The 57,671-nt window shown below is 33.6% G+C and carries 51 protein-coding genes (2 of these 51 only partly in view); 24 read left to right on the forward strand and 27 right to left on the reverse strand.

The window, feature by feature from the left end:
* Together HNP99_RS02060 and HNP99_RS02065 are read right to left on the reverse strand one after the other, a co-directional pair.
* Positions 1–4,033, reverse strand: the 5' portion of a protein-coding gene (locus HNP99_RS02060; RefSeq protein WP_173850757.1) for an alpha-2-macroglobulin family protein. Its footprint begins 1,658 nt before the window's first position; 4,033 of the gene's 5,691 nt are visible here — the first part of the coding sequence; it begins with the start codon at positions 4,031–4,033; the stop codon falls past the left edge of the window.
* A 132-nt stretch (positions 4,034–4,165) separates the two neighbouring features.
* On the reverse strand, positions 4,166–4,609 hold the full coding sequence (locus HNP99_RS02065) for a nucleoside deaminase (protein ID WP_173850759.1): 444 nt from the start codon (positions 4,607–4,609) through the stop codon (positions 4,166–4,168).
* A 123-nt stretch (positions 4,610–4,732) separates the two neighbouring features.
* Between HNP99_RS02065 and HNP99_RS02070 the strand changes: the two genes are divergently transcribed.
* On the forward strand, positions 4,733–6,520 hold the full coding sequence (locus HNP99_RS02070) for a 1-deoxy-D-xylulose-5-phosphate synthase (RefSeq protein ID WP_173850761.1): 1,788 nt from the start codon (positions 4,733–4,735) through the stop codon (positions 6,518–6,520).
* A gap of 29 nt (positions 6,521–6,549) precedes the next feature.
* Positions 6,550–7,518 carry a DUF3078 domain-containing protein gene (locus HNP99_RS02075; protein WP_173850763.1) on the forward strand — a complete coding sequence of 323 codons (969 nt, stop codon included), beginning with the start codon at positions 6,550–6,552 and terminating at the stop codon, positions 7,516–7,518.
* A gap of 2 nt (positions 7,519–7,520) precedes the next feature.
* On the opposite strand, the gene HNP99_RS02080 is transcribed toward HNP99_RS02075, so the two are convergent.
* The gene (locus HNP99_RS02080; protein ID WP_173850765.1) at positions 7,521–8,867 is read right to left on the reverse strand and encodes a deoxyguanosinetriphosphate triphosphohydrolase; all 1,347 of its coding nucleotides are present in this window, start codon (positions 8,865–8,867) and stop codon (positions 7,521–7,523) included.
* Between the two features lie 212 nt (positions 8,868–9,079).
* On the opposite strand from HNP99_RS02080, the gene HNP99_RS02085 reads away from it, so the two are divergent.
* Positions 9,080–10,132, forward strand: a complete 1,053-nt coding sequence (locus tag HNP99_RS02085) for a flavin monoamine oxidase family protein (protein WP_173850767.1) — start codon at positions 9,080–9,082, stop codon at positions 10,130–10,132.
* Positions 10,133–10,140: 8 nt separating this feature from the next.
* Positions 10,141–10,962, forward strand: coding sequence for a helix-turn-helix domain-containing protein (locus HNP99_RS02090; RefSeq protein WP_173850769.1), 822 nt, complete (start codon positions 10,141–10,143; stop codon positions 10,960–10,962).
* Between the two features lie 120 nt (positions 10,963–11,082).
* Here the strand turns inward: HNP99_RS02090 and HNP99_RS02095 are convergent, their stop codons facing one another.
* Genes HNP99_RS02095 through HNP99_RS02100 form a run of 3 tightly spaced genes read right to left on the reverse strand, consistent with a single transcriptional unit; the run spans position 11,083 to position 13,825 of the window.
* Entirely contained in the window at positions 11,083–12,783 is a 1,701-nt protein-coding gene (locus tag HNP99_RS02095; RefSeq protein WP_173850772.1) for a DUF2326 domain-containing protein, read from the reverse strand.
* Positions 12,774–13,007: an ABC-three component system middle component 6 gene (locus HNP99_RS17830; protein WP_371810397.1), complete on the reverse strand. Its 234-nt coding sequence runs from the start codon at positions 13,005–13,007 to the stop codon at positions 12,774–12,776. Before HNP99_RS17830 ends, HNP99_RS02095 begins: the two co-directional genes overlap by 10 nt.
* Positions 13,004–13,825, reverse strand: a complete 822-nt coding sequence (locus HNP99_RS02100; RefSeq protein WP_173850774.1) for an ABC-three component system protein — start codon at positions 13,823–13,825, stop codon at positions 13,004–13,006. Before HNP99_RS02100 ends, HNP99_RS17830 begins: the two co-directional genes overlap by 4 nt.
* Before the next feature lie 615 nt (positions 13,826–14,440).
* On the opposite strand from HNP99_RS02100, the gene HNP99_RS02105 reads away from it, so the two are divergent.
* The 6 genes from HNP99_RS02105 to HNP99_RS02130 all read left to right on the forward strand — a co-directional run bounded on the left by HNP99_RS02105 (position 14,441) and on the right by HNP99_RS02130 (position 17,470).
* The gene (locus HNP99_RS02105; protein WP_173850776.1) at positions 14,441–14,599 is read left to right on the forward strand and encodes a hypothetical protein; all 159 of its coding nucleotides are present in this window, start codon (positions 14,441–14,443) and stop codon (positions 14,597–14,599) included.
* A 27-nt stretch (positions 14,600–14,626) separates the two neighbouring features.
* On the forward strand, positions 14,627–15,160 hold the full coding sequence (locus HNP99_RS02110; protein WP_173850778.1) for a carboxymuconolactone decarboxylase family protein: 534 nt from the start codon (positions 14,627–14,629) through the stop codon (positions 15,158–15,160).
* A gap of 141 nt (positions 15,161–15,301) precedes the next feature.
* Positions 15,302–15,622 (forward strand): thioredoxin, encoded by a 321-nt coding sequence (gene trxA / locus HNP99_RS02115; protein WP_173837434.1) that lies wholly within the window; start codon positions 15,302–15,304, stop codon positions 15,620–15,622.
* A gap of 4 nt (positions 15,623–15,626) precedes the next feature.
* Entirely contained in the window at positions 15,627–16,055 is a 429-nt protein-coding gene (locus HNP99_RS02120; protein WP_173850780.1) for an OsmC family protein, read from the forward strand.
* A 50-nt stretch (positions 16,056–16,105) separates the two neighbouring features.
* Entirely contained in the window at positions 16,106–16,567 is a 462-nt protein-coding gene (locus HNP99_RS02125) for a YHS domain-containing (seleno)protein (protein WP_217424375.1), read from the forward strand.
* A gap of 168 nt (positions 16,568–16,735) precedes the next feature.
* The gene (locus tag HNP99_RS02130) at positions 16,736–17,470 is read left to right on the forward strand and encodes a hypothetical protein (protein ID WP_173850782.1); all 735 of its coding nucleotides are present in this window, start codon (positions 16,736–16,738) and stop codon (positions 17,468–17,470) included.
* 63 nt (positions 17,471–17,533) lie between these two features.
* On the opposite strand, the gene HNP99_RS02135 is transcribed toward HNP99_RS02130, so the two are convergent.
* A complete protein-coding gene (locus HNP99_RS02135) occupies positions 17,534–17,995 on the reverse strand; it encodes an Lrp/AsnC family transcriptional regulator (RefSeq protein WP_173837431.1) in 462 nt (153 codons plus the stop codon).
* A gap of 155 nt (positions 17,996–18,150) precedes the next feature.
* Here HNP99_RS02135 and metE point away from each other — a divergent pair, with 155 nt between their 5' ends.
* Positions 18,151–20,475 carry a 5-methyltetrahydropteroyltriglutamate--homocysteine S-methyltransferase gene (gene metE, locus HNP99_RS02140; RefSeq protein ID WP_173850784.1) on the forward strand — a complete coding sequence of 775 codons (2,325 nt, stop codon included), beginning with the start codon at positions 18,151–18,153 and terminating at the stop codon, positions 20,473–20,475.
* Between the two features lie 157 nt (positions 20,476–20,632).
* On the opposite strand, the gene HNP99_RS02145 is transcribed toward metE, so the two are convergent.
* The 6 genes from HNP99_RS02145 to HNP99_RS02170 form a co-directional block, all read right to left on the reverse strand.
* Entirely contained in the window at positions 20,633–21,112 is a 480-nt protein-coding gene (locus tag HNP99_RS02145) for an RDD family protein (RefSeq protein WP_173850786.1), read from the reverse strand.
* An 86-nt stretch (positions 21,113–21,198) separates the two neighbouring features.
* Positions 21,199–21,702: a GyrI-like domain-containing protein gene (locus HNP99_RS02150; RefSeq protein WP_173850788.1), complete on the reverse strand. Its 504-nt coding sequence runs from the start codon at positions 21,700–21,702 to the stop codon at positions 21,199–21,201.
* A gap of 95 nt (positions 21,703–21,797) precedes the next feature.
* Positions 21,798–22,139 carry a hypothetical protein gene (locus HNP99_RS02155; RefSeq protein WP_173850790.1) on the reverse strand — a complete coding sequence of 114 codons (342 nt, stop codon included), beginning with the start codon at positions 22,137–22,139 and terminating at the stop codon, positions 21,798–21,800.
* Between the two features lie 655 nt (positions 22,140–22,794).
* Positions 22,795–25,206, reverse strand: coding sequence for a ribonucleoside-diphosphate reductase subunit alpha (locus tag HNP99_RS02160; protein ID WP_173850792.1), 2,412 nt, complete (start codon positions 25,204–25,206; stop codon positions 22,795–22,797).
* Positions 25,207–25,464: 258 nt separating this feature from the next.
* Positions 25,465–26,442, reverse strand: coding sequence for a ribonucleotide-diphosphate reductase subunit beta (locus HNP99_RS02165; protein ID WP_173850794.1), 978 nt, complete (start codon positions 26,440–26,442; stop codon positions 25,465–25,467).
* 346 nt (positions 26,443–26,788) lie between these two features.
* The gene (locus HNP99_RS02170; protein WP_173850797.1) at positions 26,789–27,358 is read right to left on the reverse strand and encodes a DUF3109 family protein; all 570 of its coding nucleotides are present in this window, start codon (positions 27,356–27,358) and stop codon (positions 26,789–26,791) included.
* Positions 27,359–27,616: 258 nt separating this feature from the next.
* Between HNP99_RS02170 and HNP99_RS02175 the strand changes: the two genes are divergently transcribed.
* The 3 genes from HNP99_RS02175 to HNP99_RS02185 all read left to right on the forward strand — a co-directional run bounded on the left by HNP99_RS02175 (position 27,617) and on the right by HNP99_RS02185 (position 29,409).
* The gene (locus tag HNP99_RS02175; protein WP_173850799.1) at positions 27,617–28,192 is read left to right on the forward strand and encodes a MarC family protein; all 576 of its coding nucleotides are present in this window, start codon (positions 27,617–27,619) and stop codon (positions 28,190–28,192) included.
* A gap of 127 nt (positions 28,193–28,319) precedes the next feature.
* Positions 28,320–28,523: a hypothetical protein gene (locus HNP99_RS02180; protein ID WP_173850800.1), complete on the forward strand. Its 204-nt coding sequence runs from the start codon at positions 28,320–28,322 to the stop codon at positions 28,521–28,523.
* Positions 28,524–28,653: 130 nt separating this feature from the next.
* On the forward strand, positions 28,654–29,409 hold the full coding sequence (locus HNP99_RS02185; protein WP_173850802.1) for a lysophospholipid acyltransferase family protein: 756 nt from the start codon (positions 28,654–28,656) through the stop codon (positions 29,407–29,409).
* On the opposite strand, the gene HNP99_RS02190 is transcribed toward HNP99_RS02185, so the two are convergent.
* Genes HNP99_RS02190 through HNP99_RS02200 form a run of 3 tightly spaced genes read right to left on the reverse strand, consistent with a single transcriptional unit; the run spans position 29,406 to position 32,021 of the window.
* Positions 29,406–30,989 carry a S41 family peptidase gene (locus HNP99_RS02190; protein ID WP_173850805.1) on the reverse strand — a complete coding sequence of 528 codons (1,584 nt, stop codon included), beginning with the start codon at positions 30,987–30,989 and terminating at the stop codon, positions 29,406–29,408. The two genes, HNP99_RS02185 and HNP99_RS02190, sit on opposite strands and share 4 nt — an antisense overlap.
* Position 30,990: 1 nt before the next feature.
* The gene (locus HNP99_RS02195; protein ID WP_173850807.1) at positions 30,991–31,425 is read right to left on the reverse strand and encodes a deoxycytidylate deaminase; all 435 of its coding nucleotides are present in this window, start codon (positions 31,423–31,425) and stop codon (positions 30,991–30,993) included.
* Positions 31,426–31,427: 2 nt separating this feature from the next.
* Positions 31,428–32,021, reverse strand: a complete 594-nt coding sequence (locus HNP99_RS02200) for a HupE/UreJ family protein (RefSeq protein ID WP_173850809.1) — start codon at positions 32,019–32,021, stop codon at positions 31,428–31,430.
* Positions 32,022–32,210: 189 nt separating this feature from the next.
* Here HNP99_RS02200 and HNP99_RS02205 point away from each other — a divergent pair, with 189 nt between their 5' ends.
* A complete protein-coding gene (locus HNP99_RS02205; protein ID WP_173850811.1) occupies positions 32,211–32,645 on the forward strand; it encodes a tellurite resistance TerB family protein in 435 nt (144 codons plus the stop codon).
* A gap of 71 nt (positions 32,646–32,716) precedes the next feature.
* On the opposite strand, the gene fbp is transcribed toward HNP99_RS02205, so the two are convergent.
* Positions 32,717–33,736 (reverse strand): class 1 fructose-bisphosphatase, encoded by a 1,020-nt coding sequence (gene fbp, locus HNP99_RS02210; protein WP_173850813.1) that lies wholly within the window; start codon positions 33,734–33,736, stop codon positions 32,717–32,719.
* 166 nt (positions 33,737–33,902) lie between these two features.
* Between fbp and HNP99_RS02215 the strand changes: the two genes are divergently transcribed.
* The 4 genes from HNP99_RS02215 to HNP99_RS02230 all read left to right on the forward strand — a co-directional run bounded on the left by HNP99_RS02215 (position 33,903) and on the right by HNP99_RS02230 (position 40,483).
* On the forward strand, positions 33,903–34,412 hold the full coding sequence (locus HNP99_RS02215; protein ID WP_173850815.1) for a GNAT family N-acetyltransferase: 510 nt from the start codon (positions 33,903–33,905) through the stop codon (positions 34,410–34,412).
* Between the two features lie 34 nt (positions 34,413–34,446).
* A complete protein-coding gene (locus HNP99_RS02220) occupies positions 34,447–35,703 on the forward strand; it encodes an aspartate kinase (protein ID WP_173850817.1) in 1,257 nt (418 codons plus the stop codon).
* Positions 35,704–35,872: 169 nt separating this feature from the next.
* On the forward strand, positions 35,873–39,304 hold the full coding sequence (locus HNP99_RS02225; RefSeq protein WP_173850819.1) for a hypothetical protein: 3,432 nt from the start codon (positions 35,873–35,875) through the stop codon (positions 39,302–39,304).
* Positions 39,305–39,415: 111 nt separating this feature from the next.
* On the forward strand, positions 39,416–40,483 hold the full coding sequence (locus HNP99_RS02230) for a glycosyltransferase (RefSeq protein WP_173850821.1): 1,068 nt from the start codon (positions 39,416–39,418) through the stop codon (positions 40,481–40,483).
* A gap of 68 nt (positions 40,484–40,551) precedes the next feature.
* On the opposite strand, the gene phoU is transcribed toward HNP99_RS02230, so the two are convergent.
* From phoU to HNP99_RS02270, 8 genes are all read right to left on the reverse strand, one after another.
* Positions 40,552–41,220, reverse strand: a complete 669-nt coding sequence (gene phoU, locus HNP99_RS02235; RefSeq protein ID WP_173850823.1) for a phosphate signaling complex protein PhoU — start codon at positions 41,218–41,220, stop codon at positions 40,552–40,554.
* Positions 41,221–41,278: 58 nt separating this feature from the next.
* Positions 41,279–42,031 (reverse strand): phosphate ABC transporter ATP-binding protein PstB, encoded by a 753-nt coding sequence (gene pstB / locus HNP99_RS02240; protein ID WP_173850825.1) that lies wholly within the window; start codon positions 42,029–42,031, stop codon positions 41,279–41,281.
* Position 42,032: 1 nt separating this feature from the next.
* Positions 42,033–42,911, reverse strand: coding sequence for a phosphate ABC transporter permease PstA (gene pstA / locus HNP99_RS02245; protein ID WP_173850827.1), 879 nt, complete (start codon positions 42,909–42,911; stop codon positions 42,033–42,035).
* 1 nt (position 42,912) lies between these two features.
* Entirely contained in the window at positions 42,913–44,121 is a 1,209-nt protein-coding gene (gene pstC, locus HNP99_RS02250) for a phosphate ABC transporter permease subunit PstC (protein WP_225738097.1), read from the reverse strand.
* Positions 44,122–44,308: 187 nt separating this feature from the next.
* Positions 44,309–45,172 (reverse strand): PstS family phosphate ABC transporter substrate-binding protein, encoded by an 864-nt coding sequence (locus HNP99_RS02255; RefSeq protein ID WP_173850829.1) that lies wholly within the window; start codon positions 45,170–45,172, stop codon positions 44,309–44,311.
* A gap of 136 nt (positions 45,173–45,308) precedes the next feature.
* Positions 45,309–46,526, reverse strand: coding sequence for a porin family protein (locus HNP99_RS02260; RefSeq protein WP_173850831.1), 1,218 nt, complete (start codon positions 46,524–46,526; stop codon positions 45,309–45,311).
* A 256-nt stretch (positions 46,527–46,782) separates the two neighbouring features.
* Complete coding sequence (locus tag HNP99_RS02265; RefSeq protein ID WP_173850833.1) at positions 46,783–48,078, reverse strand: porin; 1,296 nt, start codon at positions 48,076–48,078, stop codon at positions 46,783–46,785.
* Positions 48,079–48,301: 223 nt separating this feature from the next.
* Positions 48,302–49,228 (reverse strand): LysR family transcriptional regulator, encoded by a 927-nt coding sequence (locus tag HNP99_RS02270; RefSeq protein WP_173850835.1) that lies wholly within the window; start codon positions 49,226–49,228, stop codon positions 48,302–48,304.
* An 89-nt stretch (positions 49,229–49,317) separates the two neighbouring features.
* On the opposite strand from HNP99_RS02270, the gene HNP99_RS02275 reads away from it, so the two are divergent.
* From HNP99_RS02275 to HNP99_RS02285, 3 genes are read left to right on the forward strand one after another with little or no spacing between them, the layout of a single operon-like run.
* Complete coding sequence (locus HNP99_RS02275) at positions 49,318–49,626, forward strand: hypothetical protein (RefSeq protein ID WP_173850837.1); 309 nt, start codon at positions 49,318–49,320, stop codon at positions 49,624–49,626.
* A 44-nt stretch (positions 49,627–49,670) separates the two neighbouring features.
* Positions 49,671–50,630: an L-threonylcarbamoyladenylate synthase gene (locus HNP99_RS02280; RefSeq protein WP_173850839.1), complete on the forward strand. Its 960-nt coding sequence runs from the start codon at positions 49,671–49,673 to the stop codon at positions 50,628–50,630.
* A gap of 21 nt (positions 50,631–50,651) precedes the next feature.
* On the forward strand, positions 50,652–51,614 hold the full coding sequence (locus tag HNP99_RS02285) for a sodium-dependent bicarbonate transport family permease (protein ID WP_173850841.1): 963 nt from the start codon (positions 50,652–50,654) through the stop codon (positions 51,612–51,614).
* A gap of 61 nt (positions 51,615–51,675) precedes the next feature.
* Here the strand turns inward: HNP99_RS02285 and HNP99_RS02290 are convergent, their stop codons facing one another.
* Both HNP99_RS02290 and HNP99_RS02295 read right to left on the reverse strand, forming a co-directional pair.
* Positions 51,676–52,737: a sensor histidine kinase gene (locus HNP99_RS02290; RefSeq protein WP_173850843.1), complete on the reverse strand. Its 1,062-nt coding sequence runs from the start codon at positions 52,735–52,737 to the stop codon at positions 51,676–51,678.
* A gap of 50 nt (positions 52,738–52,787) precedes the next feature.
* Entirely contained in the window at positions 52,788–53,471 is a 684-nt protein-coding gene (locus HNP99_RS02295; protein WP_173850845.1) for a response regulator transcription factor, read from the reverse strand.
* 221 nt (positions 53,472–53,692) lie between these two features.
* On the opposite strand from HNP99_RS02295, the gene HNP99_RS02300 reads away from it, so the two are divergent.
* Entirely contained in the window at positions 53,693–56,455 is a 2,763-nt protein-coding gene (locus HNP99_RS02300; protein WP_173850847.1) for a TonB-dependent receptor, read from the forward strand.
* A gap of 210 nt (positions 56,456–56,665) precedes the next feature.
* A protein-coding gene (locus HNP99_RS02305; RefSeq protein ID WP_173850849.1) for a hypothetical protein crosses the window boundary here: on the forward strand, positions 56,666–57,671 show its 5' portion. It continues 119 nt past the right edge of the window; only the first 1,006 of its 1,125 coding nucleotides appear in the window; it begins with the start codon at positions 56,666–56,668; the stop codon falls past the right edge of the window.

The raw sequence follows: 57,671 nt of genomic DNA on the forward strand, positions 1-57,671 counted from the left end.
TCTGAACTTTGGTTCCAATAACTCTCAGTCCATTATTTGTTTTTATTTCAACTCGTACGTTTTTTATGTTTTTTTCCATCGCAAAAACCGTAACTGGAATGGTCACTTTTTCAGAAGGAGAAATTTTTCTTGGCAATGAAGCCAATACCATTAACGGACTACGAACTGGAGTTGATTTTTCGACATTTCCGTACGCACTTGTACTTGCATCACCTGCAACCACCATAGTTCTTACTGACCCTATGTATTTTGGTAATTTTATTTGATGTGTTTTTGTTCCTCCCTTTGGTAATTGAAAAGGCCCAAGATAGATCACAACCGCTTTAAAACGATTGGCTTTTTTGGCTTTTCCGCCTCCTAAATCCTGATCTCCACCAATACTAAAAATTTGATTCACTTTACCACCATACGCACCAATAATATCATCGTAAACATCCCAAGTTTTCACTCCTAAGGCTTCACGACTGTAAAAACTATCCCAAGCATTCGGTGTTTTAAATCGGGTTAAATCTAATAATCCTTCATCTACAACTGCAATCGAGTATGTCATTGCTTTTCCTGACTGCTCACTTACTTGAACGTTAAAGGATTGTTCTGGTTTAAGCACTGCGGGCATCGAAATTTTGGGCACTAAAATGGTGTTTTTATCGACTACCTCGATGGGAACAATTCCGTACATCCTGATAGGCGAATCATTTTTAGTCGTTGCATGTGGTTGCAATAAAGTAATATTAAAAAATACATTGGGAGCCATTGCTGACGTAATAGGCACTTCCACTTTAGTTTCTCCTTTTTCAGTTACTGCCCAAAGTGTTTGAACTACTTTTGTTCCATTTTCGATCGAAATTAAAGCCCTTCCACCTTCACTTGATGGAAAAGATATTTCGGCTTTTTCACCTACAGCATAATTTTTTTTATTGGTAGAAAAAACCAACATACTCGCTGTTGAAGCATCAGTATTTCTGGTTTTACCTGACCACACTGGCCAATCAATCAAAACGGTTTGAGCAGTGGCATGTCCGCCATCTTCATCAGCAACACGCACTAAATATCGTCCCCACTCATCCTCATCTACTGCAAACTGAAAACTCCCTTTTCCATTAGAGTCAGTATTTACGTACATGGTTTTATATGAAGTAGTTGCATTAGACGAATTATAATTAGACAAATTATCTTCTGATGCATCCCACCACCATCGCCACTGTACCCTGAAAATTTTCACTTCAAGATCTCTTACTGATCTCGGTCTTCCGTTTTCATCTACAGTTACTACATCAAATCTATTGCTTTTTCCTGTTTCTAAGGTACCGTATTTATTAGGCTCTGGAGATTTTAAACCTACATAAACTTTGTATGGAGAATACGTTGTTGAAATCACATCCGAACTAAAATCACCACCCTCTTCATATACTTTAGTAATAAATGAAGCTCTTAACATTCCTGGAGCTTGTTTGTTTAATTTGGGTTGGATAGTTACCGAAGCTCTTCCGTTTCCATCAATTTTACCAGAGAAAATATTGATCTCTTCAGTATCAAATTTGCGAACTAAATCATCGAAACTATATTTTGGATAATTTTTAAAAGTAGTTGTTTGTTGCGAAAACTTAGCTTGCATTTCTACCTTCAAATTTCTAGCGATAGCACCGTGAAGCCAAGTTACCTCTAGATTGCTACTATTAGGATAAGAGGCAGAAAGAACCGCTCTTTTAAAACTATTTTTAATGCGCAAACGGTTGGGTTTAATAGTTTCAATTTTTACACTTTTATAAAACTTAGCACCACCTACACTCACCATGGCTTCCCAGTTTCCGGTAGGCGCATCAGCATCCGTTTTAACAATAAAAACATAATGATTTAGATCATTCGATTTTTGTACTTTTTGGTACACTACTTTTCCATTGGGATCCGAAAGTCTTAATTTTATTGGATGAGATTCCGGTAATTTATTCGCCGCGTCATTTAATATGAAAGATAAATACAAATCGTCTCCTGGGCGCCAAACACCTCTTTCTCCATAAATATATCCTTTTAATCCTTTTTGTAAAGTTTCACCAGCAACATCAAAATTACTAACTGACAATGACGTACCATCATCTAACTTGATATAGGTAGCACTTTTCCCTTCAGTAATAATAGCAAAATAGGCGAATTTATTCAGCTTAAAATTAGCTATACCATCACCATCTGTATTTTCTGTAGCTAATTTTTGTTGTTGGTAGCTGTACAATTCAATCTTAGCACCACTAACTGGTTCTGTTGTTACAATATTATTTACAGCGAAAAAATATGATTTATCAGCCCCACGTTTAGCAATAACACCCAAGTCCGAAGCTAGAATATTAGTCCCAACCTTTGTACCATAATAATAAGAATCTGTACACGGGTCTTCTCTCTCCTCCCAATTGTAGTTTTCATAATAATAGTCATCGTCATAATAAGAACCACTATAATTCACATCATCTTCATCTACTTCCTCTTGATCCTCCTCTTGACTATCCTCTGGATCTAAATTGGTACATTTATACAAAGAGTATGCTTTTTTAAATGAAAATTCAACTCTGTAGATGGCTCCTGGTTCCGGCGCTATAATTTGAGAAAGATCTAAAGCATAGGTATTCCATTTACTGGTATTTACTAAGGAATTTTCTTTTAAATTAATGGTTGTTTTGGCTATCGGCTGACTGACTCTTTTTAGATTCTGACTCCCGTTAATTTGATTATCCTGAAGAAATTGAAGAATATTATTTGAGTAAATTTTATAAACCTTTACATCAACCGCTCGCAAGTTTGCTGCTTCAAAATTCAGTTTTAGATTATTAGAACTTGGTAAAATGGTTCCGTTTTTAATGAATTTAACACCTGGTTTTACCTGATCAAAAGATATCTTAGTAGTATATGTTTCTTTCATCCTTTGACCGTAGCTACTTTCAATTCCTTGAAAAACTTCTACTAACAATTCTCCTGTCAATAATTGCTGTACCACTACTTCTGGCTCCACATACTCTACCACTGGAGGCGCAACAACAGCTACAGCGGCAGTATCTTTTACTACATTTTCAACACCAACACTATCTACGACTACATCAGTTACTTCTTCTTCAACAACCTCGGCTACTTCTTCAACTACTTTTTTAGAACTTACTGTTGTTTGATTATTAAAAAAAACTCTGAGTAGGTTACCATCCGTACTGAATTTTAAATTTCGAGCATTTTCAATTGATACTAAACCACTAAAATCTTGATCTTTGCGAAGCGGTTCTGAAAAATTGATTGTCATCGTTTGATTATTTCCTTCTGGAACATCAACTTTCATAATTTTAAAATCACCTTTTGCAGCAATTACATATTCAACCGCGTCTTTCTCTTCGGCATCGATGGCACTTTCATCAAAATTGATCGTTATCTTACTTTCATCGCTTAAACGTTGAATTTTATCCACAACAAATCTAAACTCTGTTCCTGAACGAACGGCTTTGTCAAACTTAATTGGAAGACTGTTACCGTTTTGTTGAGCTGAAACGAGTTTTATAGCCGACTCTAAATCAGTGACATCGGCAGTTTTTAAAATACAATTCAAATACTGCGAATCCTTACTGTACGATTGAATATCATTAGTTACAACTATATAGTTTTGCTTGATTGTTTTTACTGTAAAATTAAACTCAGACAACTCTTTTTTTGTTTCTATCAGTTTTTCTAAATGTAAGGTAACCTGATATTCAGTATCTTGTTTTAATTTTTCCTTGGGAATAAAAGCAATTGTATTTGCTGAGAGCGCTACTACTTTTCCGTCTACGCTAGGCGAAATATCAAATAAATCATTATCTAAAACCTGATTCGCTTTCCATTCTTTTTTATTAAAAGCTAAAACAACACGAATGTCAGACTGAGCAGAGACAATACCTCCCGTAAAATTGCTAATAAATTCTTTAAATAAGGAAAAATCAGAATTAAAATCAGAAGCTGATTTTTTAGAACATCCTTGGAATAAAAAAAACATACAAAACACGAGAACAAATCCTTTAATTTTCATTTCTTAAAACTTTAAAGAGTTAAAAATTCACACTTATGATTGAAAAAAAATCCTAACCAATTTAGTATGAATACAATTAAAGTAAATGTAGTATTTTTTTTGAAATATTTAAGAAGAAAATTCGGTAAATAACTATTTCCTTCTCGTTGCAAAAAAGCGTTTCATTAAGTCAGCAGCCTCATCAGCGAGAATACCTCTTCTTACAATAGTTTTAGGATGTAGTTGCGTGCCCATTTTTTCGTATCCGCGATGCGCGTCTGAAGCACCAAAAACAATGGTAGCAATTTGACTCCAATACAAAGCACCCGCACACATCTGGCAAGGTTCCAGCGTAACATAAAGTGTGCAGTCTTTTAGATATTTCCCTCCAAGATAATTTGCGGCAGCGGTTATAGATTGCATTTCAGCATGTGCAGTAACATCATTAAGCATTTCAGTAAGATTATGGCTTCTGGCAATAACAGTATTATTCACCACAATAATTGCCCCTACAGGAATTTCACCTTTATCAAAGGCCATTTCCGCTTCCTGTAAAGCTTTTTTCATGAAGTATTCGTCTGTGAAAGGGTTTATCATAATGTAGGCTGCAAAAATTTACAAAAAATGGTACTTCGTAACTCTTTGCTTATTTTGTGATTCTTTGTGAAACAACTTTTTTATCGATTACAAAAATACGATTTCAAATCGTACATTTGCTTCATGTCAGATAATTTACTTTCAAACATTAATTACCCCGCAGACTTACGACAACTAGACGAAGCGCAACTTCCTCAATTGGCGCAAGAATTACGCAATTTCATCATAGATATTGTTTCTGTAAAAGAAGGCCATCTTGGCGCTAGTTTAGGCGTTATAGAACTAACCATTGCCTTACACTATGTTTTCAATACTCCCGAGGATTTGTTGATTTGGGATGTAGGCCATCAGGCATATGGACATAAAATATTGACTGGTAGAAGAGAAAATTTTGACACCAATAGACGGTTAGGCGGAATTTCTGGTTTTCCCAAAAGAAGCGAGAGTATTTACGACGCTTTTGGCGTAGGCCACTCCTCTACTTCAATTTCGGCAGCATTAGGAATGGCGATTGCCTCCAATTTAAAAGGAGATTTTCACAAACAACACATTGCAGTGATTGGCGATGCCTCCATAGCTTCTGGAATGGCGTTTGAAGGCTTGAATCACGCTGGTGTTACTGACGCCAATTTATTAGTTATTCTTAACGATAACGCCATCGGAATTGACCCGAGTGTTGGTGCTTTAAAAGATTATCTAACTGCTGTAAAAACCGGTAAAAATCCGAGGCAGAATAACATGATGAAGTCGCTAAACTTTGATTATTCAGGACCTATAGATGGGCATGATATTCATGCGGTGATTAAAGAATTAAAACGATTACAAAAAATAAAAGGACCTAAATTTCTTCACGTGATTACCACTAAAGGAAAAGGTTTAAAACAAGCAGAAGAAGATCAGGTAAAATACCATGCTCCTGGAAAATTTGATGCGAAATCGGGAGAAATAATTTTGAAGTCAGAAGAGCATCTCCCTCCAAAATACCAAGATGTTTTTGGCTTGACCGTATTAGATTTGGCTCAAAAGAATAAAAAAATCATCGGAATCACTCCTGCAATGCCGTCTGGAAGTTCCCTAAAGTTCATGATGGAAGCTTTACCAGAGCGTGCTTTTGATGTGGGAATTGCAGAGCAACATGCTGTTACATTAGCGGCTGGTATGGCCACGCAAGGCATGATTGTGTATTGTAACATTTACTCGACTTTTTTACAACGTGCCTACGATCAAGTAATACATGATGTTGCTTTACAAAACTTACCCGTTATATTTTGCTTAGATCGTGCTGGTTTAGTGGGTGAAGATGGTGCTACACACCACGGCGTTTATGATATTGCTTATTTACGTTGCGTTCCCAATTTAATTATCTACGCACCGTTAAATGAAATAGCCCTTCAAAATATTTTATACACCGCACAACTGGGTTTACAAAATCCTATTGCAATTCGCTACCCAAGAGGGCGCGGTCAATTTTCTAATTGGAAACAAAATAATTTTGGGAAATACGAAAAAATCGAAATTGGAAAATCTGCTTGCTTAAAAACAGGAACTGATATCGCCGTTTTATCAACAGGAACAATTGGAAATAACGTAATTCAAGCTTTAGCAAATAGTTCAAATTCTGAAAAAATAGCTCATTATGATTTTCCTTTTATTAAGCCTTTAGATGAAATAGAACTACACAAAATATTTAGTAATTTTAAAGAAATAATCACTATAGAAGACGGGGCGGTTACTGGCGGTTTTGGAAGTGGAATATTAGAATTTGCATCGAGAAACAAATACCATACAAGTATAACTAAAATGGGGATTCCAGATGAATTTATTGAACATGGAACGGTTTTTGAGTTGCAACAATATTGCAAAATCGACGTTAAAAATTTGGAAATAATTTTTTCAAGAAAATCAAAATAATTATTTTGCGTCTTCTAACTAACTAACCTATGTCTAAAGTACCTTTTTCTCTCTGTTTATTATTCCTATTTTCGTCAACTGTATTTTCTCAAAAAATAATTACTACCAAGCAAGTCCCTAGAGTTACAGCACAGCGTGATACTCTTAGTCATTGGGTTAAGAAAAACCAAGTGGGATTTGACATTTCAGAAATTGCCTTTTTAAATTGGAGTGCTGGGGGAACAAGTTCAATTTCAGGTTTGTTAAAGTCAAAATTTACCCGTGTTTACACTCAAGAAAACTACAACTGGACAAATGAATTAGTAATGCGCTACGGTTTAAACAAACAAGACGGAATAGAAGTTCGAAAAACGGAAGATGTCTTTCAATACAACACTGCTTTTGGATATCGTAAAGACACCTTGTCTAACTGGTACCATACAGCCAAATTGAATTTCAATACGCAGTTTACCAACGGATATTCATACCCAAATACAAATACAGCCGTTTCTAAGCCATTTGCACCAGCCTATTTATTTGCAGGTGTTGGAGCTGAATATGCTAACAAAGAAAAAAGCAGAATGCTCTATATCTCTCCTTTTACTTCAAAAATGACTTTTGTATTGGACCAACGCCTGGCTGACTTAGGTACTTTTGGTGTTGTAAAAGCTACTTATGATACAGACGGAAACCTATTGACTCCTGGACAAAAATCCAAAATTGAACTTGGTTTTTTAGTCACAGCTTTATACAAACAAGAAATCGCAAAAAACATAACCCTTGAAAATAGGATAAGTTTATATTCTGACTATATCAACCATTTCGGAAATATTGACATCGACAACGATTTGTTAGTAGAATTAGTAGTTAACAACCATGTAAAAACAAACATTGGCGCACACATTATTTATGATGACGACATTAAAGCTAAAGAAGAAGTGGAGGGCGTTCAAGTTACTGTTGGCCCTAAACTTCAACTTAAGCAAGTATTAGGCGTGGGAATCACTTATGCTTTTTAAGCTTACACCCCTTTTTTACCATTAATAGTATTAAATAATTCCAAGGCATTTCCATCTGTTAACAAAGAGATGTAATGGCAAATATGCAACAATCTTTCGTAGAGATTTTCTTTTTCTATATGGTGTTTTTCAGGAAGCATTTTTAAGATTAATTCATCATAATTAGACGCTTTGCCATTAAATTTATTATCATAAGCAGTAATAAATTTATCCAATAAAGTTTGAATAATCTGATAGCCTACAATCTCTTTTTCGATTACTTCACGACTTTGATAAATATTATTCACACTGATCTTGATAATATCATCCATCTGTGCTTTGTACTTACTTTTATCAGTTAAAGCAAAAGGAAATTTCCCGTTCAAAATTGCTTCTTCATTTTCAACAAACACTTTTACGGCATCGTTAATCAAACTACCAATAGCTAATGCGCGCAAATAACTGATGCGGTCTTCTTTAGTTTCTAATGTTTTGTATTTAGAAGTATCAATACTGTCTTTTACTAATTTAATCAAATATTCTAAAGCAAAATCCTCCGAGACTAACCCTAGATTTATTCCGTCCTCAAAGTCGATAATGGTATAACAAATATCATCTGCAGCCTCGACTAAATAAGCCAGTGGATGCCTTTCAAATCCAATATCATTTCCAGATTTATTGGGAATCATTCCCAGTTCTGCAGCTACATCTTCAAAAAACTTCTTGTCTGTTTGAAAGAAACCGTATTTTTTATCTGCAATATCTTTTGTTGGTTTTTTAGGCAAGCTTTCTTTTGGGTATTTCATAAAAGCACCAAGAGTAGCATACGTAAGTCTAACTCCTCCTAGAACACCAGGGCGAGAACTACACAAAACTGCAAATCCGTTGGCATTTCCTTCAAAATCAATTAAATCTTGCCATTCTTTGGGTGCCAATTGGTCTTTATATTGTTTTCCGTTTCCAATAGAAAAATACTCACCAATGGCTTTCTCACCAGAATGTCCAAAAGGAGGATTCCCAATATCATGCGCCAAAGATGCAGCAGCAACAATAGCTCCAAAATCGTTCATGTGATAGCCGTGAACTTCTTTTAAATGTGGGTATTTCTCAATTATTTTCTTCCCAACCAATCGTCCTAAAGAACGCCCCACTACCGAAACCTCTAAACTGTGCGTCAAACGAGTGTGCACAAAGTCGGTTTTTGAAAGCGGAATCACCTGCGTTTTATCTTGCAAACTTCTAAAAGCTGCCGAAAAAACAATACGATCATAATCTACTTCAAAACCTAAACGGGTATCATCTTGTTCAATACGTAATCGTTTGCTTGTGTCGCCTTGTCTTTTTAGTGATAAAAGTTGTTCCCAGTTCATACTGTGTGTTTCGAATTTGAATAATTGGATTATTTTTCAAAGATAAAGAAATAGCAAGAACATAAAATAGCTTTCGGCGGTTTTATCAAAGCCTATTAAAAAACAGCTGCTACTTATTCTGGTTTCTAATAGTTCCATTCAAAAAAATGATAATCAAAAACCACATTTTATTGAAATAGCGTGTATTTTTACAGGCAATTACATTTTATAAAATGACTAAAAAAATCACCATACTAGGCGCAGGATTAAGCGGATTACTAACAGCTTATCGATTACAAAATAAAGGCTTCGAAATTGAAATTATTGAAGCCAGAGAGCGTATTGGCGGCCGCATTCACACTATAAACTCGGCTACTGCTCAAGTAGAAATGGGCGCTACTTGGTTTCAAGAAACTCATGTGCATTTTAGAAACCTCTTAGCTGAATTAAACTTGGATTATTTTGAGCAATTCATGCAAGGAACATCGTATTTCGAACCTTTTTCTACTGCTCCGGCTCAGGAAATCCAGATTCCACAAAACAGTCCGAGTTACCGCGTAATTGGTGGAACAAGCCAACTAATCGACACTATTCATTCTAAATTGACTGCTGTCTCTATCCATTTGAACGAACCGGTTACGACTATCGATTTTGAAAACGAAAGAATAAAAATCACCACTCCTGACAAAACTTTCGAGACTGATTATGTGATTTCGACGCTACCGCAAGCCTTGTTTACACATGATATTAAAATTACTCCTGAGTTGCCACAAAAACTCACAGCTATTGCCGAAAACACCCATACTTGGATGCAAGATTCTATTAAAGTAGCTTTTGTTTATGCCGAACCTTTTTGGCGCAACAAGAATTTTTCAGGCACATTATTTAGTAATGTGGGCCCGATAACGGAGTTTTACGATCAGTCTAATGCGGCCTTGAACAAATTTGCGCTTTGTGGTTTTATCAGTTCCGGAATGGAAATGTACACTCAAGAAGAGCGCTTGGCAAAACTAAAAACACAATTAGAGAAAATATTTGGTCAGGAATCGCTTGACTTTACGTCTTATCATGAAACAGTTTGGGCAAAGGAAACAGCCACCAAAAGCGCGAAGCAACTAGGTTTTATGTATCCGCATCAAAACAACGGTCATCCTTTATTTAGGGAATCGTATTGCGATAATCGCTTGTTTTTTGCTGGCACAGAAACAGCCAATCAATATCCCGGCTATATGGAAGGCGCTGTAATTGCTGCCCAGAATACTGCCAACGCCATTTTAAAATTATAAAAAAAGTTATGCTCTACACAGGTCAACTCAATGAATTCATACGTTTAGCCGAAATTGACAATACCAATTGTGATTTACTCAAAGAAAAAATCACGGATGGTTTGACTGTTATTTGGGCTTTGGATGAATTAAAAATTAAAGTAGACGGTAGCGAGCATACCTTCCCGACAAATTCGGTTTTGTTCTTAACCGAGTACCATAAAGTAGAGGTTTTAAGTGTAAACAGTGCGCGATTAATTCGGTTCAACAGAGCGTTTTACTGCATTGCAGATCACGATAGCGAAGTTGGTTGCAAGGGTATTTTATTTTTTGGAGCGTCACAATTTCCAAAAATCGCGATTCCCGATGCCGAGTTAGAAAAATTTGATATTCTTTGGAAAATGTTTGCCATCGAAATGGTTTCTAAAGACGATTTGCAAAACGATATGCTACAAATGATGCTCAAACGCCTGCTCATATTATGCACTCGCGTGTACAAAGAGCAAACAGAGTTAACGACATTTGACAAAAAACAATTGGATATTGTTCGCGAATACAACTACTTAGTTGAAAGCAATTTTAAAACCAAACACCAAGTCGCTGATTACGCCGAAATGCTGAATAAAAGTCCGAAAACCTTATCGAATTTATTCAAAAAATACAACGAAAAATCGCCTTTACAGATCATTCAAGACCGCACCATCCTTGAAGCACGCCGCCTATTGCGCTATTCCGACAAAAGTATCAAAGAGATCGCTTACGAAATAGGTTATGAAGACATTCAGTCCTTCAGCCGGTTTTTCAAGAAAGCAGAAGGCGTTTCCCCATCCGATTTTAAAAAGGCTTTATAAATCTGTTTTTTCAGGAGCCAATCCGGCTATCCGCTCTATCTTTTATGCTGAACCCCAGCATAAAAGGATGCCGCTTCTATCCGGGCTAGGACGTTTTGTGGTTTTGTTTGGGTTTTGTTTTTATATCCTGAACAGTTTGTCGTTTTGAGATAACGATAAGACTTCAAATTCGCTGATGTCAATATTTGAAGGTATTTTATCTCTTAAGATAGGTACAATATATTGACCATTGATGCTATTCGCAACCTCTACAATTGTATTTAATTGGTTATCGTGAATAGTTTCTAATTGGTCGTGCATAATAAAATGCAAGCACTCTATGTCAAGCCCGTCTGCAAATTCAATATAAGCAAAATCAAAGGCAGCTATTTGCCCTTTTTTCTTTCCAGTACTTGGATTCCCCTCAAGGTTTGTTACGATTAGTTCGTATCCTTTTTCATTTTTTTGAGAACTTAACAAGTAGGTTTCGCCATAAAGTCTATTTGACATCACAGAAAAATATTTATTAAATTCTGTTATCCTATTTTGTATTTGACTATCTTTTGATGAAATACCTTGATTAATTGTATTCAAATTATCATCAATTTCAGCTAACTTTCCTTGTGAGTAAAGCCATAGTCTTTTTTGCTCTTCTAAGTTTCCCTTTCGTTCAAACTGCTTGTTTAAATCTAAAATTGTTTTTTCGAAATCTTCAACTAAAGCAGATTTATTTAAAGTTTCTATTAATGCATCTTCTTCTTTACGAAGGAGAATGATTTCAGATTTTATTTTCCGTATTTGTTGTTCTATCTCAGGAAGTTCTTTCGTAATATATTCTAATTTTTCAAAAATTAAATCATTATGAAACTTCACCGTATCTTCAAAAGAAACTTGAATATTTGAGATTAGCGATTTTGCTTTTTCGTAAAGAGATTTTATTTGACTAGTGTCTATTTGCGTATATTCTTGTTCTAAATCTTCCTTACTTTCGTTAATTAGATCTTTTCTTATTTCCAATCTACTTAACTCAGTTGCACTTCTATTTAATTTGGATTTTATATCATTTAATTTATCAACATCAGCAGCATAATTTTCATTGAGATTAAATTTATTTTTTCTTCGATTTAATTCCTCAATTTTTGCATTGAGTAGAATTAATTGTTGATCAATTAAAGAAAGTTCTCCATCCTTTTTTAATCTTTTTTGAAAATTTTCTTCTCTAGTTTTTTCTTTTGATAATAATTCTTTTTGGTTATGACTATCGGTATTAATCCCTAACCAAAATAGATAAAGAGCTTCATATTCTTCAATTCGAGTAAATGAATTTAATACTTTGACAATATTTGCCATCTTATTTTTTTCATCCCGAATATTCTTTGATATAATTTGCTTAAAAGTAGGTTTATCTACTTCCGATTTAAATATTACTTCTTTTAATTTTTTATCAAATACTTTGTTGTCAATAAAATTCTCTCCATTAATTTCTTGTAATTTTTTATTACGAGCTAGAAAATTTTTTCTAATGACAACTTCTTCTTTTGAGACATCTAAATTATCAACCAAAACAACAGTAATAATAATTTCATTATCTTTTAAAAAGTTTTCAATTGTTGTATTAGGTTGCTTATTAAATTCGGTGTCTTGATAAATGTTTTTCCCATCTCCACCAAAGCAATAATCGACTAGTCTTAAAACTGTCGTTTTTCCAATACTATTTCCCGTATCTGTTTTTTGACGGATACTTTCAGGACGTTCGTCTACAATTAAATTTATTCCTTTATGAAAGGGAATATCTCTAATTATAGTATTCTTATTTTGTATAATGAGTTGCTTTAAAAACATTTTATTATCAATCCTTTATTACCTTTTTTAATAACTCCTAAAATAAATAGCCAATCTAAAACTAACGAATATAATTTTAATGAAATCTTGTTTGATTTGTTTACTGAAAAAAATAAATCAAAATAATCAATTTCATTACTAGTAAATACACTGAGGACCTCAATTACTTTTCCTCCCAAGTAATATAAATCTCTTTCGGGGTTTATGTTTTTATTTACTATCATAATTTTGGTGGCTCTTCTAAAATATTACAACGCATAAAAGCGTCAACCATTATTATCAATAATCCAATTTTAATAGCCTCAATTGGTAAATCTGAAATTGGATTACTAGAATTTTCAATATTTTTCCAAAGTTCATTTTCAACACTCTCTATTATAATATCTGCATTTGCTCTTATCTCTTCTAAATCTTTGTATTTCCCTTTTTCTTTAAGGTAAATAGATTTAATATTTTGAAGTACAAATTCTTTTCTTGTTGAGCCTTGTTTCTCAATTTCCTCGTAAAGTTTATTTAATTTACCTTGATAAACAGCATATTCCTGAATTATTGGTTTGAATAGAATAACATTATTGTATAAAATTTTATCTGCTGTGTCAGGTGCATTAGTAGGCTCTTCTGTAATTGTATCATCAAATATTCGATTTCCCACAAAACCAACAATAATATTTAAAGCAGATGGGTTTTTTATAAGAATATTACTTCCTGATATTAATTTGAGAATTTTAGCTTCATGATTTTTCTTCATCTCTTGAAGAATTGATTCTGTGTATACAACAACATCATTTGTTTCCAAATGGTGATTTGCACATAAAAGCATTAAATTTTCATAACTCCTACGATAATCATCATTTGAAATAGAATTATATCTTTGACCTCCAGGTTCGGCTGCTTCTATATGACAAATATTAGAAAAATTGATTTCACTACCTGAACTTAGCAAAGTAATATTACAATCAGGAAAAGTACATTGATTGCCTGATAATGCATACAATCTTTTAATAGTCCTTTCTGTGATGTTCCTTGCTTTACTTTTTGCCATTTTTTACTTTTATAATATTGCAAATTTACATTTATTTCCGACTGAAACATAGCCTCAAAATTCTATATTATTACAAAATACTATAATTCCCCCGTTAAAAAAAATACAAATTCTAATAAACCTTAGCGTAAACACCGGATTAAAGGCAAATTATCAATGGCTTTCTAATTTATACTATTTCCCAAATATATTTATTTTTTTGTACAAATCTGAATTTTTTTATAATAATAATTATCAAAACGACTACGGATATATAATAATATAAATATGTGTGAGCTAAAAAAAAACTTAACAGTATATATATTCTCCGTCACTGACTTTTACACTATTTTCTTCTCCTCTCACATCGCTCATAAAAAACCAATCGCCATCACTTAGCCCCGATTGCAGTGGAAATCCTTTTTATTTTTTCTTAAAAATCAAAAGATTGCAACGGAAAGCGGGACGGATTTTCTTGAAAGCACTTCACTTTCTGCTCCTAAAACTATCAAAAACTTCGTTTTTTACTCGAAAAAACACCAAAAGGGAAGAATGAACAACTCTACGGGAAAAGCGACCTAACTTAAAGGTCTTCTTTCGTCGCACCTTTGTACCATCAAACTGAAACAACGAATTATGAGAACAATACAAACACTTATTTCAGGATTTAAAAATGCTTTTAACCTGAATCAAACAAAAAAATTACCGCAATTGATTGCAGTAACTCAAGCAGATTTTTGTCAGAATATGGCAATCACCGATTACTACTGTAACGAAAGCAACTTATTTATATAATTATTAATTCACAAAAAATAAAAAATCATGTCAAATTTCAACGTACCAACAAGAGAAGAAGTATCAGCAAATAATCAAGCAATTTTTGATAACCTAGAAAAAGGATTAGGATTTGTTCCTAATTTATATGCTTATTTCGCAAAAAGCGAAACGGCTTTAGGAGATTATTTAGCGCTTCAAAACAGAAAAAGTAGCTTAAAAGCTAAAGAGAGAGAAGTAGTAAACTTGATCACTAGCCAAATAAATGGTTGTAATTATTGCCAATCAGCACATACTGTTTTAGGAAAAATGAATGGTTTTACTGATGAGCAAGTTCTTGAATTACGTAGAGGATCTGCTGCTTTTGATAGTAAACTAGACGCACTAGTAAAATTTACAGCATCAGTGGTTGAAAACAGAGGAAAAGCAACTCCTGCATCTAAAACTGCTTTTTTTGAAGCTGGTTATACTGAAGTAAATATGATTGATGTAGTGGTTGTTGTAGGTGATAAAATCATTAGCAATTACATTCATAACCTAGCTGATTTTGCAATTGACTTTCCACTTGCTCCAGCACTATAATTTTTAATTCATTCATTAAAACCAATACCATTTTGTCCCATCGAGCGCAGTGAAGATGTTCTCGTGGTTCTCGACTCCGTTCGAACTGACAATTGGGATTTTTTATAAATCGTATTGGTATACAATATAAAAACCATTAAGATGATACAACATTTAGATAAAACCAATTTTGAAGCTACCATTAATAATAACGATGTCGTACTAGTAGACTTTTTTGCTGACTGGTGCGGACCATGTAAAGCTTTGCATCCTGCCCTTGAAGAATTAGCAAATAACTTTGACGGTAAAGCAGTGATTTCGAAAATCAATGTAGACAAAAGTCCAGAGCTTGCAGCACAGTTTAAAGTGAGAAGCATCCCGGCATTATTTTACTTTAAAAACGGAGAAATTGTAGGTAGTCAAAACGGAGTACAAAGTGCATCAGTGATGGGTAGCCATTTGAAAAACATTATAAAAGGATAAGATCATGGGAAAGAAAATAAACATCAAAAACCTTCCAACGGGTTACCAATCATTGATTACAAACGGTAGACATGCGATTGTGGGTGACGAGCCTGCAAATAGCAAAGGAACTGATCTAGGGTTCTCACCAGAGGATTTAATCTTATCCAGTATTGCGATGTGCAAAGTGGCAACGGTGCGATACATTGCCAGAAAAAATAACTGGACGATAGGTGAAGTAGATGGCGAGTTTGAACTTAATGTAAAGCGTGGCGAAGGTGGTAAACTAACCTCTAACGTTACCGCAAAAATCAAAATTGAAGGCGACCTAACTGCTGAACAAAAAGCAGAATTATTAAAACAAGCCGATGCCTGCTACGTACACCGCATGATTGAAGGCGAGTGGAATATTGAAAGTGCCAAGGAGCTAATTACAGAAGCGGTTACAGCTTAATATACAACAGCATTACAACCTTACAAATAGAAATAATTAAAATCAAAAACATGAAAAATTTAAAATCAACATTAGTAGTAGCATTTATTGCTTTATTTTCAAACGGAGTATTTTCACAAGTAGATGCTATTGACAAATCAGGTTTGGCTATAGGTGGATATGATGTCGTTTCATACCAAAAAGACCACAAACCAATGAAAGGAACCGTTAATTTTGCAGAACAAAACGAAAAGGTTACTTATTACTTTACGTCAAAAGAAAATGCAAAAGCTTTTAAAGCAAATCCTAAAAAATACTTACCACAAGTAAACGGTTACTGCGCTTGGGGTGTAGCTGAAAAAGACTCAAAATTCTCTATCAATCCTGAAACGTTTAAAGTGGTTGACAATAAATTATACTTGTTTTTTAATGGCGACATAAACGGAGCTAAAGTGAACACATTAGATATTTGGAACAAAGATGAATCTAAATACCTTTCAGCAATTGACAGCAAGTGGGCTGCAATTAAATAATTACAATACAAATAGTTAATTACCACCACTACAAATTGTCCTAAAAGAGCTTGACGCTATAGCGTTGAGCTCTTTTTGTTTGCGCAAAATACTAAAAAAGAATTTTCTAGTAATGCGCTTATTTTAGTACTTTTGAAACGCATTAATAAAGTAGCACAATTAAAAATAATGAAAAAAATATTTAAAATAATCGCAGTCATTCTGTTGGTTATTATCGTTTTATTACTTGGTTTCTCCTATTTCGCTAGCAAGCCTATTCCTCAAGGAGAGCGTGGCTCAAAAGCCGAAGCGCTTACCAACAAAATTCAGCTTGAGATTAATCAAAAAGCATGGGAGACTACAGCGGCAATTTCGTTTACCTTTAGAGGAGAACATCATTACTTATGGGACAAAGCCAATAATAATGTACAAGTGAAATGGGATGGCAAAACGGTTATTTATAACAACCAAACCTTAAAAGGGATTGCTTATGATAATGAACAATTGCTAACAGGAGACGATAAAACAGCCGCTATTAAAAAAGCAAATGATTACTTTAATAACGATTCATTCTGGTTAGTAGCTCCGTTTAAATTACGCGATTTAGGCACTACAAGAAGCATTGTAAAAATAGGCAATCAAGATGCACTATTAGTTACTTATGCCTCTGGAGGCAGCACACCGGGAGACTCTTACTTGTGGCTACTGGATGCAGATTATTTACCTAGAGCATGGCAAATGTGGGTAGGAATTATTCCTATAGGTGGTATCGAGGCAAGTTGGGAGGACTGGACGACCTTCCCGAGCGGACTTAGAATTGCAACCATGCATAGAGGATTGTTTGATTTAAAATTAGATAATGTTAAAGTAGGACAATCTGTTGAGCAAATTAATGATGGCAACAACCCGTTTACGGCCTTGTAATATGCTGCGTTTATAAAATTTAAAAGCTGTTAGAAAGGTAATTTTCTAACAGCTTTTTTTTGCTTAAAAATTTAAAGCAGTACTGTGCTTGATCTCGCCCATCACAAATATGGTTTGCGTATTCCCTATGTTTTCAATTGTAGAGAGTTTATTCATTACAAAATCTTGGTAGCTCACCATGTCTTTGACTAATATTTTCAGCATGAAATCATAATCACCTGCAATATTGTACGATTCGATTATTTCAGGAAGCGCTACAATATCTCTAACAAAATTACTTCCTACATTGCGTGCGTGTTCTTTTAGACGAACATTGCAAAAAACGATCATTCCTAAATTCATTTTTTGCTTGTCTAATAAAGCGACGTACTTCATAATGTAGCCGTCTTTCTCTAATCTCTTAATGCGTTCGTAAACTGGAGTAGCCGTTAAAAATAACTTCGCTGCCAAGTCTTTTATGTTGATATGAGCATCTTCTTGCAGGTGTTTTAATATCTGCAAATCAGTTGTGTCTAAATTTTCCATAGCGTTTTTTACTGTTGGTGTTCTCTTTTTAGTTCCTAAACAATAAAAAATACTGCTTAAAACACCTTATTCAGTTCTTATTACTTAGTTATAATACAAAATTAAGTAATAAACACTAAGCGCATACCTTTGTAAAGAAATAAATACTAAAAAACATGAAAACAAACAACTTAGGATTTCCAAGAATAGGTAGCAACAGAGAATTAAAAAAAGCAAGTGAACTATACTGGTCTGGTCAAATTACTGCTGATGCCCTTTTAACTGTTGGTAAAGAGATTAGGTTAGCTAACTGGAGACTACAATCTCAAGCAGGCATTGATTTGATTCCGTCAAATGATTTTTCTTTTTACGATCAGGTGTTGGATTTATCGTTAACATTAGGAGTGATTCCGGAGCAGTATGCCGCTTTCGCGAAAGAGAATTCGGTTCTCGATTTGTATTTTGCTATGGCAAGAGGAGCACAAAAAGAAGGACAAGATGTTGTAGCCATGGAAATGACGAAGTGGTTTGATACCAATTACCATTATATCGTACCTGAATTCACAAAAGATCAAGAGTTCAAATTGTTTTCTAATAAAATTATAGATGAATATAAAGAAGCAAAAGCTGCTGGTTTTGAAACTAAGCCGGTAATTATAGGACCCGTTTCTTACTTGCTACTGGGAAAAGAAAAGCAAGAAGGCTTTCATAGCATTGACCTTATCGAAAAATTACTGCCAGTTTATTTCGGAATTTTACAAAAACTACAGGACGAAAAAGTAGCCTACGTACAGTTTGACGAACCATTCCTGGCCTTAAATCTTACTGATGTTGAGCGAGCTGCTTTAGTGCATACGTACACAAAAATAAACGAGAAATTCCCTCAAATAAAAATCATTCTAGCCAACTACTTTGATTGCTTTGGAGAAAATTTGGCCACAGCCTTATCCCTACCCGTCCACACTTTCCATTTAGATTTAGTGCGTTGCCCTTTGCAACTAGATGATATTTTAGAATCTAATCTATTAGCCGAAACAACCTCGCTTTCTCTAGGCGTTGTAGATGGAAGAAACATTTGGAAAAACGATTTCAAAAAATCAGTAGCGCTAATTCAAAAGGCGGTAGATGCCCTTGGTGCTGATCGCGTTTTAATTGCGCCATCTTGTTCCTTGATTCATTCCCCTTGCGACTTAGATCTAGAAACTAACGAGGCAACTCTAACAGCCGAAGTGAAACAATGGTTGGCTTTTGCCAAACAAAAAATAAACGAAGTGGTGGTGCTTCGCAATCTGGTATCGGGAGAAATCACTGATTATGATCAAGCCTTATTTGAAGAAAATACGCTTGCAAACGACAATAAAAAGAAAGCCACCATCATTCATAACGCAGCCGTAAAAGAAAGAGTTGCTGCGATTACCACTGAAGACTCACAAAGAAACAATCCGTTCTCTGTGCGAAGACAACTTCAAATTGATGCCTTGCAACTGCCTTTATTTCCTACGACAACTATAGGTTCGTTTCCACAAACTCCTGAAGTACGTAGCTGGAGAGCCAAGTTTAAAAAAGGAGAATTATCACAAGAAGCGTATGATGGTCTTATCCGAAAAGAAACAGAAGAAACGATTCGTTTTCAAGAAGAATCAGGAATTGATGTTCTTGTACATGGCGAGTTTGAGCGTAATGATATGGTAGAGTATTTTGGGGAGCAACTGGACGGATTTGCTTTTACAAAAAACGGTTGGGTTCAAAGCTATGGTAGCCGTTGTGTAAAGCCTCCCGTAATTTACGGTGATGTATCGAGACCACAACCCATGACTGTAAAATGGGCTGAGTTTGCACAATCGCTTACGCCAAAATGGGTTAAAGGAATGCTTACCGGACCAGTAACCATCTTGCAGTGGTCGTTTGTACGTAATGACCAAGCAAGATCGGTAACCTGCACTCAAATTGCATTGGCTATTCGTGATGAAGTAGTCGATCTAGAGAAAGCAGGAATTAAAATAATCCAAATCGACGAACCAGCCATTAGAGAAGGACTGCCTTTGCGAAAAGAAGAATGGGCGACGTATCTAGATTGGGCGATTAAGGCTTTTAGAATTTCGGCTAGTGGTGTGAGTGACAATACCCAAATTCATACCCACATGTGCTACAGTGAATTTAATGATATCATTGAAAATATTGCTGCTATGGACGCCGATGTAATCACGATTGAATGTTCGCGCTCACAAATGGAATTATTAGATGCCTTTGCTGATTTTAAATATCCTAACGAAATAGGTCCTGGAGTATATGACATACACTCTCCTCGTGTTCCATCACGCCAAGAAATGGTTGATTTATTAGAGAAAGCCGCAGCAGTAATTCCTGTAGATCAACTGTGGGTAAATCCTGATTGTGGTTTAAAAACACGTCACTGGGACGAAACCAAGAAGGCATTAATCGAAATGGTGAACGCCGCCAAACAAATGAGAGTTAATGCTGAAACTACTATTACAGTATAACAAAACCTAAAAGCAAACCCCTATTGAGATAGGATTCAATAGGGGTTTATATTATTTAAAACCATACTTTGACAAACCCTTGATTTCTATAATTATCTGAATTAATATTGATTATCACAAATATAATATCAAAAACGAATTGTTGTAAAAATACTTATCAAGCATTTTGAAAAGAAGCTTTATTCTTTAAGAATTCCTTTTTTTGAACCACATAAGTTCGTGATAATACATCGTGCCAACCTCTAGGCACAGATCCTAAATAGGACAATCCCTCTAGAGGAATAAAACGACTTAAAGTCCGGATGAAAATCATTTTAATTGTTGGTTTTGAGCCATCGTAGTTTACAACTATGGTTTTAGTTATCAATTTGGCTACTGTTCGTGAAAAATAAACTTCGGTCAAAAAGTAATACAAAAACAATATTAACAAGCTATAAAAAACAATTTCAGGAATACTCATTTCTTCCACCCAGCTTGAAAGAATAAAGTTATTCATGGCTTCAGCTACCAAAACAATAGTCGTTCCAGCGCTTAAAATAAGAATGTAAATAAAAAGGGAATCGATTATAGCATTTAATAGTCGTTGGCTTTGTGAAGCAAAAAGACTATCTGTAATTTTAAAAGATTGATTTTCCATAGAAATTATATTAAATAGCACAATAATTTATAAAAACATAACCTTCTCAAATATAGCGAATTATTATTCGATTATATTATAAATACTCATGACATTAATTTAAAACCTGAACTTGATTTTAAAGGCAAATGAATTTCAAATACAGATTGTGGATTATTCCAATTAAAACGAGAATCATATTTTTCGAAATGAATGAAGCCTACTTTTAAATGGTCTTCTACTTGAACTATTGCTTTTGATAATTCAACTTTATAAATCATATAAATGGTGTTTTTGATGTCATCCATTTTTCCAGCATGTTCAAATACGATATATACTCCTTTGGGAATGGATAAGCGCTGAAAATTTTCTGGTAGTTGTTGTCCTGAAAACGGAATTGCAGCACAATAGAAATACTTTTCGCTGACTTTATAAGTAAAACCATATTTCACCCAATTAGCTGTATTTTGGCTGAGTTTTAATCGTTGTATCTCGGTATTGAAATGCATCCAATGTTTTTGGATTAGGATTGCGTTTTGAGTTTGCGAAGTTGTTATTTTGATAGACAAACCAAATGTTTCAATGCTTTCTACATGGGTTATTGTTTTCAATTCCTGGGTTTTAGCTACCCTAAAAATAGTTTTATTTTGTAGAAAACACACACTTTTTAAAGTGCTTTATTCGAAAAAAAATGATTAATTCAAATTTATTGATTAATAATATTGTCCTTATGGTACAAGCCATTAAAGATCCTATTATTACTCAATAGTTCATTGGTTGTGTTTTTAACTTCTATCCAATTAGCGTTTGCTAGTTTGCTATTCCTATTCCAATAGTTCGATAATTTTACCAAAACTTGTTTTTGAAGTACATTCATAAGGATACTATCAGCAATGAAAAGCCTGTTGCACTCTATAAAAAAAGCTAGAACAAATAGCTCAATATTACTCGCTTGTTTAGAGTAGATGATTAAATCATTCATACAAGTAGAATATATTAAATGTATGCTTTTCTTGATTATTTGCTTTGTATATTGAATTACTTTCATAATTATGTTATTTGATATAACAAATATACTCTGCAAGAAGGCGTTGACTTTTACAGTATTTTTTAATAGTGTTATGAGATTGTTGGGAAATATTCTCCATATACACGAGCAAAGCAATAGTAACCAATATCTAGACCAAAATGTTTATTATCGACAACTAACTTTTATGAACTTTGAATGTTGAAAACTTTGAAAAATTATTAACAGAATGTTGCATATTTACTACAATATTTATCTATCTTTGTAACTCGTTTAAACGATTATTTAAGAGAAGCCGCCGTCGCTAAACTAACGACTTCCCTGATTAAAAATTAATTTTTGACCACTTAGATCTGATAGACAGTCTACCTCTGTTTATGATATTACTTTGTAACTTGTTTGGCCACTACCAACAATACAATAAGCAAAACCATAAATGCTAAAAACATAAAAGCTTCTATCATTTTTTTTTGATATTTAGTTAATTAATACAAGCATTTGGTACTCTACTAGCATATACCATACATATAATAACACAATAGACATTCTAGTTTAATTTTGGACATAAAAACACATTGATGTGAATTATAACAATTCATCATCATTAGTGTTTTTTCGATCACATATTCCTTATAAAAGGCCTCAATTAAGAGGCCTTTATCATTCTATATATTAATTAAGCCCCACACATTTCACAATCCTCTGGACCTGCATTTTTAGCTAGTTCGATCATTGCTTTGTATTCGTCTGCTGTCATCTCTACCGCAGCTGCTACAGGCGCAGGAGCTGGTTTAGATTCTACAATAACAGGCTCTGCTTTTTTATCATTATTTAAGGTAAACTTGATCGCATCAACCGCAGCTTTTGTTCTCAAGTAGTACATTCCTGTTTTTAATCCTGATTGCCATGCATAGAAATGCATTGACGTTAGTTTAGAATAGTTTGCATTTTGCATGAACAAGTTCAACGATTGCGATTGATCTACAAAATACCCACGTTGACGTGACATATCGATAATATCTTTCATAGACATTTCCCATACTGTTTTGTACAATTCTTTCAAGTCTTGCGGAATATCTAAATCTTGTACCGATCCATTGTTACGCATCAATTCTTGTTTTAAAGTTTCGTTCCACAAACCACGGTCTACTAAATCATGTAGTAAATGCTTGTTTACAACGATGAACTCTCCAGACAATACACGACGGGTGTAAACATTAGAAGTATACGGCTCGAATGCTTCGTTATTACCCAAAATTTGAGATGTTGATGCTGTTGGCATTGGCGCCACTAATAATGAGTTACGAACTCCGTGTTCCATTACCTCTTTACGCAAAGAAGCCCAGTCCCAACGGCCTGACAATTCCTCATCTTTCATTCCCCATAAATTGTACTGGAATTCTCCCTGAGAGATTGGTGAACCTTTGAATGTTGAGTAAGGACCTTCAACTTTAGCCATTTCCATAGAAGCGGTAACAGCAGCAAAGTACAATGTTTCAAAAATTTCTTGATTCAGTTTCTTAGCTTCATCAGATGTAAAAGGCAAACGCAACATAATGAAAGCATCTGCTAATCCTTGTACTCCAAGACCAATTGGTCTGTGGCGCATGTTAGAATTTTTAGCTTCTTCAACTGGGTAATAATTTCTATCGATAACTTTATTCAAGTTTTTCGTTACCCTTTTTGTTACATTATAGAATGCTTCGTGGTCAAATTTACCGTTTTCAACAAACATAGGTAATGACAGCGAAGCTAAGTTACAAACCGCAACTTCATCAGGAGAAGTATACTCCATGATCTCTGTACATAAATTTGAAGAACGAATGGTTCCTAAATTCTTTTGGTTTGATTTACGGTTAGCTGCATCTTTATATAACATGTATGGTGTTCCAGTCTCGATTTGAGATTCTAGAATTTTCTCCCACAACTCATGTGCTTTAATTGTTTTTCTTCCTTTACCCGCTTTTTCGTAATCAGTGTACATTTTTTCGAATTCCTCTCCATATACATCATACAATCCTGGACATTCGTTAGGACACATTAAAGTCCAGTTTCCATCTTCTTGCACACGTTTCATGAATAAATCAGAAGTCCACATGGCAAAGAATAAATCTCTTGCACGCATTTCTTCTTTTCCTGTATTCTTTTTCAAGTCTAAGAAATCAAAGATATCCGCATGCCAAGTTTCGATATAAATAGCAAAACTACCTTTACGTTTTCCACCACCTTGATCTACGTAACGCGCTGTATCATTAAAAACACGCAACATAGGAACAATTCCGTTTGAAGTTCCATTTGTACCACGAATGTACGAACCTGTAGCACGAACATTGTGAATAGAAAGCCCTACTCCACCTGCTGATTGCGAAATTTTTGCCGTTTGTTTCAACGTATCGTAAATTCCATCAATACTATCATCCTGCATTGCTAAAAGAAAGCAAGAGGACATTTGAGGTTTTGGTGTACCAGAATTAAATAATGTAGGCGTTGCATGCGTAAAGAATTTTTTAGACATTAAATCGTAAGTTTCTAAAACCGACTCCAAATCATCTAGGTGAATCCCTACCGAAACACGCATTAACATATGTTGAGGTCTTTCAACAATTTTCCCGTTTATCTTAAGCAAGTAAGAACGTTCTAATGTTTTAAAACCGAAATAATCGTAGTTAAAATCTCTATTGTAAATAATATGTGAGTCTAAAAACTCAGCATTTTCTTGAATTACTTTGTAAACATCATCAGCAATTAATGGCGCATATTGCCCATTTCTTGGGTTTACATATTCAAACATTTCGGTCATTGTTTCCGAAAATGATTTTGTTGTATTAGAATGCAAATTCGAAATTGCAATTCTCGCTGCTAATTGTGCATAATCAGGATGCGCAATCGTCATCGAAGCAGCAGTCTCGGCTGCTAAATTATCTAACTCAGACGTAGAAACTCCATCATAAAGTCCTTCAATTACTCGCATTGCCACTTTCACAGCATCTACTAAATCATTCAAACCATAGCATAGTTTTTTAATTCTATCTGTGATTTTGTCAAACATTACAGGCTCTTTACGACCATCTCTTTTTACTACGTACATACTCTTTTGGTTTTTTTTTAAAACAGAAAATCCCTTTCCTGTTTTTTTTGTTATTTGTATTATTTTTTAGAACAGTGCACCACATGGCGCTGCTCAACCCTGTTCTTATAACAACTTTAATTTCCTTACAAAAAAAGCATAGAAATAGCTGTTGCTAAAAGAAGCAAGCAAATTGACTAACGGTTACTTTTGAAAAATTTACTTTCAAAAACACCCATTAAATGTGGTATTTATTAATTTTCTAACTCAGTTACCGATTTAAAAATCAGCGTCAAATGAAATCTTTTGCGCGTCACCATCGGTATTCATTACACCAGATTTTTGGTATTCGGCTACTTTTTTCTCAAAGAAGTTTGTTTTTCCTTGAAGCGAAATCATATCCATAAAGTCAAATGGATTTGTGGTATTGTATTCTCTTTCACAACCTAGTTCTACTAATAATCTATCAGCAACAAATTCTAGGTATTGTGTCATTAAAACCGCATTCATTCCTATTAAACTCACAGGAAGTGATTCAGTAATAAACTCTCTTTCGATGTTTAAGGCATCCACAATTATACTTCTAATTCTTTCTTTTGGCACTTTATTTATTAGGTGGTGGTTGTGTAAGTGTACTGCAAAGTCACAGTGAACACCTTCATCACGAGAAATTAACTCGTTAGAAAAAGTCAAACCTGGCATTAACCCTCTTTTTTTCAACCAATAGATCGAACAAAATGCACCTGAGAAGAAAATCCCTTCTACCGCTGCAAAAGCAATTAACCTTTCGGCAAAAGAATCAGATTCTATCCATTGTAAAGCCCAATCTGCTTTTTTCTTGATCGCAGGAAAAACTTCTAAAGCATTAAATAAATCATCTTTTTCAGCCTCATCCTTCACATAGGTATCTATTAATAAAGAGTACGTCTCACTATGAATATTTTCCATCATGATTTGGAAACCATAAAAGAATTTTGCCTCAGCATATTGCACTTCATTTACAAAGTTCTCTGCCAAGTTTTCATTTACGATCCCGTCAGAAGCAGCAAAAAAAGCTAGAATGTGTTTTATAAAATACCTTTCATCATCATTCAGTTTATTATTCCAATCATTCAAATCTTGCGATAAATCAATTTCTTCTGCAGTCCAAAAACTTGCCTCCATTGATTTATAAAACTCCCATATATCATGGTGCTTGATTGGAAAAATAACAAAACGGTTTTTATTCTCTTGTAAAATTGGTTCAATTTGCGACATTGCTGTGTTTATTTTTTTGAGATTTCAACAAATATTTTGATGATTGGGGGCTTTACAAAGGTTGTCATTTGTAAGCAAAAAAGAAAGCCAAACTTATCCACAATCGGCTTGAGTTTTTAACAAATAGAAAATTTATACGAAAATACTTTTAAATTACAATTGGCTGAATTTCAGTTATTTAAAAATGCCGAAAACGTGTTAAATACCGTAAAATATAGGATTTTAGAATTCTGACAAATATAAAATAAGTCGCTTTTTAAAAATAAAAATTTAAAAGGCGATACTATTTATAGTTTCAAATAAATGAATTCTAACAAAAATCGTTTTCTAATCTATTTGCTATAATTTAAGAGCGCTTCATATCCTGCGCTACTTTATCCAGTTCAGCATACCAGTCTGGACCAAATTTCCTAATCAAAGCCTCCTTGACAAACTTATAGACCGGAACTTCTAATTCTTGACCTAAAGAACAAGCTGCGTCACAAATGTCCCATTTATCATAATTAACTGCAGCAAATTCAGTGAAGTCTTTTACTCTAATAGGATACAGATGGCAAGACACAGGCTTTTTCCAGTCAATAATTCCTTGATTGTACGCTTGCTCAATACCACATAATGCAGTCTTACCGTCAAAAATAACGTATGAACAATCTTTATTATCAATTAGCGGTGTTTCAAGATCGCCATCAGTTCCATTGACCCAAGTTCCTTGTGCCTCTATCGCAGCAATTCCTTCTTTTCTCAAAAAAGGTTTTACTTTAGGATAAATTTCCTCAAGGATTTTTGTTTCTTCAAGACTCAAAGGCGCTCCAGCATCTCCATCTACGCAACAAGCACCTTTACAGGCAGACAAATTGCAAACAAAATCTTTTTCTAATATATCTTCTGAGACGATGGTTTTTCCTAATTGAAACATGGTAGTGTACTTGTGATTATAAAGTGCAAAGATAGACAAACTAAGATAAAAGGAATTGTTAAAAAGGGCTTTTTAAATGAATTAAATCTTTAAAACAAACTCTTAGAATTTGTAAAAAGAGCGTGAAATCATAAAAATAAAACAGGAAATTCAAAAAATTTAAAGGCAAAAAGCGAATCCAATTGTTATTTTGTATTTGAACCTCATTTTATTCAATTTTTCACTAAAATGTTTACCTTAGCAAACTAAAAAAATCTTATGTTTATTGACCTTAGAGAAATAGTTACAGTAGGTATGGTGCTATTTGCAGTTATCGATATTATTGGTTCTATTCCAATTATTATTGACTTACGTACAAAATTTGGACACTTAGAATCTGGTAAAGCGTCTATTACTTCAGCATTGATAATGATTGTCTTTTTATTTGTAGGAGAAGAGATTCTAAATCTAATCGGAATTGACGTTCACTCATTTGCAGTAGCAGGTGCATTTGTATTGTTTTTTCTAGCGTTAGAAATGATTTTAGGAATACGGATCTACAAAGACGAAGAAGCAAGTTCTGCCTCGATTGTCCCATTAGCGTTTCCTTTGATTGCTGGAGCAGGAACAATGACTACCTTATTATCCTTAAAATCACAATTTCACACCATAAATATTATCATTGCTATTATCCTTAATATTATTGTTGTTTACATAGTTCTCAAATCTTCTTCTAAGATAGAACGTATGTTAGGCGAGAATGGATTAGGTGTGATTAGAAAGACTTTTGGCGTAGTCTTATTAGCGATTGCTGTTAAATTATTTGCAGCTAATGTTAAAGGTTTGTTTGTCTAACATTTTTTTTTATAAATTTACTCCCTAATGTCCAATGTGCTTATAGTTTGATATTTAAAAACAGTTGTATAACAATCGTTTAAAATTAAAAATTATCACATTGAAGTAGAATAAAAAATACCATATTATGAAAATTTTCACTAACATTTTAGTGTTCCTAGCATTGGCACTTATCGTATTCAACATTACTTTACTAGATTTTAAAAATCCTTTTCAAGGAGACAGTATTGTTGCATTTATTGGTATTGCAGCCTCATTTTGCGCAGTACTAATATTATTAATCTTCAGAATGTCTAAAGCAATTGAAGAAAAGACAAACGAGAAATTATAAGAAATCTTCTTATTAGCTATTTATTAAATGGCATTTTAATTTAAATGCCTAAATAAAAATGTTAATCCCCACATATAAAAATATAGTAACTAAAATAGCAGTATATTGGCTCCCAATATAAAACCAACACATGCTATCACTACTATTAAGCACAATACGATTAATTGTATTTGTGATTTTTATTTCTATTTTATCACTATCCTTTTACATTGCGAGTTTGTTTTGGAATGAAAAAACCACAAACCGAAATGCACTTATAATGCGTGACTTTTTGATTAAAACCATCAATAAAATTTTAGGAATCCATGCTATTGTTTATGGAGATATCCCTACCACACAAGGATTAATTGTCGCTAATCACCGCTCTTATTTTGACCCCATACTTATTGTTAGTCATCTTAACGCTTTTCCTGTAGGAAAAAAAGAAGTTGCTTCCTGGCCTTTAATAGGGTATTTATGCAAAATATCAGGAGTGATATTTGTAGAAAGAGAATGTCAAGATAGTAGGCAAAAAACTTGTGACACTATTAAGAAAGTAATAAACGACGGTTACTCTGTGATTAATTTCCCCGAAGGAACTACAGACACCCTGCCTACTACTGTAAAATTTAATTATGGTTCCTTTAAAACCGCTACACAAATAAACGCTGCAATTATTCCTGTTGCAATTGATTACAAAGTAAAATCGGATGCTTTTGTGGGTAATGATAGTTTTATCCCCCATTTCATGAAATGCTTTGGAAAGCCTACTACTGAGATAAAAATCACTTATTTCCCGCCAATTCTATCTGATGATGCCGATTATTTATTAAAAACTTCGCAAGAAATAATTGACACTGAACTTATTCGATTTAGAAAAGACTGGGATAACGAGAACAGTAATTAGCGTTTGCTATTTTTAAGCAATGCTTTTATCATGGCGTCTTCTTTTAACACCACATCATAATAGTAATTTTCACCATAGAGTTGTCTGGCAAATTCTGCTGTAAGATAGCGTTTCACAATGTCTTTATTTTTTACCAATTTCAAGTCTAAACCATTCTTAATTAAGAACTTTTGAAAAATAGTAAAATACTTGTCAGTTTCATTCATCTTAACCACAAATTGATTAAAAGGAACTCCAGCAAATACCTTACGGTCTTTATCTAATTGTTCAAAAACAAAGTTCCCTACAATTCCAGACTGCATTAAATAGACTGTATTTTCATTTCCGTGCTCTACTTCTAGCCCCACAAATAAATCCGGAACGATACCGCCACCGCCATACACTATTTTTCCTTTTGGAGTTTTAAATTTCAAGCTATCAGCAACTTTGATGCTGTCTTTCTCATACAATTCCCCATTTATGAATCGGGATTCTGACTCTTTAAAATAAGAAGCCTCATCACCTTTTGCATACGGTTTTTGTATCGAACGACCTGTAGGTGTATAATATCTAGCCACGGTTAAACGCACGGCTGAACCATCATTGAAATCCATTTCGCGTTGCACTAATCCTTTCCCAAAAGAACGGCGTCCTACAATCAACCCACGGTCATTATCTTGAATTGCACCTGCAAGAATTTCACTTGCCGAAGCACTATTTTCATTAATCAAGATACTCACGTTGCCTTGTTCAAAATCACCTTTGCTAGTAGCGTACGTTTTTTGAATTTTACCTTTTTTATTTTTTGTGAAAACGATTAATTGTTTGTCTTTAAGCAATTCATCTGCAATAGCAATTGCTTCATCCATATACCCACCACCGTTATCACGAAGATCAATCACTAATGTTTTAGCACCTGATTTCTTAAGTCTAACTAATGCGGTTTTAAATTCTTGAAAAGTAGTCTCAGCAAAGCGGTTAATTTTAATATATCCCATCGTAGGATTAATCATGATTGCAGCATCCACACTTTTAAGCGGAATTACATCACGTTTAATCTTCACTTTAATTTGTTTATGCTCAGACTTTCTATAAATTGTAAGTTCAACCTCAGAGCCTTCAGCGCCTTTTAGTGAAGAAAACAAACTATCACTAGGAAGCTTTCGACCAAAGAGCTTTGTTTTATCAGCATACAAAATGCGGTCACCTGCTTTTATTCCTGCTTTTGCCGAAGGGCCATTTTCAACAGGCTTTATTATAGCCAGTGAATCATTAAACATATAAAAATTAACTCCAATACCTATAAAATCACCTTTCATAGTCTCGGCTACCTGCGCTTGTTCACTTGGTGGCACATAAACAGAATGAGGATCTAACTGTCCCATAATATTATTTACGGTGAGGTTTACAATCGAGTCCGTATTAACATCATCTACATATTCATTATCTATAAAATCAATGAGCTTGTTTAGTTTATTTTTAGAATTGTTTTTTACTAAAAACTGATCTTCGGATGCTGTATTTAAAAAACCGCCAATAACAATCCCCAGCGCCAAAGTAGCACTTAAAATTACAGGAAAATAAATAGTATTCGTTTTCATTTTATTCTTCTAATACAGGGATATGCTCTACTTCAACTCCCGCTTTTATTAAAAACTGAATTCCTGAATCATCGCGATATCCATTGTGGTATACCACTCTTTTTATGCCTGATTGATGTATTAATTTACTACATTCTTTACAAGGAGACAACGTAATATATAAGGTAGCTCCCTCGCAAGACTGCGTAGATCGCGCTACTTTTAATATCGCATTTGCTTCAGCATGTAAAACATCCCAGCGAGTTAATCCAGCATCGTCTTCGCAACAATTATCAAATCCTGATGGCGTACCATTGTACCCATCCGATATTATCATGCGGTCACGAACAATAATTGCCCCCACTTGTTTGCGTTTGCAATAAGATAATAAACCCCACTCCGTTGCAATCCTGAGATAAGCTTTATCGTATTTATTTAATTTTTTTGTCTCTTCCATTGTTATCGTATCCAAATTTCATTTTCAATAATCATTGGTAATACTACACCAATAATAAATGCCGACATTACTAATGTCCAGTCTCTTTTAGAAAATCTAAAAACTGTTTGAACAATATACGACAAAATTAAAACAATAAAAACCACCACAATTTGCGCTGCTTCTATTCCCAGAGCAAATTCGCCTAGCGGTAATAATTTTGAAGTTGCTGAACCACCAAGAATCGATTTAAAATAGGTCGAAAAACCCAAACCATGAATGATTCCGAAAAACAAAGTTATAAAGAAAACCAAGTTTATGCTTTCGCTTTTATTGGATTTTCCTGCGGTAAACAAGTTAAATAATGCGGTAATTAATATCGTTATAGGAATTAGCAACTCTACTACACTTCCTTTTATTGCAATTATTCCAAATACAGAAAGCAACAAAGCCATGGTGTGTCCAAGGGTAAAAAGAGACACTAAAAGAACAATTCTTTTCCAGTCCTTAAAAGAAAATGGTATAGCCAGAGCTATTAAAAACAATACATGATCATAGGAATGAATATCTAAAACATGCTTTAATCCTATTTGAAAATAAATCCAAAACTGTGACATAGGTTATATAATATTTAATTGGTAAAGGGGTTGTAAACTTACGATTTATTTTGGTTAAGAGAGATTACATGAACCAAATCCTAGTATAAAATTTTAGTTAAATACAATCTTTCGTAAAGAAAAATTAAAAAGAAAATTAAAACTTTAAAAATTGATTTATATTTGCACGATATAAATAAAAATTTAACTATGTCATTTTCAGATTTATTTGATAGCGAATTCAAACAAAGAAATAAAGGTCACTTTTCATCCATCGTTAGACTAGCGCTAGCTGACGGAGTTTTTGCACCAGAAGAAAGAGCTTTTTTAGACAAACTAGCTATTAGACTTGAAATTTCTGCAGCAGAATACGAAGAGATTTTAGAGAATCCTACAAAATACCCAATCAACCCTCCTTATTTAAATTCTCAAAGAATTGAGCGTTTATATGATTTGGCTCGTATTGTAAATGTAGATCACCATTTAGGAGACAACCAAGAGGTTATGTTAAAAAAATTATGCTTAGGTATTGGTTTCACCCCTGAAAAGGTAGATACTATTGTTGCAAAAGCATTAGAATTAGCAGATGATAAAGCAGATTTAGATATTTTTGTTACTGAAATTGAAAAAGCTGAGAAAAACTAAATAAATAAAAAAGCTTCCGAAATTATTCATCGGAAGCTTTTTTTATATCTTTTTCAATTGTACTTTATTTTCTAGTACTTACTTAATTTAGCCTGAAGCATAAACTCTTCTGCTTTTTCAACCATATTATAGCTTCCGCAGAAAAAAGGCACTCTTTCATGCAACTCTTTTGGCTCTATTTCCATTATTCTTCCTGAACCATCAGAAGCTTTCCCTCCTGCTTGCTCCACAATAAAAGCCATTGGATTACACTCATATAACAATCTCAATTTCCCTTTAGGTGCTTTTGAACTCGTTGGGTAGATATAAATCCCGCCTTTAATCATGTTTCTATGAATATCCGAAACTAAACTTCCTATATAACGTGAAGTATACGGTCTATCACCTTCTTCTGACTGGCAATATTTAATGTAATTTTTAACTCCTTGTGGAAAATGAACATAATTCCCTTCGTTGATAGAATAAATATTTCCATCTTGAGAGAATTGCATATTAGGATGTGACAAGTAAAAAGTTCCAATCGCAGGATTTAAAGTAAATCCATTTACTCCATGACCAGTTGTATACACAATCATAGTCGAAGTACCATAAATCACATAACCCGCGGCAACTTGATTCACTCCAGGTTGTAAAAAATCATCTAAAGTAACTGGAGTTCCTATAGGTGTAATTCTTCTATACACTGAAAAAATAGTCCCTACAGAAACATTTACATCAATATTTGAAGAGCCGTCAAGCGGATCCATCAAAACTACATATTTGTTATTATGACTGTGATCACTACCTTCTACGGTGATGAATTCATCATTTTCTTCAGATGCTATTCCGCATACAATCTCACGATTAATTAACGTTTGAATAAAAACCTCGTTAGCATAAACATCTAGTTTTTGCTGGTCTTCACCTTGAATATTCTGCTCTCCTGCAGCTCCTACTATATCAACTAATCCCGCTTTATTCACCTTGTAGTTTACTACTTTGGCTGCTAAACGGATTGAGTTAATGATTCGAGACAATTCGCCAGACGAATACTGAAAGGCATTTTGATTTTCGATAATAAATTCCCCTAAGGTCTTGTTGCGTTCTTCCATTAAGAAATCGTTGTAGTTAATATGAAGTCACAAATATCGGTTTTTTTGTGAAAATGAATTCAATAAACTTTACTTAGTTTGTCAGTATTGTATATTTGCTAATAAAAGAAGTAAATTACAACTGGAAAATGTAAATATTAGCGTCTAAATTTTAAAAAACAAAAACATGATTATTAGAAAAGGGGAAATAAACGATATGAAAGCTGTCTTAGGATTAATCCAAGAATTAGCTGATTTTGAAAAAGAGCCAGATGCAGTTCTAATTAATGAAACTGATTTAATTAGGGATGGCTTTGGTGACAACCCACTATTTTCTGTTTTTGTGGCCGAAATAGATACTGATACAAAAGACGGTAAACAAACAAAGGAAATTATAGGAATTGCGTTATACTATTACCGCTATTCTACCTGGAAAGGAAAAACACTTCATTTAGAAGACCTTGTTGTAAAAAGTGAAATGCGCGGTACTGGTGCAGGGTACGCATTGTACTCCGAAATCATTAAACAAGCCAAAAAAGATCAGGTTCGCCGTATTGACTGGAATGTTCTTGACTGGAATACTCCCGCTATTGATTTCTACGAAAAAACAGGCGCGAAAGTGCTTCAAGAATGGCACAGTGTTCAAATGGATGAGGCTGGAATCAATGATTTTGTTGCCAATAAACTAAGACAATAAAGAAATTAGAATCACAATTTTTGTTTAGATAATTATGAGAGTATTCAAATTTGGAGGAGCATCAGTAAAAGATGCCGAAGGAATAAAAAATGTCTATGACGTTTTACAAAAAGTAGGTTATGAAGATGTATTACTTGTAGTATCTGCAATGGGGAAAACTACAAATGCACTTGAAGTAGTTATCAAAGACTATTTTGAGAAATCATCTGCTTTAAAATCATCAGTACAAGACGTAAAAAAATACCACAATCAAATTTTGCTGGATTTATTTGAAGATGAAAAGCAGGAGGTTTTTGCCGCTGTAAACAAACAGTTTGCCGACTTAGAGTATTTCCTAGAAAACAACAAATCGCCTAATTATAACTTTGTTTACGATCAAGTAGTGAGCTATGGAGAGTTGATTTCGACAACCATATTAGCCCATTTCATGAATTTCATGAAAATAAAAACAGAATGGATTGATGTTCGAAATTTCATTAAAACCAATGCAAATTATAGAGATGCAGAGGTTGATTGGGAAGCGACTCAAAAGAACATTTCGAAAAATATTAAACGAAAAAACTTAAACATTACACAAGGTTTCTTAGGATCTGACGAGAATAATTTCACCACTACATTAGGCCGTGAAGGGTCTGATTATACTGCAGCCATTTTTGCCTATTGTTTAAACGCCGAAAGTGTAACGATCTGGAAAGATGTTCCTGGAGTGATGAATGCTGATCCAAGGTATTTTGAAAATGCTAGTTTGCTGAACCAAATTTCGTATCGTGAAGCCATTGAATTAGCTTTTTATGGTGCCACCGTAATTCACCCAAAAACATTGCAACCTTTACAAAAAAAGGAAATCCCTTTGTATGTAAAATCATTTATCAATCCGTTGTTGAAAGGTACAAGTGTTTCTAAAGGAACTGCACTTGAACCTTATTTACCTTGCTTTATTGTGAAAAGAAACCAACTGTTGATTTCACTTTCCTCTATTGATTTCTCCTTTATTATGGAAGAGAACATCAGTGAAATTTTCTCTTTGTTTCACCAATTCAAGCTTAAGGTAAATTTAATTCAAAACTCGGCGATTAGTTTCTCTGTTTGTGTCGAAGATAAATTTGACAATTTTAAAGAAATGAATGCTATTTTATCTAAAAAATTCAAAGTTGACTTTACTGAAAACGTTACCCTGTATACCATCAGGCATTTTAATGACCTAGCAGCTGAAACAGTTGAAACAGGGAAAAAAGTGATTCTGAAACAAGTGAGTAAAGAAACCATGCAAATTATAACGAGCGAGAACTAGCCAGTTCTTGTTATGTAACAGCCTTTTTATTTCTATTTATTTTCTAAAGTATATCGAGATCGAGCCTTTTTTGCTAAAAGCTAGTCTCGATATCTTTTTTTCTTTTGCAGCTTACGCGAAAATTAGCTAAAGAATACACTACTTTTGGCTTATAGACGTTATTCTCTTTATGTTAAAAAAAGGACTACTTTTTATAGCACTGGTTTTTTTTTCTGGACTGTATGCTCAGAAGGATAATTCGTTATACACCACAAAAAAAATAGCACCAAGCAAGGATTCTATCGCTTTAGAAAAGGTAAGCATCAACTCTAATTACTTCAACATAATCGACAATCATGGTAAAATAATTGACCGTAGTTATTACCAAGTTGATTTTCTGAAAGGGATTTTACTTTTAAAAGAACCACTATTATTAACTACTGATTCTTTGACGATAAATTACTTAAAATTCCCTGATTACCTTACTAAAGAATACAGTATTTACGAGGATGCTCAAGTAGTTAGTACAGACATTGGTACCGAAAAACTTTATAGAATTCAAGAAGAACAAGCTGAAAAAACAGTTCCGTTTGACGGCTTAAATACTTCTGGAAGTATTACCAGAGGGCTTACTGTGGGTAACAATCAAAATACCGTTTTAAACTCCAATCTAGAATTACAAATTACAGGTAAATTATCTGAAAAAGTAAGTTTAACTGCTTCTTTACAAGACAGTAATATTCCGCTGCAAGATGGGGGATACTCTCAAAAATTAGATCAATTTGACAACATATTCATGGAACTAGCCAGTGATCGTTGGAAAATTAGAGGTGGTGATTTATTTCTAGAAAATCATGATACCCAATTTTTAAATTTTAATAAAAAAGTACAAGGACTATATGCTAGTTTTGACTTTGGCTCGGAGGCCAATAAAACAAGTGTATTCACATCGGCAGCATTAGTAAGAGGCCAATATGCCAAAAGTAGTTTTACTGCAAGTGAAGGTAATCAAGGTCCTTATAAATTAAAAGGACAAAACGGTGAATTGTACGTCTTGGTAATTTCAGGATCAGAACGTGTTTATGTCAATGGACTGTTGCTACAAAGAGGAGAGAACAAAGACTACACGATTGATTATAACGCGGGAGAAATTATTTTTACGCCTTTATTCCCAATTACATCCGAAATGCGAATCATAATTGAATACCAATATTCGGACCGTAATTACAGCCGTTTTGTAACCTATAACGGCATCACACATAAAAACAAAAACTGGCAATTTGGTGGTTATTTATATTCAGAAAATGACCTTAAAAACCAACCTTTACAACAAAATCTTTCTACTGAGCAAGTGCAAATATTAGGAAACGCTGGTGATGATCTTAACTTAATGACAGCTCCTTCGGCGTATATTGACAGTTACTCTGACAATAAAACCTTGTACGTAAAAAAGATTTTCAACGCAGTTACTATTTTCGAATATTCCAATGACTCAAAACAAGAACTATATAATGTCAGGTTTACATCAGTAGGAATAAACAACGGAAACTATCAACTTACCAATGCCTCGAGTATCACTAAAATTTACGAATACATTGCTCCAATAAATGGCATACTGCAAGGAGAATATGAACCCATCACGCAATTAGTAGCACCCAATAAGTTGCAAGTAGCCACTTTTACAGGACGCTACAATCCATCTGAAAAAACTATCGTGGATTTAGAACTTGGCGTAAGCAACAACGATCAAAATTTATTTTCGAATATTGACGATAATAACAATAAAGGATTGAGTACAAAGGTAAATATTAAGCAACGGTTGTATTCTAAAAAAGGAAATTTAGACGCTTTTGCAAATTATCAATTTACACAGCAAGATTTTAAAACCGTTGAGCGCCTTTACACCATAGAATTTGATAGAGATTGGAATTTAAACACTACTTTTTTAAGCAACCAAAGTTTGCTGACTACGGGTTTAAATTATAATGTAACAGCATCAGAAAATGAAAAAAGCAATGGTTTTGTTCAGTACCAATTCGAAAAATTAGACTTTGCTTCTCTTTTTTCGGGAAACCGACATTTGTTTAACACCAATTATAAACTCCATAACTGGACCGTTCAAAACTACTCGAGTTACTTAAAAAGCGACGGCCAGTTGTACACTTCAAACTTTATTAGAAGCAGTTCAAAAATAAAGTATCACTTTTACAAAAACTGGGTTGGAGCTCGCCTTAAACTAGAAGACAATCAAGAAAAAGACAAAACCACTAAAGCGCTATCATTAATAAGCCAACGCTTTTCTGAATATGGGATTTTCTTAGGACGCGGTGACAGCACAAAAGTTTTTATAGAAGCAGCCTATTTACAAAGAGTGAATGATAGCATTCAAAACGGTATTTTACAAAGGGTTAACAACTCCCATACTTTTACCCTAAAATCAAAATTAATTCAAACTGAAAAGAGTGATTTATTGTTTTATGCTAATTATAGAACACTTAGTTTTATGGATGAAAGCAAGAAAAAAGAGCGTTCTTTAAATTCTAGAATTGTTTATAACGATCGGTTTTTCAACCAACTTATTCAAAGCACATCAGCTTACGAAACAAATTCCGGAACCTTACCGCAACAAGAATTCACTTATTTAGAAGTCGCTGACGGACAAGGTGTGTACACCTGGAATGACTATAATGGCAATGGTATTCAAGAATTACAAGAATTTGAAGTAGCCCCTTTTGTGGATCAAGCAAAATACATTCGGATTTATTTACCCAATCAAGTTTATATAAAAACCCATCAAACAAAATTTTCTCAAGCGCTAACTTTTAATCCCAACCAATGGCAAAATGATAGTGGTTTAAAAAAATTGATTTCACTTTTTTATAATCAAACTTCTTTTATAATTGATAGAAAAACCAAAAATACTGGAGGCGATTTCGAATTAAATCCTTTTAATAATTCACAGGAAAACGTCTTAGGACTGAGTGCTAGTTTTAGAAACAGTTTGTTTTACAATAGAGGAAAACAAAAACATTCAGTAACTTATTCTTACATAAACAATCAAGTAAAAAATTCACTTTCGATAGGATCGCAAGAGTCTAAAAACGGTTCGCACCAGTTACAATACACCCATTTATATGAAAAAAGCTGGTTGTTTAATGCTTTTGCAAAAACAATAAAAACAACAGCAATTTCCGAAAACTTTAGCGAGAAAAACTATACCATTTCAGGTTATCAACTGGCACCGAAGATTAGTTATTTATTTTCGAAAAATACCAGTTGGGATATTTTTTATGAGTTGCAAAATAAAGAAAACCAAATTGGCGCTTTAGAGTCTTTACAACAAAACCGATTTGGAACTTCATTCTCCTACAGTGGCTCTAAAAAAGTTGTGATCAATGGAGAGGTTTCTTTTTATCAAAACAAATTCTCTGGAGATGAATTCTCGGCTGTAGGCTTTCAGATGTTGGAAGGGTTACAAAATGGTCAAAACTTAACATGGCGTTTGTTAGTACAAAAAAACCTAACCCAATTTTTAGATATTAATCTAAATTATCAAGGTAGGAAAAGTGAAACAAACCAAACCATTCACACTGGTAATATCCAGCTGAGGGCTTATTTTTAACTATAAAAATAGCGTTTTAACAAAACCTGATAAATTAATAGTTTAGTAATACAAGGAAAATACCGCAAAGCGAATGTATCCGTAACTTACAATATATAAATAGCTCTAAATATGATTGTAGACAATAAATGTAGAACGATATTAGTAGCTCCTTTAAATTGGGGCTTGGGACACGCAACAAGATGCATTCCTATTATTAAGGCATTGCAAGATCATAATTATATTCCGATAATAGCTTCTGATGGGGCTTCATTAGATTTACTAAAAAAAGAATTTCCTTATATAAAAGCACTAGAACTGCCTTCATATCATATTGAATATGCTAAAAAAGCTAAAAACTTTAAATGGAAACTACTTAAAAGTAGTCCTAAAATAATTGATGCCGTTTGGAAAGAGAAAAAGCTAGTTAAAAAATGGATCGAAAAATACGCTATTGACGGCATACTATCTGATAATAGATTAGGAGTTTTGAGTAATGAAATTCCGTCTGTTTTCATTACACATCAACTCAACGTAATGACTGGAAATAGCACTTGGTTAAGCAGCAAATTACACCAACGTATTATTAAAAAATATGTGGAATGTTGGGTTCCTGATTTTGAACAAAAACCAAATTTAGCTGGAGAACTCAGTCACTTAGAAAATCCTAATTTTAAAATAAAGTATTTGGGACCCATAAGCCGAATGCATAAAAAAACGACCGCCATAAAATATGATTTGATGGTTATTCTATCAGGTCCTGAACCGCAAAGAGGGCTTTTAGAAGAAAAACTAAAAATAGAACTACAAGAGTACAAAGGCAAAGTGGTATTTATAAGTGGTATTGTTGAGAAAGAACAAAGTAAACAAGTAATAGATACGACTATCTATTATAATTACATGAGTAGCCGCCAACTGGAACAAACTTTTAATGAAAGTGAACTGGTTTTATGTAGATCTGGATACACTACAATAATGGACTTGGTAAAACTAGAAAAAAAAGCGTTTTTCATTCCTACACCTGGACAGTATGAACAAATCTACCTTGCTGAAAAATTAGATAAAGAAAATCTAGTTCCTTATGCCAAACAAGAAGATTTTAAAATATCTGACTTGCAAAAAGTTGGTCGTTATCAAGGTTTAAAAAGTTTGAAATCTAAGTTAGATTGGCAGGAATTATTTAGCGTGTTTCAGACTTAATATTAATAAAAAACTCCCTTTAGTTCCTAAATGAACCAAAGGGAGTGCTCTAATTATATAAGAAAAACTTACTTCTTATCAGTAAATTTTTCGTGCTTGATAGTTTTAGCATTAATCATAAAATAAACTGATTCTGCTACGTTTGTGCAGTGATCAGAGATTCTTTCTAGATGTTTTAATGCCAGTATCAAGTGAGTTCCTGATACAACTGTTTTTGAATTATTTTTCATTTCAGCAATAATATTATCTATTGCATCTTCACTTTTGCTTTTGATCGTATTGTTTAAAATAAATATTCTTTCGATTAACCCTTCATCCAAGTTTTCAAAACAAGCATTAGTTATTGCAATAACTTCTTCAACCTCTCTTGCTATAAGTTCAACATCAAATTTAATAATTAACTCATGTTTGTCTTTGATGCTCTTTGTTAACTTTACAATACTGATTGACAAATCACCTATTCTTTCAATTTCATTACTGATTTGCATTGCCGACATGATAAAACGAAGATCAGAAGCAACAGGTTGTTGTAGCGCAAAAACACTTTGACAGATATCGTCAATTTTTATATCTAATTTATCAATTTTACTTTCGGTCTTTTTCAATTCTTTTGTTTCAGAAGTAGGTTCTGAAAGCAAGGACTTTATCGCTTCACTCACTTGAGATTCGGCTAAAGTTCCAATTTTTATAATAATATTTTTAAGCTTTCCAAGCTCAGTTTCTAAGTGTGATGCCATTTTATTAACGATTTAAAGATTAAAGTTAAACGATTTTGAGTTCAAATCAAAATCATTCTTATCCAAACCTTCCTGTTATATAATCTTCTGTTTGCTTAATTGCTGGTTTTGTGAAGATTGTCTTTGTTTTATCATACTCAATCAACTTACCCATATAGAAGAAAGCTGTATTATCGCTTACACGTCCTGCTTGCTGCATATTGTGCGTTACAATCACGATTGTATATTTGTTTTTTAATTCATAAATTAATTCTTCTACTTTTGAAGTAGATATAGGATCTAAAGCTGATGTAGGTTCATCCATCAATAAAACAGAAGGCTGAATGGCCAATGCTCTAGCAATACAAAGACGCTGTTGTTGTCCTCCTGACAATTCAAAAGCCGATTTTTTAAGCTTGTCTTTAACCTCATCCCAAAGTGCAACTTGCTCAATAGAAGTGATTACGCGCTCTTCAATTTCTTTTTTATCTGTAATTCCATTTACTCTTAATCCGTAGGCTACATTTTCGAAAATAGTTTTAGGAAAAGGGTTTGGTTTTTGAAAAACCATTCCAACATTTTTACGTAAATCATCTACGTTAGTATGTTTATCATAGATATCCTGACCATCAATTAAAATACTCCCAGTCATGTGCGTATCATCAATCAGGTCATTCATTCTATTTAACAAACGCAAATAGGTAGACTTACCGCAACCAGATGGCCCAATTAAAGCCGTTACTGTATTTTCTTTCATTGATATCGAAATATCGTGTAATGCTTGAAAGTCGCCGTAATTAAAATTTACGTTTTTTGATTCTATTTTATGCATGTTAATTCATTTTTACTTTTTTTCCGTAATATTTACGAAGTGCATTCGCTAATAAATTAGAAATTAATACAATTATAATTAATACCAGTGCTGTTCCATAAGCCATCGCTCTAGAAGCCTCAATATTTGTACCACTTGTTGAGATTACATAAAGGTGATATGGCAAAGCCATTGCTTGATCAAATATTGATGTAGGCAATTTAGGTAAAAAATAGGCAGCTACTGTAAATAAAATTGGTGCCGTTTCACCAGAAACTCTTCCTATTGATAAAATTAGTCCTGTTATCACGTTAGGGAAAGCAATTGGAAATACAATTTTACTTGTTGTTTCCCATTTACTGGCTCCTAAACCATAACTGGCTTGTCTAAAAGTATTATCAACCGCTTTTAAAGACTCTTCAGTGGTTCTAATTACAATAGGCAAAACTAGTAAACCTAATGTTAATCCCCCTGCTAAAATTGAATCTCCAAAACCCATTTTATTAACAAAAAGTGACATTCCAAAAAGTCCAAAAACAATAGACGGAACACCAGCTAAGTTGTTTGTCATTTGTTTGATGATTTTTTTTACAATACCGTCTTTTACGTATTCATTCATGTAAATTGCCGCTAATACTCCTACTGGAAAAGCAAATACCATACTTACCAAAACCAAACAAAGCGTTCCTACAATGGCTGGAAAAATCCCACCCTCGGTCATTCCGTTTTTAGGCATTTCTGATATAAACTCCCAACTAATAACCCCTATTCCTTTGATGACAATGAAGGCTAAAATCACGAATAGCAGTGCTACAATAGCGTAACTTGTAAAGGTAAAAACACCAAAAGCAATGTTCTGGCTCCTTCTTTTTTTCTTTGCTAATTTATTTTCTGCGCTCATATTAATGTTTTTTATGCGATTTTCTATTGGTAACCACTTCTACCAACATGTTGATTACAAACGTTATGATAAATAAGATACACCCCAATGCAAATAATGCTTCGTAATGCAAACCACCGTTTGGCGCTTCACCAAGTTCTGCTGCAATAGTTGCTGGAATTGTTCTTACCGGCTCTAACAAAGTTGTAGGTATCACTGCTGCATTACCGGTAACCATTAATACGGCCATTGTTTCTCCAATTGCTCTACCTATTCCTAATATCGCTCCAGCGGTAATACCAGAAGCTGAATAAGGCATAACGACTTTATAAATTGTTTGCCATTGACTTGCCCCTAATGCTAAACTGGCTTCTTTCATAGCGCGTGGCGTATTGCGCATGGCATCTTCAGAAATTGTGATGATTGTAGGTAAAGCCATAATTGCTAGCACAACACTTCCTGCTAATCCTGTTTCTCCTACCGGTAAATTAAAAGTGCTTTGTATAAGCGGTACAATAATCACCAATCCAAAGAAACCATAAACTACTGATGGAATTCCTGCTAGTAATTCAATTATAGGCTTCAAGATACTTCTTGTTCTTTTTTTAGCTATTTCACTTAAATAAATTGCAGCGGCTAATCCTATTGGCAAAGCCAATAAAATAGCACCAAAACTCACCCATAGCGTTCCGTATATCAATGGTTTCACTCCCATTTGCGCAATTGGCTGCGCTGTAGGAAACCATTCTTCGCCAGATAAAAATTCAGATACTTTTATTTTATCAATATCAAGTTCCCTTCCTTTAAAATCCTTGGCTTTGTATTTATCCGAAAAAAAGGCAATAATCCCAGGCGTTTTGGCGACAAGCTCATTGATTTTATCTGGAAAAAATTCAAAGTTTTTACCTAACTCTTCTTCTGTGTAATAATCTGTGATATCACCGGCTCTAAACAAAACGATCGGTACATCTTTGCCTCCAAGTTCTTTCCAATTCGTGATTTTTTGATCATAAATATCCTTTATCTCCGAAGGTTTTAATTTTCTTACTGGATTATCAACTGAAACTGCCAATAAAAAACCGTCGTCAATAGGTTTTTTACTAAAAACACCTGCTCCTTCAATGAATAGAAAAAAGACAATTAAAACAACTGTAATACTAGTAGCAGCACTACTTAGCATTAAAATAGTTTCAATAATTTTCTCTTTAATCTTTTTAAAATTTGTTTTCAAATCAGTTTATTTTATTTTCAACAAAATTACGTCAGGTATTCGCTTTCAATGTTCTTACATTGTTATCCTTATGTTAACTTAATGTTAAGCAAGATGATAAAATCGCAGTAGAATCAAGCCTTCGCAAACAAAAAAAGGCTGCCTCGAAAGACAACCTTTTTATAACTATAACAATTAACTTTTTTTATTATTTCAATGGTACGTAACCTACTTCTCCAACAATTTTTTGCCCTGCATCAGATAAAGCAAAATCAACAATTGTTTTTACTTTAGCTGCATTTGTTTTATCAAACATATAAAACAATGGTCTTGAAATTGGGTATGTTTTATCTTTTGCACTTGCTACAGAAGGCTCGATAAAAGTTTTTCCTTGATCATAAGAAACTGCCAGTTGTTTCACTTCTTTAGTTTCGTAAGCCAATCCAATGTATCCAATAGCTCCTTTAGTTTGTCCTACTGCTTGGACGATTGCTCCAGTTGCAGGTAAACTCAATATATTTGAAGCATAGTTTTTCTTGTCTAAAACCTCATCCTTAAAAAACTCATACGTTCCAGAAGAAGATTCTCTTGAATACGCTACAATTTTAGCATCTTCTCCACCTACTTCTTTCCAATTTGTAATTTGACCTGTAAAGATTTTTTCTAATTGCTCACGTGTTAATTTAGACACTTTATTGGCTGGATTAACAATTACTGTTAATGCATCATAAGCAATAATTACTTCTTCGATTTCTTTTTTCATTTCAGAGAATTTTAATTTCTCCTCTGTTTTCATATCTCTTGAAGCCATAGCAATATCAGTAGTTCCGTCAATCAAAGCGGTTAAACCTACACCAGAACCACCACCTACAACAGTTACACTTACATTAGCATCTGCTTTCATTAACTCTTCTGCTTCTTTTTGAGCTAATGGCAATACTGTATCACTTCCTTTAATAGTTACTGATACAGCCGCTGATGTGCTTTCAGTTCCTTTATCTTCAGTTTTAGCTTTACCACAACTTAACATACCAATTAATGGTAAGATTAAAAACAATTTAGTTTTGTTCATTTTATTTTTTTGTTATTTATTATTCTTATTTTTTACAAAAGTACTACGGCAATGTTAACTTTGCGTTAAGCTACCATTATACAATTTTTACTATTTAGCTTATTTGCATTAATTACTTAACATTAAAAAACGTTAATTAGATTCCTATTTCAACTTGAAAACGTGCATACCAATTATTATCAACGCTTCCTCCATAATTTTTTATATTATCGTAAGAGAACTCCCCTTGAAGTTTAATTTTATGTCCAAAAATATACTTAGATAATCCAATGGTGTATTCATCCACATTAGGACTAATGGTTTCAATATCTTTATCCACTTTTTGAGTTGAGAACCTACCTATAATTTGATAATTTGAAGGAAACAAATAACTCAATTGTGTGTCTACTCCGTGACCTACAAAAACGGCCTGACTTTTAGTAACATCTGTCGCACTTACTGTAATTGGGTTATCAGTCATTCTTGACATATAAGCTGCAGAAGCTGCCCATCCTTTGTATTTTAACATCGTATCAAAAAACAACGACTGTAAAGTTCTTGACTCATATAAACTACTTCCTAACTGTCCTTGAGATCGTAATGCATTATTGTTTTGGCTAAAAGCCCCAGAAATCATCCACTTTACTGATTTCTCTCTCATTAAATCGGCTTCAAAATTAGAACCGTTTTTAGTAAACGATCCCAAAGGGAACAACTCAACCTTTCCTGTCAATGCAATTCCGTCATCTTTTGTCTTCACCCAGTTCCTACCTTCTCCTTTAGTAATTGCCCCTTTTAATGCGTAGGCAAAATGAGTTGCATTCCCTTTTGAATAATCTAAAAAGACTCCAAAATCACGGTCAATATTAAACTTTGAATTATTGATGGAACGATCTGTAAGTTCTAATGAATTGGACGAAATTACACGTTGGTTATTTCCTGGTAATTTTGTTTGACCAAAACCAATAGTAAAACTTGGAGTCGCCTTATAAAAAAGTACTCCGTCTAGAATTACATTTCCACTATTCCCTACCACTACTGTACCTATATCTCTTGCCGAAAAACCCAATTCTACTTTATAACCAAACCTTGGATTATAAACAAAACCGTCTAGTTTTAAACGCATCCTTCTAATTTCGCCTTCTACAATTCCAGAATTACCTTCTTCTTTACCGTAACCTATTCTACTTTGAACTCTAAACCCAATATTTACTTGAAATAAACTGTCTTTTTCGGTAAATCCAAGTTTTTTACTTGAATTAAGATATTGTGATAATTCTGTTTTTTTAGCAACCTCTTTTACTTCAATTTTATTTTCCTGAGCCGATGTTAATAGCGTAAACAGAAGCACTATACTTAATAAAAATTTCTTCATTTTAATTATTTGTTATTGTTGTGTTATTGCCGTGCAAAATTAATGTTAATAAAGACCTTAAGCATTAAGACAAGGTTAACATAACGATAAGCTAAGGTCAATAAAAGTAACTAAGTATTTAATAAATAGACAGTTAATAAATAACAACTAAATAACAGAATGGTTTCAATTCAAATTAATTGCCTAAATTATAGACATAAAAAAACTTCAAACACTTTTTTAAAAGCATTTGAAGTTTATATTATATTATTTTGATCTAAAAATTAAACTGCGCTTGTAATCGCAATAAATTTCCTTTTTGCCTATTGTCTTTAAGTGCGCTATCTTCAAATGTCCTGTCAGCAATCACATAAGTAGCCGTTAACTCAAACGCTTTAAAAGGCTGCCACTCTAATCCCAACTCATAATCTCTCACTGTATAACTTCTAGCATCTTTCTCAAATTTCTTTCCGCCATCGTAATACTGAAATTTAGCAAATGGATATAGCAATTGATTTTTTGGTAAATCCCACTTGTAATTTAGTGTGATATACCCTCCTTCTAAATGCGATACATCAACTGAATTGGTCAGCTTATTGTAACGAGGTCCTTTACCAATATTATATTCTGTTTGAATACCAAATGGTTTTGGATACAATACAAAAGAGGCCGCTATTCTTTGGTCTAAAGTGTTTTGCTTGTTATTTACTGTCACCCCTGATGAAATTTCGCTTCCAAAAGCCCACTTACCCGTATATGCTTGAATTCCTGGTTCAATAATTTGATTTCCTATTACAAATGGATAACTCACTCTCGTCACAACATGTAGATTTCTATTCCCTTCTGATTTATTTGAGGTTTGCCCATTGTAAGCTCCAAATGCAAAAACACCATAATCTCCTGATCCTTTATACCCATCTTTGACAAGCATAGCAAAACGCTCTCTTATTTCGCTTGGCGCCCAATAGAAAAATGCTCCTAAATCACGCTCATTTGCAACAGCACTGTTCAAGGCATCGTTACGGTCTAGAGTCAATCGATTTTGACTTGATTGCATGTTTTCAAATCCAAAAGGAACTTTACTTTGTCCTATCCTTACTCTGTACTCCTTCTTTTTATCAAATGATAAGTCAAAATAAGCATCTCGTAATTGCAAAAAATTATTAACTCCACTAGACGGTGAACTGGCTAGATCTGGCTGAATGTAGAAATATACATTAGGGTGTATTTGTCCTGAAAATACAATACGTGCTCGTCTAATAAAGAATCCATTGTTTGATTTCACGTCGTCACCAATCGCAGTCGTACCCCAGGATTTATCACATTGCTCACAGGATACTTTGTCATTTGTAGATAACAAACCGTTGTACCTCACTTGCGCATAACCCCTAATACTAATTTTATCATACCATTGGGCATCCTTTTTGGGCTTTGCTTTTTCTTCAGCTGCCTTTACTTTGTTGATAGAGTCCAAAACACGAACCACCTCTTTTGTGATAATGTCCTTACTCAGTTCTTGCGCCTGAAGCATTCCTGTACTAATTATACAAAGTGCAATTAAAAGTTTTTTCATGGTGGAATAGATTCTTAATTTTTTTTAGCAAAGATGCTATTGCATTGTAAAGTTAATGTTACCGAATTATTAAAAAATTAACTTAATTTTTACAATTTTTTAACCCTATAAAAACCAAAATATAACCTACAAAAAATCTAAAAATCCTTTAATTTACAGTGCTTTTAAAAGAGTAACTACACTTAAAAAAAAGAAACACTTCCAATCTACTATGAACTGTTTTTTACTTTTTATCTTTAATCCATTTAAAAGAATCATCTATAATGCGCTCTTTATGGTTTTGGATAAACTCCAAATAAGCACTTGCGACCGGAGAAAACTTCTTTCCTTTTAACCAAATCAAATTCCAATTTGACTTTATAGGTAATCCTTTTACCGGTACAATTTGCAAACTCCCATTATTGAGTTCGTTTTTCACCCCTATTAATGGCATAATAGAGCAACCCAATCCCGCCAAAACAGCTTGCTTTACCGCTTCATTTCCTGTGAGTTCTACTTTTTTAGGAACATTGAGATTATTGTTATCAATAAATTTCTCCATCACATAGCGCGTTCCTGAACCCTCCTCACGGTAAATAACAGCCAGTTCCTCTAAAACAGAAACTTCATATTTTTTTTTATCTAAAGTTTGACTTGCGTTTACCATCATATAAAGTTCATTAGGTAACAGTTCTACTTTTTCAATTTGTATTGAATCTGGCAAAACCGAAACCAAGGAAAAGTCGACTTCATTGTGCTCTAAACTTTCTAGGACCTGCTTTTTATTGGTTACATCCAAAATCAAATCTACTCCCGGATTGTTTTTCAAAAAATCAGAAAGAAAATAAGGCATAACATATTTACCAGTAGAAACAATAGAAATTTTTAAGCGTCCGCTCAATTCCCCTTTGTAAGACAAGGTTTTGTAATTAATCGCTTCTACTTCATTAAGTACCTTCTCAGCAGCGACAGCGATCTCTTGTCCAAAATCAGTAACATACAGTTTCCTGCCAATTACCTCCGTCAATGGAAATTCAAATTGATCTTGAAAATTTTTTAACTGTATCGAAACAGCTGGTTGTGTAAGATGTAGTTCTACAGCGGCCTTAGTAATGCTCTTGTTTTGAGCCACCTTTAAAAAAACATATAACTGATGCAAAGTATAGTTCATAAAAATATTTTATGGATTTCATTACAAATATAAATAAAAACAAATGGATTGACCGTTTTACATTTGCAGCAAATTAAACAATCAAAGCAATGAAAACAGAAAAAGAATTACAGTTCCAATTAGTTGAAGGGGAATACGCGCCGCTTGAAGCTAAGAAAATCTTACTAGGATTAATAAACAGCAAAATCAACTTTCATCAATTAGAACATTTTAGTAACGAAATTAGATTTAACGAAAAAAATTCGCACTCAAAACTTAGAGTTGAATTGCTTACCGATGCCGCAGACAATATTTCGGATTTAGTCGCTTATTCTACAGCAAATAACATGCAATTTAAAATAGAGGGTAATATACAAATTACCTTAGTTCCTATTGAAAAAACAGCATTAAAAGCATAAAACTAACGCAATAAACCCACTCTAAAAGATTTTAAAATTTAAAAATGGCCTTAATTAGCTCTTCAATACCAGACGCCGCTTCACTTTTAAATCAAAACGAAATTGTAGCTATTCCTACTGAAACGGTTTACGGTCTGGCAGGCAATGCTTTTAGTGCAATCGCTCTCAAAAAGATTTTCGAATTGAAACAACGACCATTTTACAATCCGCTCATTGTACATATCAAATCGGTTGATGATTTAAAGTTGATTGCTGCCGAAATTCCTAAAAAAGCACAAGTACTAGCCGATACTTTTTGGCCTGGACCCTTGACTTTGGTTCTAAAAAAGCAAGCAAACATTCCGGATCTCGTAACTGCAGGAAAAGACACTGTTGCGATTCGAGTTCCCAATCACCCAGTCGCATTATCTCTTTTGAAACAATTGAACTTTCCGCTGGCGGCGCCAAGTGCAAATCCGTTTGGTTCCATAAGTCCAACCAAAGCATCTCATGTTGCCAACTATTTTAGTACATCATCATTGACGGTTTTAGAAGGAGGCGAATGTCGCAGCGGGATAGAATCGACTATAATAGGATTTGAAAATGAATCGGCTGTTTTATATCGACTAGGATCTGTGACAATTGAAGAAATTGAAGCTGTAATTGGCACATTAAAAATCAACAGGCATTCAGAAGAAGCACCAGCTGCACCAGGAATGTTGTCTAGACATTATGCGCCAAAAACACAAACCATCTTAACTACAAATATCAGCGAAACGCTGTCTCTATTTAAAACAAAAAGAATTGGCTTATTGACTTTTCGAGATCGGCATGACGATCAAAACATCGTGACCCAAAAAGTATTATCTACCAATGGAAATTTGGCGGAAGCCGCAACCCACTTGTATGACGCATTACACCAACTAGATCAATTGCAACTAGATGTTATTATTGCCGAAAAATTTCCAAAACATGGTTTGGGACGCTCCATTAATGACCGACTAGAACGTGCAACAAAAAAATAAATCTATCTTAAAAAACTTAAAATGAACTTTGACTTACTACTTGAAAACATCACTAATCCAGCCTTACTCTTTTTCTTACTTGGTATCATCGCTGTTCGTTTAAAAAGTGATTTAGAAATCCCAAAAAACTCTTCAAAATTCATCTCGCTTTACCTGCTTTTCTCCATCGGTTTTAAAGGAGGTCAGGAATTGGCGCATAGTTATTTCACGCTGGATATTATTTGGTCTGTTGCATTTGGAATCTTAATTGCAGTGCTTATTCCGTTCTATAGTTTCTTTATTCTAAAAAGGTATTTTAGTATCGAAAACTCTGGCGCTATCGCTGCTGCGTATGGCTCTGTAAGCGCAGTAACATTTGTGACCGCCATAACTTTTTTAGAAATGCAAAACTACACTTTTAGCGGGCATATGGTTGCCGTTATGGCACTTATGGAAGCGCCAGCAATAATTGTGGGTGTAATTTTAATTCGATTGTATAATAAAAACGAAATTCATAGCACCAAAATGAGTTCGCTGGTAAAACATTCTTTTACTAATGGTAGTGTGCTTTTAATTACAGGAAGTTTGATCATAGGTCTTTTGGCAAGCGATCAACAAGCTTTGGGAATCAAACCTTTTACAACAGATATGTTCAAAGGATTTCTAGCGATATTTTTACTAGACATGGGAATTGTAAGTGGTCGTAAATTGAATGACTTTTTTAAAAGTGGTTGGTTCAGTTTTTTCTTTGCCATTATTATTCCATTGATCAACGGAATCATTGTAGCTTATGTCACTCATTTTATAACAGACGATATTGGTAACCGATTTATATTTGCAGTTCTCGCTTCGAGTGCTTCCTATATTGCAGTTCCTGCCGCAATGAAGATTGCGGTACCAAAGGCAAATCCAGGTATTTTTTTACCTATGGCGCTGGCAATAACCTTCCCTTTTAATATCACCTTTGGGATGCCTATTTACCTATCTATAGTATTGTGTAGTTAATAATACCATTAATTTAACAGAAAAAGGCTGTTTCTAAATCTCGAAACAGCCTTTTACTATTTTATTTATTAACCACTTTTTCGATGGTAAAAGAAAACTCAGAACCAATACCAAATTCACTTTCTACATATATCTTCTCTTTGTGAGCTTCTATAATATGTTTCACAATGGCGAGCCCTAATCCAGAACCGCCCTCTGATCGTGAACCGCTTTTATTGACGCGATAAAAACGTTCAAAAAGTCGTGGGATATTTTGTTTTTCAATTCCTTCACCGTTATCACTTATTCGAACAAGAACTTTTTTCTTAGTTAAGTTTACTACAGCAACCTCTGTAGTCCCCTCTTTTTTTCCGTATTTAATAGAGTTTACAATTAAGTTCTCTATTACTTGCTGCACTCTATCTTTATCAGCTCTAACAAAATTAGGCTGGATGTGGTAGTTTTCGAATGCTAAAGTTATTTTCTTTTTCTCAGCTTTCATTTCCAACAAATCAAAAACATTTTGAATTAGCTCCACAATATCAAACTCAGAATAATCTAAATTCAAATCGCCCACTTCAAGCTTGGTAATCATATCAAGATCTTCAACAATATAGATTAAACGTTCTACTCCTTTTTCGGCACGTTTTAGGTATTTTTTTCTAATGGCTTTGTCTTCCATTGCTCCGTCCAGAAGTGTCGAAATATACCCTTGAACTGTAAATAAAGGCGTTTTTAATTCATGCGAAACATTACCTAAGAATTCCCTCCTATACTGTTCTCTTACTTGCAACATTTCTATTTCCAGTTTTTTATCAGTAGCAAACTTCTTTACTTCTCTAGTCAATGTTTCCATATCTGTAGTGATGGGTTGATTGATAAAAGTACTAGATTCTAAAAGCGAGACATCATCATAAATCTTTTTTACGCGTCGGTATATAAAATGCTCCACACGGTATTGTAAAACTAAAAATGAGAAAACATAAATTATAAATATAAAAACCATCCCAAATAAGAACAGCTTTTGAAGATCATTCTCAAAAATAATACTAGCGAGCAACACAGCAAATGCTGTTGCAAAAACGCTAATGAACAATGCGGATTTTACAGCGAATTTATAGGTTTTTTTAAAACTTATTTTCATTTATAGTAGGTAGATTATTTAATAAAAGAGTTTGATAAACAACTACTTGCCTACACTTCAAACTTATAACCTACTCCTTTTATTGTTTTAAAAAAATCTTCACCTATTTTTTCACGTAGTTTTCTAATATGTACGTCTATTGTCCTACCACCTACAACAACCTCGTTACCCCAAACTTTATCTAGAATTTCATCACGTTTAAAAACTTTTCCTGGTTTTGAAGCTAATAAATAGAACAATTCAAATTCTTTTCTTGGCAATGATATTTCTACACCGTCTTGAACAATTTTATATTCTTCTCTATTGATTTCGATTCCGCCTACGTTTAAGGTTTCGCTATTTTGCTCTTTTTCCTTTAATCGTCTTAACAATGCTTTTACTTTGCTAACTAACAATTTTGGTTTTATTGGTTTAGTGATATAATCATCTGCACCAGCATCAAAACCGGCAACTTGAGAGTAATCTTCGCTGCGAGCAGTTAAAAAAGTTATGATAACATTACTTAATTCAGGGATTTTTCTAATGTTCTCACAAGCTTCCATTCCATCCATTTCTGGCATCATTACATCCATAATAATTAAGTCAGGCACTTCTTTTTTGGCTTTAGCTATAGCTTCTTTACCATTTGCAGCAGTAAAAATTTGATATCCTTCTTGGGTTAAATTATACCCTACTATTTCTAAGATATCCGGCTCATCATCAACAAGTAAGATCTTTGTGTGTTTTTTTTTCATTGGTAACAAATAATATTTATCGCATTCAATTCTACCTTAAATGGTATTCGACGGAGTTAATTTCGAATGTAAATATAATACTATTTCGATTGTTAAAAAACTGTCTTCATGGTAATTTAATATGGTAACCTTTTGTTAATATTCAAGAAACAAAATGGTAACCTCCCAATAACGCAAACTTTACAAGTACCCCATTACTTTGCAAAAAATTAAACACAACTATGAAACTGAAATTATTCATTTTAACGCTTTTTATCAGTACCCTTACTTTCGCACAAAATAAAGGTACTATTGCTGGAGTACTAACTGATAAAGATTCAAACAACGAAACACTACCTTTTGCTAACGTATTATTAAAAGGTACACCAATAAATACAACCACAGATATCGATGGAAAATATAGCTTAAAAGCACCTGCAGGTAATTATGTAATACAATTTAGCTTTATAGGTTACGAAACAATTGAAGCTGCTGTAACTGTAAAAAGTGACGAGACAATTACAATGAGTAAAGCATTAGGTTCATCAAGCTATAAACTAGATGACGTGGTTATTAAAGCTGCTCCTACAAATAGACAAAAGGAAACTGCTTTATTGTTAGACCAAAAAAATGCAGTTGAAATTAAGCAATCAATTGGAGCACAAGAATTATCTAGAAAAGGTGTAAGTGACGTTGCATCTGCTGTGACTAAAGTAAGTGGTGTATCTAAACAAGAGGGCTCAGGAAGTGTTTTTGTTAGAGGATTAGGAGACCGTTATAATGTAACGACTTTAAATGGATTGCCGTTACCATCTAACAACCCGAAAAATAAAAATATACTTTTAGACATATTCTCAACAGATATTGTTGAATCAGTAGGAATTAGTAAAACATTTGAATCTCAAAATTACGCAGATTTTGGAGGAGCAAATGTAGATATTGTATCCAAGAAAATGACAGGTTCACCATTTATTCAAATTGGCGTAGGTGTAGGTACAAACTCAAATGTAGCTAAACTTGATAATTTCTACTTGCAAGACGGTCCTTCTTACTCGGGTTTTAGTAAAACAAATGCACCAAGCAATCCTTTACTACCATACAACTATACTAATAGCTGGGACAGACAAGAAAGAAAAAATACTTTAAATAATAATATTTCTTTATCTGCAGGAAAAAAATTCAATTTGGGTGCAAATAGTACTATTAGCGCTTTTGTTACTGCTGGATTTGATGCCGAGAACAAATATAACGAAGGGATCTATAGAACAACTATTACTGCACAAGGTGCTGCCAATACTGATTACTTTAGAAAATCATATCAATTCAATACTAATTCTACCGTAATGGGTACCGCAGATTACAAAATCAATAGAAATAACTCTATTTTGTTTACTACTTTATTTTTAAACTCTACTTCGCAAGATTATAGTGAGTATGAGGGGTTCAATATTGAGTTCTCTGGATTAGACCAAATTGGTTTTATAAAACGCGGAACTTTCGATAAAACACAATTAATTGTAAACCAATTGCTAGGTAAGCACAAATACAATGAAAGAATTACAGCAAATTGGGGTCTTGGATACAGTATATTAGATAACACTATTCCAGATCGTATGCAAAATACTTTTGTTCCCTCAAGTGATGGATCTACAGATTACACTTTTTTCAAAAACTCAAGTATAAATAACCACCGTTATTACCAAGGTTTGACTGAAAAAGAATGGTCAGCAAATATTTCAGGCTCATACAATTTTGCAAAAATAGCTGAGGATGAATTTAAAGGTAAAGTAACTCTTGGTTATTCAGGAAAAATGAAAACTGTTGATTTTGATTCACAACAATATTCTTTTTTTCCACAAACAAATAAAACTCTTTTTTCAAAAGATGAATTCAATAACACAGATCAATACTTAGACAGTACAAATTTTGATCTGGCTGCAGGCGATAGTTCAAGCAAATTATCTCAATTTTATAACGGTCATTTAAATATTCACTCTGTATATGGAAATGCATTATACAATTTTAGTGATAAATTATCTGTCTTGTTAGGAGGTAGATTTGAGCAAATTGAACAATATGTTTATTATATAAGTTTAGATGCTCCTGATGGAATTGGTAAAACGTATGCTCCAGTAAAATTCTTACCAAGCATTATTGCAAAATATAAATTAACCGACAAACAAAATTTGAAATTTGCTGCAAGTAACACTTACACTTTACCACAGTTCAAGGAAAAAGTTAAAATCTTATTTCAAGAGGTAGGACAGAGTTATGAAGGTAACGATAAATTATATGCATCTACAAACTACAATGCCGATTTAAGCTGGGAATTATACCCTACTAGTGACGAAATTCTTTCTTTAACTGCTTTTGGAAAATTAATCCAAAATCCAATTAACGAAATGTACACCAACTCTTCTTCGGGTAATATTACTTGGGCAAATACAGGAGACAATGCAGTTGTAGCTGGAATCGAATTAGAATTGAGAAAAAATATTTATGAAACTTCTGATGTAAACAATTTGAAAGAAAAATTGAGCTTTGGATTCAATGGTTCTTACATGTATCAAGATATGGATTTGAGTAATGCAAAAGTTTTGAGTGAAAATGGTTTTGGAGCTAACTTTACGTATACAAATTCAAAATTATCAGGAGCAGCCGATTTCTTAGCAAACACTGATATTTCTTTTTCGAAAGAATTTAAAAACGATAAAGACATCACTGCCACTGTAACCTATGCTTACGTTTCTGATAAATTAGCAGTAATAGGAACTTCCGAAAGAGGAAACCTTATTGATAAATCAGTTGGCAGATTAGACTTTATTGTAAAATCAAACTTGTCTAAAAAATTAAATTTAGGTTTTTCATTTAAAAACATTCTCAACCCAGTTTATGAAAGATTCACTGATCAAAGTAATGCCCCACTAATTAAAACTGCTGATGTCGTTGCTAGCTCTTATAAAATAGGATCAAACTTAAGCCTATCACTTAATTACAAATTTTAATAAAAAATTAAAATAGATTACAAAAGAGGTAGTTGATAATCATCAGCTACCTCTTTTTATTATACTTTAAAATAGATGTAAACTTAATGTTAATGAAATTGAAAATCCTATAAAAATCCTTAACAGCAAAGTAATAATGCCTTAACCTGATAAAAACACTAATCATGTTTCTTTGTAGTGTCAAAAAAAACATAAACAAAATTAAAAAAAATGAAAAAATCAATTTTAGCAATTTTAACAGTAGTGACTATTGCATTTACGAGCTGTACTAGCGACAGTCCAGAACCAACACAAATACCTACAAATACTTTTGATTTAAAAGTAGGGGATTTAAAAGGAGAAATTACTAATAACGAAACAGTAACTCTAGATGCAACAAAAACATACACATTAACTGGAGGGTTAATCGTAAGATCTGGTGCTTCATTAGTAATTCCTGCTGGAACAACAATTAAATCTGACCCAACAGCTGACGGAGAAAAAGCAAAAACAATTTTCATTGCTGTAGAAAGAGGTGCAAAAATTTATGTAAATGGAACTTCTGCTAAACCAGTAGTAATGACATCAGGTAAAGCAACTCCTACGGAAGGAAACTGGGGTGGATTAATTATCTGTGGTGATGCAAAAGTAAACACTGGAGATAACGGAACATCTGAAGTAGGTGGATTATTATACGGTGGTAACAATAACGAGGATAACTCTGGAAAAATCAACTACTTGAAAATTTCTTACACTGGATCTAAATTTAGTGATAGTAAAGAGTACAACGGAGTATCCTTCTTTGGAGTAGGTAGTGGTACTGAAGTATCAAATATCTATACTTTTGAAAGTGGAGATGATGCAGTTGAATTCTTTGGAGGTGCAGTAAACGCAACTAACCTTGTATTAATCAACTCTTATGATGATTCATTAGATTTCGCAGATGGATACGTAGGAACAATCACAAATGTTTACATCAGCGGTGTATCATTTGCAGGAGTTGAAGGTTCTAACAATGGAGCTAATGATATAGCATTGCCAATGACAAATGCAAAAATAACAAACATCTCTATTATTAAAGGAGCAGAAGCTAAATTTACAGCTTCTGAAAAAGCAATCAACTTTAAAGAAGGTGGTGGAATCGAAACATACACAAACTTATATGTAAGCGGAATCGAAACTCTTGCAAAACTTGATAGTAATACAGGAGCAACTGCAAGAATTGCTGCAGGAGAAT

Origin of the sequence: Flavobacterium gelidicaeli (assembly GCF_013294005.1) — a bacterium.
Lineage (GTDB): Bacteria > Bacteroidota > Bacteroidia > Flavobacteriales > Flavobacteriaceae > Flavobacterium.

What these genes read in the sequence shown, in the direction of transcription:
- HNP99_RS02065 (WP_173850759.1), bottom strand. Translation starts at nt 4,609, where the DNA reads ATGATAAACCCTTTCACAGACGAATACTTCATGAAAAAAGCTTTACAG.
- HNP99_RS02070 (WP_173850761.1), top strand. Translation starts at nt 4,733, where the DNA reads ATGTCAGATAATTTACTTTCAAACATTAATTACCCCGCAGACTTACGA.
- HNP99_RS02075 (WP_173850763.1), top strand. Translation starts at nt 6,550, where the DNA reads ATGTCTAAAGTACCTTTTTCTCTCTGTTTATTATTCCTATTTTCGTCA.
- HNP99_RS02080 (WP_173850765.1), bottom strand. Translation starts at nt 8,867, where the DNA reads ATGAACTGGGAACAACTTTTATCACTAAAAAGACAAGGCGACACAAGC.
- HNP99_RS02085 (WP_173850767.1), top strand. Translation starts at nt 9,080, where the DNA reads ATGACTAAAAAAATCACCATACTAGGCGCAGGATTAAGCGGATTACTA.
- HNP99_RS02090 (WP_173850769.1), top strand. Translation starts at nt 10,141, where the DNA reads ATGCTCTACACAGGTCAACTCAATGAATTCATACGTTTAGCCGAAATT.
- HNP99_RS02095 (WP_173850772.1), bottom strand. Translation starts at nt 12,783, where the DNA reads ATGTTTTTAAAGCAACTCATTATACAAAATAAGAATACTATAATTAGA.
- HNP99_RS17830 (WP_371810397.1), bottom strand. Translation starts at nt 13,007, where the DNA reads ATGATAGTAAATAAAAACATAAACCCCGAAAGAGATTTATATTACTTG.
- HNP99_RS02100 (WP_173850774.1), bottom strand. Translation starts at nt 13,825, where the DNA reads ATGGCAAAAAGTAAAGCAAGGAACATCACAGAAAGGACTATTAAAAGA.
- HNP99_RS02105 (WP_173850776.1), top strand. Translation starts at nt 14,441, where the DNA reads ATGAGAACAATACAAACACTTATTTCAGGATTTAAAAATGCTTTTAAC.
- HNP99_RS02110 (WP_173850778.1), top strand. Translation starts at nt 14,627, where the DNA reads ATGTCAAATTTCAACGTACCAACAAGAGAAGAAGTATCAGCAAATAAT.
- trxA (WP_173837434.1), top strand. Translation starts at nt 15,302, where the DNA reads ATGATACAACATTTAGATAAAACCAATTTTGAAGCTACCATTAATAAT.
- HNP99_RS02120 (WP_173850780.1), top strand. Translation starts at nt 15,627, where the DNA reads ATGGGAAAGAAAATAAACATCAAAAACCTTCCAACGGGTTACCAATCA.
- HNP99_RS02125 (WP_217424375.1), top strand. Translation starts at nt 16,106, where the DNA reads ATGAAAAATTTAAAATCAACATTAGTAGTAGCATTTATTGCTTTATTT.
- HNP99_RS02130 (WP_173850782.1), top strand. Translation starts at nt 16,736, where the DNA reads ATGAAAAAAATATTTAAAATAATCGCAGTCATTCTGTTGGTTATTATC.
- HNP99_RS02135 (WP_173837431.1), bottom strand. Translation starts at nt 17,995, where the DNA reads ATGGAAAATTTAGACACAACTGATTTGCAGATATTAAAACACCTGCAA.
- metE (WP_173850784.1), top strand. Translation starts at nt 18,151, where the DNA reads ATGAAAACAAACAACTTAGGATTTCCAAGAATAGGTAGCAACAGAGAA.
- HNP99_RS02145 (WP_173850786.1), bottom strand. Translation starts at nt 21,112, where the DNA reads ATGGAAAATCAATCTTTTAAAATTACAGATAGTCTTTTTGCTTCACAA.
- HNP99_RS02155 (WP_173850790.1), bottom strand. Translation starts at nt 22,139, where the DNA reads ATGAAAGTAATTCAATATACAAAGCAAATAATCAAGAAAAGCATACAT.
- HNP99_RS02160 (WP_173850792.1), bottom strand. Translation starts at nt 25,206, where the DNA reads ATGTACGTAGTAAAAAGAGATGGTCGTAAAGAGCCTGTAATGTTTGAC.
- HNP99_RS02165 (WP_173850794.1), bottom strand. Translation starts at nt 26,442, where the DNA reads ATGTCGCAAATTGAACCAATTTTACAAGAGAATAAAAACCGTTTTGTT.
- HNP99_RS02170 (WP_173850797.1), bottom strand. Translation starts at nt 27,358, where the DNA reads ATGTTTCAATTAGGAAAAACCATCGTCTCAGAAGATATATTAGAAAAA.
- HNP99_RS02175 (WP_173850799.1), top strand. Translation starts at nt 27,617, where the DNA reads ATGTTTATTGACCTTAGAGAAATAGTTACAGTAGGTATGGTGCTATTT.
- HNP99_RS02180 (WP_173850800.1), top strand. Translation starts at nt 28,320, where the DNA reads ATGAAAATTTTCACTAACATTTTAGTGTTCCTAGCATTGGCACTTATC.
- HNP99_RS02185 (WP_173850802.1), top strand. Translation starts at nt 28,654, where the DNA reads ATGCTATCACTACTATTAAGCACAATACGATTAATTGTATTTGTGATT.
- HNP99_RS02190 (WP_173850805.1), bottom strand. Translation starts at nt 30,989, where the DNA reads ATGAAAACGAATACTATTTATTTTCCTGTAATTTTAAGTGCTACTTTG.
- HNP99_RS02195 (WP_173850807.1), bottom strand. Translation starts at nt 31,425, where the DNA reads ATGGAAGAGACAAAAAAATTAAATAAATACGATAAAGCTTATCTCAGG.
- HNP99_RS02200 (WP_173850809.1), bottom strand. Translation starts at nt 32,021, where the DNA reads ATGTCACAGTTTTGGATTTATTTTCAAATAGGATTAAAGCATGTTTTA.
- HNP99_RS02205 (WP_173850811.1), top strand. Translation starts at nt 32,211, where the DNA reads ATGTCATTTTCAGATTTATTTGATAGCGAATTCAAACAAAGAAATAAA.
- fbp (WP_173850813.1), bottom strand. Translation starts at nt 33,736, where the DNA reads ATGGAAGAACGCAACAAGACCTTAGGGGAATTTATTATCGAAAATCAA.
- HNP99_RS02215 (WP_173850815.1), top strand. Translation starts at nt 33,903, where the DNA reads ATGATTATTAGAAAAGGGGAAATAAACGATATGAAAGCTGTCTTAGGA.
- HNP99_RS02220 (WP_173850817.1), top strand. Translation starts at nt 34,447, where the DNA reads ATGAGAGTATTCAAATTTGGAGGAGCATCAGTAAAAGATGCCGAAGGA.
- HNP99_RS02225 (WP_173850819.1), top strand. Translation starts at nt 35,873, where the DNA reads ATGTTAAAAAAAGGACTACTTTTTATAGCACTGGTTTTTTTTTCTGGA.
- HNP99_RS02230 (WP_173850821.1), top strand. Translation starts at nt 39,416, where the DNA reads ATGATTGTAGACAATAAATGTAGAACGATATTAGTAGCTCCTTTAAAT.
- phoU (WP_173850823.1), bottom strand. Translation starts at nt 41,220, where the DNA reads ATGGCATCACACTTAGAAACTGAGCTTGGAAAGCTTAAAAATATTATT.
- pstB (WP_173850825.1), bottom strand. Translation starts at nt 42,031, where the DNA reads ATGCATAAAATAGAATCAAAAAACGTAAATTTTAATTACGGCGACTTT.
- pstA (WP_173850827.1), bottom strand. Translation starts at nt 42,911, where the DNA reads ATGAGCGCAGAAAATAAATTAGCAAAGAAAAAAAGAAGGAGCCAGAAC.
- HNP99_RS02255 (WP_173850829.1), bottom strand. Translation starts at nt 45,172, where the DNA reads ATGAACAAAACTAAATTGTTTTTAATCTTACCATTAATTGGTATGTTA.
- HNP99_RS02260 (WP_173850831.1), bottom strand. Translation starts at nt 46,526, where the DNA reads ATGAAGAAATTTTTATTAAGTATAGTGCTTCTGTTTACGCTATTAACA.
- HNP99_RS02265 (WP_173850833.1), bottom strand. Translation starts at nt 48,078, where the DNA reads ATGAAAAAACTTTTAATTGCACTTTGTATAATTAGTACAGGAATGCTT.
- HNP99_RS02270 (WP_173850835.1), bottom strand. Translation starts at nt 49,228, where the DNA reads ATGAACTATACTTTGCATCAGTTATATGTTTTTTTAAAGGTGGCTCAA.
- HNP99_RS02275 (WP_173850837.1), top strand. Translation starts at nt 49,318, where the DNA reads ATGAAAACAGAAAAAGAATTACAGTTCCAATTAGTTGAAGGGGAATAC.
- HNP99_RS02280 (WP_173850839.1), top strand. Translation starts at nt 49,671, where the DNA reads ATGGCCTTAATTAGCTCTTCAATACCAGACGCCGCTTCACTTTTAAAT.
- HNP99_RS02285 (WP_173850841.1), top strand. Translation starts at nt 50,652, where the DNA reads ATGAACTTTGACTTACTACTTGAAAACATCACTAATCCAGCCTTACTC.
- HNP99_RS02290 (WP_173850843.1), bottom strand. Translation starts at nt 52,737, where the DNA reads ATGAAAATAAGTTTTAAAAAAACCTATAAATTCGCTGTAAAATCCGCA.
- HNP99_RS02295 (WP_173850845.1), bottom strand. Translation starts at nt 53,471, where the DNA reads ATGAAAAAAAAACACACAAAGATCTTACTTGTTGATGATGAGCCGGAT.
- HNP99_RS02300 (WP_173850847.1), top strand. Translation starts at nt 53,693, where the DNA reads ATGAAACTGAAATTATTCATTTTAACGCTTTTTATCAGTACCCTTACT.